Origin of the sequence: Acidovorax soli, from assembly GCF_900107605.1 — a bacterium.
GTDB lineage: Bacteria > Pseudomonadota > Gammaproteobacteria > Burkholderiales > Burkholderiaceae_C > Acidovorax > Acidovorax soli.
Window position 1 is genome coordinate 1 of record NZ_FNQJ01000024.1, and the last position, 55,578, is coordinate 55,578.

A 55,578-nucleotide genomic window follows, 5' to 3' on the forward strand; every position below is an offset into this window, starting at 1 on the left:
GCCGACGGCGCCGGCGTTTAACCCCTATCCCCGATCAGTTCAGGTGGGGGAGTTTGAGGTGGCCATAGGCGGGGGAATTTGGGTGGCCATCGGGGCCGGAGGCAATGTTCAACGACATGTGCAAACACACGCCCGGCCTTGAACGCGTTCGCTCAGGCATGCTCGCACACGTCCTTGAGCAAGGCGTTTTCGAGGCAACCGGTGACCCCGTACTCGGTCGCCTGCTTGCGAGCAGCTCGCGAAGTGGTTTGCCGGGATCTTGTGCCTATGCAGCTTTTCGGACAGCGGAAGTCCACCGAGGCATAACCGCTGCGGGTCTCGCGCCACCTCCTTTGTTCCCACGGAACGCGCAAGCACAAGAAAACATCGCCGGCAGTGAACTGAGCCCGCTCGACCCATTGCTGCGCGAAGAAATTGCACGGGTACGTCAGCGCATTGGCAGTTTGGCGGCTGGACCGGCAGAGAACTGGCTTGTCCATCACAACGCGGTGACGGTCTACATGACCGCAGCAATACTTGCCGCGACTGCAATTCGGCCGGTGTCGAGCCCGTTGGAGTCCTTCGGGCAGGTCGACTGGGACGAAAGGTATTTGTTCGTCGTGGACAAAGTTGCCTCCCAACGTCATGACGGCCGGATGGTGGTTCTCCCCAGCGAGTTGGTCCTGCTCTTCCGAGACTTCTACCTGCCCCACCTTCGTCGCCTCGCCTCCTCCCTCAGCAGCCAGGACCCCCCTCTCTCTCAAGAGCTGCAGGCTCTATCTGCGGGTGCAGCCAGTACCGCGATGCCAGCACTTTTCTTCCTCAGAGAAGACCCTGCACGGAATAGCCTGCGCTGGTTCGAAGTATCTGAAGTGACGCTGGACTCGATGGAGGTCTTCTCCTGGCCGTTGCCGTGGAATCTGTTCCGACATCGGACCAGCACGAGCCTTCGCCGATTGGGTCAAGACCCCGAGATCATCGACGGCCTCCTCGGACATGCAGAAGGAGGAACGGCTACATACGGACGGTTCTCGGCACGGCTGAGGCTTCAGGATTTGGAGGCTATCCGCCCGGCCCTTGAACAGCTCTTCGCCGCGCTTCAGTTTGCCCCACTTCAAGCGCCTGGCTGGGACACCACGCCCCTTGATTTTCCCGACCTGACGCCTGGCAAGACATGCCTTGAAGAGGGTGCGCAATTCGGCAGAGCGGCCCGTGAGACTCGACGCGCGAAACGCCACGCTGACGCACTGACTGAAGCACAAAGTGAGATTCTTCGTTTTGTTGGCGAGCGCCCTGTCGATTCAATCTCAGCCGACGAGTGGGAGATGCTGAGCCAACGCATGCTGCTCAACGACTCGGGCACCCCGCGAGCACTCGGCTCCCTTCGATACGAAGCGCTTCAGGATTGGATTCGTCAACGCTGGTGCGCGGATGGGACTCGACCACGTCTCAAAAAGCGCTACCTGCCGGCCTTGGAGGAGCGCACGTTGCTCTCGCATCAAGCTATCGGCAGCCGCCAAAAGGTAGCGGCGGCACTTCATGCTCTGCAGCCCATCCTTGAAGCGATGGAGCTCTCCCGCACCTCGCTTCGCGAATGTCTTTTCTATGGCACGGCGCTCACCGTTCTTGAGTCCAGGGTGACAGAGCCTCCACTGCTCCGAGACCTGCTCGTGGCCAAGAATTTTCGGCTTGTGCATTTCGATCAATCCTACTATCTGGAGTATTCCCCTGACTTGGACATCGATTCGGGCTGCGCCGTCAAACGCTACCCCATCAGTGTTGCCGCAGCGAACTTCCTTGCCCGCGCCAGTACGACAAAACGTGGCCTGGACATGGGCAAGAGCAGTCCTCCCGTTGAGTGGCAAAAGCTCTGCAAAGAGATCGGGCTGCTGGCCCCGCACATAAACACCGCCACTGCAACGATCTCTGAAATCGCGCAACTGGTCCATCAAGCAAACCTTCTGGAGTTCCCCGCCTCACTTACGGCCTATCTGAATGGCGACCTCCAATCCGTCGGATTGCCGCATCGCGACTGGATCAGACTGCGGCACGGTGCGGCCGGTGATTTCGGAACATTCAAAGCATCCGAAACGGAGAGCGGCTCGGAAATTTTCGAGGACGAGCAAGGCCCACCCAGGATATCTCCAGACCAGCATGAAGTTCATCTATCCGCTCTGGTTGACAGAGATACGGCAGACCATTCGCCACCAACCGGAATGCCAGATCCCGCCATCTCACAGGAGGCAAGCAAGAAGCTATTCGGCGAGGTGCGGACCATATTCAGAAAACACGCCGCCGCTACCGCTGGTGGGATCGGCCGCAGAAATATGGACGCGGCACTTTGCAGAGCGCTGGATCAATACCGAGGGTCCGCCGGTAGAAGTTGCCTTCTCCTGGTGGAGTGGGTGCGGCACCTCTTACGTAGAAGCACCCGCAAGGGCACCCTTCTTCGCGTCAGTTCTGTCGACAGATATTTCAGCAGCTTGTCACTGTGCTTTCTGGCCGTCGGTTTCGACCACGATCTCCTGGCGTGCGAAGAAGAAGATGTCACAGATTTCTACCTGCGTTTGATGGACGCGCGTTCGAGCATTCCAGATCCAACCGAGTCGTCACCAGAGTCCGGCTCAGAGGTAACAAGGAATGGCTACAAGACCCTCCACCTAGCCCTCCAGTGCCTGAAGGACTTCCACCAAACGATAAACGCTGCGTTCGGAGTCGAAAACCCAGATTGGTCAGAAATTTTTTCAGATGGGCCCAGCTTGTTGGTATCCGCTGGCTGCATCACAGAGCTGGAGTACCTCCGCATCAATGCTTGTCTTGCGCCCATTCCAGCCCAAGCATCCGTGGGCGATCTTCAATGCGCGTTCATCAATCTGTTGATGTACCGATTCGGCTTGCGCGGGATGGAGGCCGCATGTCTGTTGCGATCTGACTGGACGGAGCCGGCGCCGGACTGTGTGGTGCTCATGGTTCGGAGCAATCATTTGCGCCGGCTGAAATCGCCAGCAAGCCGTCGCCAAGTTCCACTCCTCTTTCGGCTGACGGATCACGAGAGGGCAATCATCGAGCAATGCTTCCTAGTACGACAGGCCACCCCGGTCTTGCATGACAAAGACGAACTCTTCCCGACCGAGTTTGGGCTAGATGGTTTGGAAGAGCGGCGAGGACTACTCAGAAGAATTGGTGCTGTCATTCAACAGGTAACCCGCAACGTTCAACTCAGTCCGCATCACAACCGACACACGTTTGCGAACAGGGTGGCTGAGCTCTTGGGCCTCAGCACATTGAATCTGAATCCGGTTGATAGTGGCAACGCCGCACATCAGAATGCGAGGCGGCTTCTTCTAGGAAGTGATGGATCGACACGCCGCTGTTCGTGGGCTATCGCCCGACTACTGGGTCATGCACAGCCTGCTACAACGTTTCGAAGTTATTTACATTATTTTCCTAAGCAGGCGATCTACTCTGTCCAGATGCAGACTTTCACGCAGCAGGAAAGGTCCAAATATCTCCAAGAAAATTTGATTGACCTAGACAATGTCGTGCTACACCATGATTACCTAAGCACATCCGACCCTTATTTACGCGCAGCAACTACAAGCCCCCTCACACCAGTGACGGCCCTCAAATTTGTTCGGATGCTTGTTCTACGGAGGAATTTCGGAATCGCTCAGCAGGAGACAAATGTCTCAGACCAAAATGCAAAGCGTCTAGAGAATTTATTGATAGAAACGGGCCACATAGTTTCAAGAAACAAATCAGGCTCGCACCCACTTGACTGGCTTTCTGGCATTCAACCGACACGCTGGGCTGAACTAATTCGGCATGCCGATCACGTGGAGTGGGATCAAACCCCATTGAAAGAAACCTCTTATTCCAATGCGGAAATTCGCTCCTTCATCGGTCCCTCACGACAGGTGCTTTTGTGGAAAAAAGAGCACTTTGAATTTTTAAAGCATGTGGTTGATTTATGGAGGCTTGATGATAAATCCTTTCATCTTTTTACAAATTCACGCTCAGATTCCATTCGGGCATTCGCGAATGAAAATGGCTTCAACCTATCCCAAAATCGTGACTTAAATATTGAAGGGCGCAGGCTTCAGGTGGACCCTGCAAGACTCGGATCTCCCCTCGTCAGCATTATTGATCGCAGTGCAGTAAATGGATTAAGAGGTCATGGAGTCATTCGTTCGAGCCAAGAATTTTTATTAATATTCTTGATTACTTTAGCACTCGCGTTGTCAGCTCGCCAGAGCGATCTGACAACGTAGCCCAATAATATTAATCTACTAAACGGGGTTCGGCAAAGCAAGAAAAACAAAGCACTTCGCGCCCAAGATGGTCCAACGTTTGCCTTGCTCGGACATGTACTTCTGAACCAACTTGCGCAAGCTCTGCCACCTGAACAAGTGGTAACTCATCCTCTAGATAATGAACATCCATAACCCTCCTTTCAACCTGCATTAATAAAACTTTCTTTCCCACGTCAAAACCTAGCATCCGACCATAAAGAGAAATCTGCTTTGGCTCATAACAAGCCAGGTTCGCACGAGGCGCAAATTTGCCCTTCAAATCAATATTTATACCGCAAAAATCAACATGAATGGGAGCCTTGATCTTTCTATTGGCCAAGGTACGTAATGCATCTTGCGCAACAGTCCGCACACTTTCCCTCTCACAGTCTGAAAGTTGATTTTCATCTAAATAATTTTGATCGTTTTGCGCCGAGTAACCCAACATTTTCTGCAAAGTCGCGCCAATGAGACGAATCGCCTTTGATTTATCAAACGCACCTTCTTCTGCATAACAGAACAATCGCAATTGCAAAATCGTTCCACCAGGTTTACTGCGCGCGGCTGATTCAATCAATAGCAGCTCAGGCTCGCACAAACGTTCGCTGGCTAATATATTTTTCAGCGCAGCAGCCATGGAGCTCATCTCGCCAAATCGCAAATCCGCCAACCCGCCACCGACCTCAACACCCTCTTCATCAATAACAGCTGTTAGTTGATGACTTACTTTTTGCTCCAAAATTACGATTAATTCACCATTCCTTGTTGACTGAAAAGCCAATGCATTTTCATTAACCATAAATACTCCTAAAACTAGAAATTGGGGTCGTGGAATTCAATGCCGCACGACAAACGGCAGCTCGCGACGAAAGCGAGTCAAATGAAATAGGGATGAAAGCGCTATCGTTCGGATAGCGAATTTGACAGGTCGCGCGAAGTGCGCAGCCAGTAGAAAAGCATCGGCGCAGCATGCCGTCGATGAAAATTGAGCGATAGACGAACCGCTTGGAATCAAAGAGACATTAGTGGCGAAGTTTCGCCAAAAAATGTTCTTTTAAATGATGATTGCCACGCTGGTAGGAGCAACCAATTTTGATGAGCACGACGAACTTAAATCGTCGGCTTATTTTTTAGGGGTAGTTTTCCCCATTGAGAGGCTGGAAGATACGAGCTACCAGTCAATCAAAATATAGGTCGGGCCGTTGAAGGCTGCGACTATTCGTAAAACAGGGTTTCCCTGTCTTGAAGGATCGCCATTTGCAGGCGTTCTGGTCGACACGCTGGCAACCAGTGGAGCAATTTTAGCCTGAAGCTGGATTTTCGCGCCAGAGCTGCTTGACGGTGGGCGTGAATACCCTGTCCAGCTTAATGAAGAGCTCAACTGCTCGGCTGTTGACTTCCATGCAACCGTAACCCACCGGGGGTGGTAGTACCCCAAGCCAAACTCAGCGTTCGATGATCACACTGCAGCCGTCTCCGCAATCAGCACTTCGGCCGGGATGCCCAGGCCTTTGTGCAGTCTGCGGATCATGGCCAGCGTCAGCGGGCGCTTGCGGCTCAGGACTTCGTAGACGCGGTTGCTTTTGCCAATGATTGGCTCAAGATCTTTGACGGACATACCGTTCTGATCCATGCGGAATTTGATGGCTTCTACCGGATCTGGCGCGGTTATGGGCATGTGCTTGGCCTCGTAGGCTTGCACCAGCGTGGCCAGGATGTCCAAGCGATCCCCCTCTGGCGTACCCAGATCAGGGTCGGACTCCATCAAGGCCGAAATCTCTTTGAGCGTGGCCTTGTAGTCGGCTTCGGTGCGGATAGGGCGGATGTCCATGTTTTCCTCCGTGGCCGGTCAGGCCATTTCAATGGTTTCTGCGTCCACTGCGTCGTACTCCTTGTGGGTGCCGACAAACTTCACGTAGACGATCTGCAACTTGTACGCAATGGCCACGATCAGCCGGTAGTCATTGCCTTTGATGTTGAAGACCACGCGACGGTTCTTCAGCACGCTGGCGCTGCAGCACTGCGCCTTGATGTCAACGGGCTGGCTCCACCTATGAACAGATCGGTGGCAGCTACAGCTTGAGCGGTATCCGCACGCTCGCAAAGGGCTTGCTTGATGCCGTGAAAGCCTTCGGTACCAAGAATCCCTGAGCGAAGCGCTCATCAATATTGGCGCGTCGGTTCGCCCCGGAGTCAGGCTAGGTGCCGCCCCAGTTGTCCCCAAACACCTGCGCCTGCCGCAGCACCAAGTCCACAGCCTCTTCCTGCAAGTCCGGCGGGTACTTGTACTTACGCAAGACCCGCTTGACCATCAGCCGCAGCTTGGCCCGCACGCTCTCACGCTCAGACCAGTCCACCGTTAGGTTCTGGCGCAGGTTCTCGGTCAGCTCGTGGGCGATCTTCTTGAGGGTTTCGTCGGTAAGCTCTCGGACCGCCGATTCATTGGTGGCCAGGGCGTCGTAGAACCGCACCTCGTCTTCGGAGAGGCCAAGCAATTCGCCCCGGCTGGCTGCCTCCCGGAACTTCTTGGCCATCTCCACCAGCTCTTCCATCACCTGCGCGGTTTCAATCGAGCGGTTCTGGTAGCGCTTGATCACGTTGCCCAGCAGGTCGGAGAACTTCTTTTCCTGAACGACGTTGCTGCCGAAGCGGCTCTTGATCTCACCTTCGAGCAGGCGTTCGAGCAGTTCCACCGCCAGATTCTTCTCGGGCAAGTTCTTCACCTGCGCCAGGAATTCGTCGTCCAGCAGGCCAATGTTGGGTTTGTCCAAACCCACGGCGTCGAAGATGTCCACCACCTGGTCGGACACCACGGCGTTGCTGATGATCTGCCGGATGGCTTCGTCGCGCTGCTCGTCGGTGCGCTTCTTGGCGGTGATGTCCCGTTTGGTCAGAATGACCTTGACGGCCTGCATGAAGGCGACTTCCTCCCGCACTGCCTTGGCTTCGTCCAGCGTGCAGCACAGCGAGAAGGCTTGGGTCAATGCCAGGGTGGTGTCTGCAAAACGGCGTTTGCCGTCCTTGCCGCCTTCTTCCCGCAGGCCCAATATATGGTTGGCAGCCTTGGCCAGGGTTTGGTGCCCCCCGGTTAGGAAGTCGCTGTAATCGCAGCCATGCAGCATGGATTGCAGGACATCGAGTTTTTCCATGAGGACGCTGTACGCCTCGCGGGCATCCACGGTGGGAGTACCCCGGCCTTTGCTGGCGGTGTACTCCTTCATGGCGGCTTTCAGCTCGTTGCCGATGCCAATGTAGTCCACCACCAGGCCGCCTTGCTTGCCCTTGAAGACGCGGTTCACGCGAGCAATGGCCTGCATGAGGTTGTGGCCCTTCATGGGCTTGTCCACGTACAGTGTGTGCACGCAGGGGGCATCAAAGCCGGTGAGCCACATATCGCGCACGATGACCAGGCGCAGCGGGTCAGCGGGGTCTTTGAAGCGCTTTTCCAGTCGTTTTTTGACCTTGCCGTCGTAGATATGGGGGCGCAGCAGGGCTTTGTCGCTGGCTGAGCCGGTCATCACGATCTTGATCGCGCCTTTCTCGGGGTCTGGGTCGTGCCAGTCAGGGCGCAGCTTGATGATCTCGTCGTACAGGTGAACGCAGATTTCACGGCTCATGGCCACCACCATGGCCTTGCCCGATTGGGCTGCGCTGCGCTCTTCAAAGTGGGCGATCAGGTCGGCGGCCACGCTGGCCACACGGGGTTCTGCGCCGACGATCTTTTCCAGGGCGGCCCAGCGGCTTTTGAGCTTGGCCTGTTGGCTTTCTTCTTCGTCCTCTGCCAGCTCGTCCACTTCATCGTCAATGCTGGGCAGGTCTTCGTCTTTGAGTCGCAGCTTGGCCAGGCGCGACTCGTAGTAGATGGCCACAGTGGCGCCATCTTCCTTGGCCTGCTGCATGTCGTAGACGTGGATGTACTCGCCAAACACCGCACGGGTGTCGTGGTCGGTACTGCTGACTGGTGTGCCGGTGAAGCCCACAAAGGTGGCATTGGGCAAAGCATCGCGCAGGTGCTGGGCGTAGCCCGCCTGGTACTTCTCTTCCCCAGGCTTGCCTTTGAGGGTGGCCTTGAAACCGTATTGGGTGCGGTGTGCTTCGTCCGCGATCACCACGATATTGCTGCGCTCGGACAGCACCGGGAAGATGTCTTCATCCTCCCCTGGCATGAACTTCTGGATGGTGGCGAAGATGATGCCGCCCGAGGGGCGGTTGCCCAGCTTGGCGCGTAGGTCTGGACGGGTCAGAGCCTGGGTCGGCTGCTCGCGCAAAAGGTCTTGGGCCAGGCTGAACACGCCAAAGAGTTGCCCGTCCAGGTCATTGCGGTCGGTGATGACCACGATGGTGGGGTTCTCCATCGCCGCTTCTTGCATCACACGGGCGGCAAAGCAGGTCATGGTGATGCTCTTGCCGCTGCCCTGGGTGTGCCACACAACGCCGCCTTTGCGGGAAGCTCCGGGCCGGGAGGCGGCCACCACTTCTTCGATGGCGGCGCGCACCGCGTGGAACTGGTGATAGCCCGCGATCTTCTTGACGAGCTGGCCGTCATCCTCGAACAGAACGAAGTAACGGATGTAGTCCAGCAGGTACTGCGGGGCCAGCACGCCACGCACCAGGGTTTGCAGTTCTTGAAACTGCCCCAGTGGGTCGAGGTTCACCCCATCAATGGTGCGCCAAGCCATGAAGCGCTCGGCATTGGCAGACAGCGAACCCATCAGCGCATCGGTGCCATCCGAGATCACCAGCACCTCGTTGTACTGGAACACGTCCGGGATTTGCTCCTTGTACGTCTCGATCTGGTCGAAGGCTTTCCAGATGTTGGCGTTCTCGTCTGCGGGGTTTTTGAGTTCCAGCAGCACCAGCGGCAGACCATTGACGAACAGGATGATGTCGGGGCGGCGGGTTTTGTGGGGACCTTTGATGGTGAACTGGTTGACGGCCCACCATTCGTTCTTCTCGGGGTGTGCCCAGTCAATCAGTCGCACAAAGTCGCCGCGTGTTTCGCCGTCCTTCTGATACTGGACGGGGATACCACCCACCAGCATCTTGTGAAACGCGCGGTTGGCCGACAGCAGGGATGGGATGCCAAGATCCGTGACTTGCTTGATGGCATCTTCACGGGCAGCGGCTGGTACCCCGGGGTTCAGGCGGTTGATGGCCTCGCGCAGCCGAAAGGGCAGCAGCACCTGCCGGTAGTCCGCGCGCTCTGGCGTGGTGCCGTCAAAGGCAATGTCAGGCCCGTAGCGGTGGGTGTAGCCCACGTCTTGCAGCCAGGCCAGCGTTTCGCGTTCCAGTTGGTCTTCGGTCACGGCTCCCTCTCGCTTTTTTGTCCTGTGGCTACAGCTTCATCAGCTCGATGTAGCGCAGGTACCTGTTGCAGGCCCCCGCAGAAAGCCCCCCGATCATTCTTCGGCTTTCCGATAGGACTGCAACTCATGGGTTGGCGTACCAGGAAATGCGCGCCGAATGCGATGCTCCCTGACCAATGCGTCCAAATAGCCTTTGCGCAAACCGTCTGGATCCCGGTTTAAAAGCTCAGCCAATGCACTGAGCCGCACATACCGTCCTTCGCATACCGACAAGATTACCTCCACCATGGCTGGACGCTCCAACCGTGCCTTACCCCGGGGTAGGGCGGCTCGCCGCAACAGGTCGTCCTTCAATGTATCTGAAAGGGCGCTGAGATCATCCAAGACGGGCGCATCCAGCAAGGGCGACAGTAGACAACCGTGCTCATCCCTGGTTGCAGTGTGGGTGTTGACGCCCTCCGTAGTGCGAGGCGTGGCCTGCTCCGGCCGCACGGGCTGATCACTACCGGAGGTATCCTCCTTAGTACCGGAGCTTGCAGTGCTACTACCGGAGCTAGTGCCATTACTACCGAAGCTGAACGCTGCGGGAAATACCTGCTCCGGGGTAACGGGAGCCGCGCCCGGCAAGTAATAAACCTTGCCACGAGACTGGCCTTGGGAGAGCAACATCCCATCACGCTCCAACCGTGCCAGCGCCAAGCTGATGTCATGAGGATGCTGGGGGGAAATCTCGGTCATGCGCGCATGGTTGACCACACCTTCGATCACGGCCGTGGACAGAATCATTCTGTCGAGCGCCCCCACCTGATCGAACGATGCACCAAACCGCGCCCGCAGTGCGTCCAGCACCGCAGGTGGCAGCAAATCCAGCATGTGCAATTCCAGCAAGGTTTGCTCTGGCATGTCCTTTTCCCTCAGCAGCGGCTGACGCCAGTGGCAGCTTTGCCAGCCGCTGTAAATTTTGGGCATGCCCGAGCCCCCACGTTCACCCAGGCCAATGAGCAAGAACATTTGATGCAGGATGCGATTGCGGCAATCGCTCTCGCCACCCCGAATCACCTGCTCCACAGGCAGCCGAAGCAAACCAGGGTTGCGAAAGCCGAACATGTCTGGCCGCTTGACCACCAACACCGACACCCGGCCCGTGTAGTCCGCATGCACCAGGGTGTTGACCAACGCTTCACGCAAGGCGACGTGTACCGGCGTGTCGTCTTGCCTTTGGCCGTCTTTGAGCGAAAACGGAACTTTCAGGTCGGCCACCAGCTTTCGGTACACCCGGCGGTAAAACTCGAAAAGATTGCCCGTCCAGGTACCATCAGGTACCAATCGGTCAACCCAACGCAATTCGGTTTTGGCCTCTGGACGCTCTTGATAGTCCAGAAAATAGTGCGGCGCGGCCTCCTGGATGGCCGCCCAGGTGCCAAACATCAGTAGGCCCGCCAGCGTCATTCCCTCCTGGCCTGTCTGGCGGTCACGCCGCCAGCCGCGCAGGCTGGTCAAAAAGGTAAAGTCGTCTTGCTCCAGATAAGGGTGACCTGGCTTTTCGTCTTTGAGCATCTGGCGGTAGATGCGCAAGCTCTCGCCATCAATGTCCCCCATACCAAAGCCCGGCAGAATTCGGGCATCGCGCTCATCCTCCACCTGCTCGGCCAGCATGCGCTTGACCGTCTCTTCATCACACGGCCGGTCTCCGTCGTTGAGCCGCTTGTACGTATGGCCGAACGGCTGGCCGTTGAGGAACACCGGCCTTTGCTTGCGCATGGCCTGCGGAATGCGCACCACCAAAATGCTCTTGTCCCCCAGCACCAACTCCTGCACATCGGCGTCGGTCAACAGGTTGGCGCTCACCTTGCCCAGGTTGTTCAGGTTGTTGAACAGGTCTGCCCGCACCTTCGCCGGGTTGGCAATGCCTGCAATGGAGAACGCCCCATCCTTCTCGCGCACCCCCAGCAGCACCACGCCCCCGTGGGCATTGGCCATGGCCGAGTAGGTGGGCCAGAAATCCTTGGGCACCTCGCCCTGGCCGTTCTGGCCCTGGGCCAGCTTGCATTCCAGCTCTACCGTTTCGCGCAGCAGGGCCAGGTCTTCAAGGGAGGTGGGTGAAAACATCACACGGGTCCTGGAGCAGATTTTTAAGCCAAATTGGACGCTAGCGCTTTATGGATAAGCGCTAGCAGCTATCAAAAACAAAGCATTCATACTGACAGCGTACCGCCCAGGGCGGCCTCGGAGGCGGCCTGGGCTTCGGGCAGGCGCAGCTGGCCGGAGATCAGGCGGGGGAGCAGGGTGTCACGGAGGGTGGAGAGGGTTTGGGCTTGCTCTCTGTTTGCGAACACCTTTTGGAAAATAGGCTTCACCACGGCTTCGAACGCTCGGGCTACATCTGCGGTGGGCACGACAGAGGACATAAGTGCCACCTGATCGGGTTTGATTCGCTGGTGACTGTTAGATGTTCCAGTCACAAGCTGCTGCAATCTAGCGATGAAGTCTGGGGAGCTAAAAGCACAGTAAATGAGCTCCCGCGAGCCAGCTCCTGTGGGCACGAAAACCAGAAATTCCGTTGAGCACACGGCGTTCGATCCGCACTCAACCGGCAGCCAGATACGCGGAATGTGTGGATTTAGCTTTGACAGCAGAACCGCATCTTGGGTGACGGGCGTCTTGTTGCTCTTGATGGATTCACCAAGTTCAAAAATTGGCCTTTGCCCTGCATCAAACGAGGGCAGACTGAAGTGTTCGAAAGTCACTTCTGGTTGGCTACCTGGGTTAACGGAGCCTTTCTTGAGTTGCGCAAAATCGCAGATCATGCCAACCCGCCACCCCCTCGGCACCTCCCCCAACTCCGACGTTTCAAACCCATCGGGAAACAGCGCTGCGGTGGCCTCGTCCATGCCTTCGGGCGTGCGGCCTTCCATCTTGGCACGCACGGGGTCGAAATCGACGAACCAGGACTTGAACAGGGTCTGAGCGATGGCTTCGAGGGTGGCGTTGGTTTCGCGGAGGAGGGTGATGCGGTCGTCGAGGGCCTTAAGCACCTCCACGATGCCATCCTGCTCCACTGGCCGTGGAATTTTTAGCGGGATGGAATAGAGGAAGTTGCGATTCAAGGATGGCTGCGCGCTCCCAGAATTAAAAGCAGCCAAATCTAGCGTTTGCAATAGGTAATAGGCGAATCTCGGGTTGTTGCCCAAAAAATCCGTCACATACAAGCAGGTGTTGTGCGGCCAATAGTCCACCTCACTGAAATGAACCCGTCCCGCCGATGCGCCACTTCTGCCAATCACAAGCCCGGGGCCTTTGGCCAGTGCCTTGTTGTGTGTTCCGTTTGGCCCCGCAGAGCCCATGATCGGTACAGTGCCAGGCTGCTGCTCCGAAGCTGTGAGGTCGTGTCCTCTTTGCAAGCGGACAAACTCGCCGAGGGTGGAATCAATCCACTCAGAACTCATACCCCAGCCCCCCCAGCTTCGCCCGAATCACCGCGTCCAGCTCCGCGCCCTTGGCCATCTGCTCGCCCAGCTTCTCGGTGAGCTTCTGCATCTTGTCGGCAAAGGCTTCGTCGTCGTCTTCAACGTCTTCTGCGCCCACATAGCGGCCAGGGGTGAGCACATGGCCGTGCTGGGCGATTTCGGCCAGGGGCACGCTGCGGCAAAAGCCTTTCACGTCTTCATAGCTGCCTGCGCCCGGCTCGCCGCGCCAGGCGGCCACCACGGCTTCGATGCGGGCGATGGTGTCGTCGGTCAGCTCGGCCTGCACGCGGCTGATCATGCGGCCCTGTTTGCGGGCGTCGATGAATAGCACTTCACCCTTGCGCGTTTTCTGCTTGGCCAAAAACCACAGGCAGGCGGGGATTTGGGTGTTGAAGAACAACTGGCCGGGCAGGGCCACCATGACTTCGACCACATCGGCATCGACCATGGCGGCGCGGATCACGCCCTCGTTGTTTTGGCTGCTGCTCATGCTGCCGTTGGCCAGCACGATGCCTGCGCGGCCCGTGGGCTTCAAGTGGTGCAGCATGTGCTGCAACCAGGCGTAGTTGGCGTTGCCGTGGGGTGGGTCGCCATACTCCCAGCGCGGGTCGCCTTCCAGGCTGCCGTGCCACCAGTCAGAGATGTTGAAGGGCGGGTTGGCCAGAATGTAGTCGGCCCGCAGGTCGGGGTGCTGGTTGCGGGTGAAGGTGTCGGCAGGCTCGCGGCCCAGGTTGTAGTCAATGCCGCGAATGGCCAGGTTCATGGCGGCCAGACGCCAGGTGGTGGGGTTGGCCTCTTGGCCGTAGATGCTCACATCACCCAGCTTGCCGCCGTGGGCTTCAATGAATTTCTCTGACTGCACAAACATACCGCCCGAGCCGCAGCACGGGTCGTACACCTTGCCTTCGTGCGGGCTGAGGATGGCGACCAGGGTTTTGACGATGCTGGCGGGCGTGTAGAACTGTCCGCCCCGCTTGCCCTCGGCACTGGCGAACATGCCCAGAAAGTATTCGTACACCTGGCCCAGCACGTCGCGGGCAATGGCAGCGTCTTCACCAAAGCCGATGGTGGACACCAAGTCCACCAGCTCGCCCAGCTTGCCGTCGGGCAGCTGCGCGCGGGCATAGCGTTTGTCGAGGATGCCTTTGAGCTTGGGGTTCTCGGCCTCGATCAGTGTGAGGGCGTCGTCAATGCGCTTGCCAATGTCGGGCTGCTTGGCGGCATTGCGCAGCGCTTCCCACCGCGCACCTTCGGGCACCCAGAAGACGTTGACCTCCTTGTAGTAGTCGCGGTCTTCCAGCTCGGCTTCAATGTCAGCGGGGTCGGCGTCGCCGTAGAAGTATTCGTCGTCGGGGTTGGTCAGGCGGGCCGTCAGCTCGGCACGGCGGGCGGCAAAGGTGTCAGAGATGTATTTGACGAAGATGAGGCCGAGCACCAGATGCTTGTATTCGGCGGCGTCCATGTTGGCGCGCAACTTGTCGGCGGTGGCCCAGAGGGTTTTTTTGATGTCGTCGAGCATGGAGACTGAGAGAGTTTGGCAGCTCAATCCGGCTCGAAAGAGTGGATTGAATACATAGAAATCACTCGTCCCATCTTACCGTCACGATCACAGATGGATACAGGTCCCTGCGCTCGGTCAACTGTCTTGAGGGCGCAGTGCTTCAAATTGGATGAATCGCCCCGGATTCCCTAGACACTCGTGAGCCGTTGGGAATGGCGTCGTTCGAACTCTCTCAACTTTGCATCAAATGGCTCCAGCGCATCCTTGGGCACCTTCGACTCCGACAGGCCCAGCCAATCCCGGATCTGCTGCGGCTCCAGCTGACCCTTGTTGATGAGCTCGTTGACCATCCGAAGATAGATGGCTCGGTTTTCAGCGAGCAATCCCTGCGCACGCTTGTACTGCTTCTGCAGCCCTGCTTCAATCTCCGCATTGTTACTGGCCACATCCGTGTTGATGTTCTCCCCGGCCTCGGTGCTGACATCCACATGGCTGATGCGCTCGCCAAACGTAGCGTGTCGAATGAAGGCTGCCATTTGATTCGTCGCCAACTTGAGATCGCTCTCACTGCCCGAGCTCAGCGACTCCATGCCATACACCATCTCTTCGGCAGCGCGACCTGAGAGCGCAACACACACCGCGTCGAGCAGATTGCCGCGGGTTTTTACTTTGAGCTCTTTGAAGCTGTTGTAGCCGCCGGAGAAAGTCGCCATGTTGATGCGGATCTCCAGCGGTGGCTGCTTGAACAGCAACGCGTAGATCAGTCCATGCCCCGCTTCGTGCACAGCCAAAACCGCACGCATATCTGGATCGGGTCGCTGACGAAGCCTGCTGATCTCAAAAGTTACAGGTACGGTATGAATCCGGTGGCCCCATCGCGAGATCAGTAGCCCGGCATCTGGGTCAACATCGATGGTCAGCTCCTCACCTGGCCCGGCGCCCTGCTCCAGCGCCCAGAGCGTGAAGTTCACCAAAGGTGCACTCATCAGACTGTGCACGGAAGAAAACACCGGACGGGTGCCCTGGGTGGGAAACACCGAATTGGCGTAGATCTGCTCCCTGACCGCATCGGTCACTTCAAAGCGCAGTCCACTGGATGCCTCGATTTCCTGCAAGTACCCGTGCACCGCCACCGCGATGAGCTTTTGGTAGGTCGAGCGGTTCAGACTGGGATAGACGACGTGGTTGTTGCCAAGCCGGGCAATTTGCTCGGGCTTGAAGCGCTCACTCAACGCCCGCTTCACATCAATGAGCGAAAGCTTGCGGGTCATGGCATGGAACACATCAGCATCTGTGTCGCAGTCTTCCACACGACTTGCTGCGTCTGCATACATCTCATCGAGATTGCCACAGACAAATATCAGCAGTTTCGAGTAATCCGTCTCCCACGCATGGGGGTCCTGCATGAAGTCAACCAAGCGACTGTGGAGATCCTGCGGAGACCAGGTCATGATCTCCATGATGGACTCCTTGAGCTTCAACGTCGCTTTAAACTCCTGGGCCTGATACGGCGGCAGGGCGAACTTCGAATGATGATTGCGGGGCGTTCGCGCGAACAGCCCAACGACCACATCCTCCTCGTCAGCATCCGACGTCATGCCAACCCGCTTGTGTTCGTCACGATATGCAGCCTCGGCCAACCTGCGCTCCATATCCCCAAGGAAGCTGATGTTGGGAGGCAATTTCCCGTCGGAAAGCAAGCCCCACACATCCATGTAGTGCTCGACCTTGCGCTCGCGCCCATCGCGGTCAATGGTCCTGTACCGCTGGAACTCATCGAGAACGAGAATTCCAGGAGTGCCCTCGGCGATCGCGGAGTCTGACAACATCGAACCGATCGACGTTCCCCCACCGTTGGAATAGCCGTCCATCTGAACTTCGATCAGACGGTCATAGAACCCAAGCTTCTTGGACAGGCTGCGAATGAGTTGGGTCTTGCCCGTACCGGTGAGCCCCCATAGGTTCACGATGACTGGCCGGTTGATGATGTCGGGCAGGACGTACCACGCCCGTATTGTGTCGATCACGCGATCGATGATGCCATCAATCCCAAAGAGCTCGGTCTTGAGTTCTGCGGCGACGTGTCGTAGCTGAGCGCTGCGTTCACTGATGTGCGCGCGCAATTGAATATTCGTTGTTCTCATGGTGGTAGAAATTTCTGCTTGGGTTCTGCAGCGGTCACATCTCGCGCGACCGCCATGGAATGGAGATCGCTATCAACGCCAGAAGCGAAGCAGTTTCAGGAAGGCGACCAGATCGGCTTTAGCCGTCTTGGCCACTTCGCGCAGGAACGCGATGCGCTCCTCGGGCCTGACCTGAAAGAGCAGCTGCAGTAGTAACGCGAGGAGTAGCGCCATCGCTGCACCCGCCACAAAGAGCCAGGCGTCCATGGGATCCCAATCCCTGCGGAAGATGAGATACGCGTTGATGGCGCTCAACGCCAGGAGCGTCAGGTGAATGATCCAGTGCATCGTTGATTCCTTTCGTGGTCATGGCGATGACTCAGCTCATCCATAGCGTCTCGCGATACACCGCCCTCTGCATGTCGACCGCCCGCCGGACATCCAGCCCCTTGTAGGAACCAAACCCCAAGATCCAGGCGAGATAACGTCCGACCTGGGGGTCGGCTTCACACAGTGCCTGCAGGGGCTTGCTCAGCACCTCTGCTCTGACATGGCTGATCCGCTGGTACATGTCAGGCGTCGATACGTAGTGACGTCCAAACATGAGTTCGCGCAAGCAGAGGTAGTAGCCACAGGGGTTGACCAACAGCGCCACGGCAACGGGCTCCCAGCTGGATTTGAGGACCAAGGTTCTGCAACGGCGGGCACGCCCCATGGCAGCTAAACACTGCGACAGTGCAGTCGGATCTCCTTCATCCAGTTCTCGGGGCGCAGAACGCAAAGGCAGGAGATATGCGGCGACCAGTTCATCCAATGCAAAAACCGTTGTGACGAATGGCACCAGCGCCTGGTTAGAAAGCAGCGGTAGTTGCCCAAGCAACCGGGCACGCTGCTCAGCCTGGACCTGCACAGCACGCTGACTCTGGGGGGCTCCGAACATGTCCTGAGTTCCTTGTCGGGCTCGGTGATTACGCACGGGAGGCTCCTTTCTTGGAGGCTGGCCTGCGGGTGGTCGCACGGCTGCTGGTTTCTCCCGTCCGCCCGCTGGGCTCGAGGATGAAGTCCTCTTGAGTCAACCGATGACCGATCTCTGCCGGGTCTATGTCGCCGGTGATCTGGGCTACGCACAGGGGCATCGCGACGAAGTGAACCGCTCCGGGCAGTCGCTCAATGAGTTCCAGCACTTGGGCATGCAGTTCACGGTGGATCTCCCCCCAGCGCGCTGCGGGGACCGCTTTGCGAAAGCTTGCTGGTAACGCCAAGATGCACAGGCCCTTGTGCTCCTGCACGAAGTGGGTTGGGGTTGAGCCAGCGGAAGAGGCGTTCCTGGATATTGGATTGGATGTGAGTTTCATGGATGTTGGGGTCTAGTTGTTCAGCGTGTGGGGCGCATAGTCAGAGGATTGCCATGAAGCCGATGGCGGCGGTGATGCGAGCGACTTGCTGGCGGTCGAGCTCTTCGTCTCCACTGACGTCGAGCACTGCGCCCAACGTGCTGCCGCATTCGGCATCACGTGATCGCAAGCGGCGCAAGGGGGCGTCGAGGATCACAAGGCGCCGCGCGACAATTTCTTCGCATTCCTCGCTGTTCAGGCTTAGCGCAGGGTCTCGGTCGGGATGGTCATGCAGGTAGCCTGCCAGTCCACAAGGGGCGACCAAAGCGGCTGCGGCAGCCACATCCCGCTCCCATGCGTGCAGGGCCGGATACCGTCGGGCGCGTTTGGACATCTGAAGGCTCCAGTCGAGCAGGGAATGTTCTGCGGATTGGCAACACTCGGGCGCCCAGGCGACCCTCGCCGGTATGGAGTACGCCGCAAGAAGTGCCTTGTCGAACACATCGGCGATAAAGCGGCGCAGACTCTTGTTGGCGCAGGCTGGCAGGTGATCGAGCAGGTTTACGACTCCATGAATTTGCTCAACTCTGGAGGTCAACGACCTATTCTGTGGAGCCGCTGGTGCCGGTGGCACGTAACAGCTCTCGGAATATGGGGCTCGGGGATATCGGCGCACAGTGATGGGATTCATGGTTTCCTGGCGATGAAAGACTGAAGGTGAATGAGGTGGGCGATGACACAGCGAGGGGCCTGCGTCGGACAAAGCTCCGCCCAGACCGCTGCTTGGTGCCAGCGGGGTTCGGAGGTGTCGACGGTGGCTTAGTGCGGCCTCAGGCGTGCAGCGGGTTCAGCCGTCTGACGTGAGTACGCATCGCGCCCGGGGGCGGGGGTTGCGGGTCTTCGCCCGCATGGCGTTCGGGCAGGGTGATGTCCTGCGATGTGCGTGACCAGTTTGTTCGGGCCCGTTCTAAGGCTCCAACCGCAACGCCTCGGGGTTTAGGCACGGGCATGGTCGCCCGCTCGCTGCCCCCTGCTTCGGCGAATAGGTTGCTATCGCCCACTTGCTGCAGGTGAGCGCCGTCCATGCGCAAGACCTTGCCGGTGGCAAGCCGACTGGCCAGCAGTCGCTCCATGGCCGAACCGTCCTGGCGCGTGAGGTTGGGCACGTATCGGCTGTAGACCCTGAACAGCATTTCGGTAGAGGTGTGGCCGAGCTGGCGTGCGATCCATTCGGGCGCTTCACCGGAAGCCAGCCACAGGGTCGCCGCGGTGTGGCGCATCTGGTAGGGGCGCCGCTCGGTCAATCCCAGGTGTCGCAGCAGCGGGTACCAGACCCTGTCCGTGAAGTTCTTGTTATCCAATGGTGCGCCCATCAGGTTGCAGAACACGTAGTCGGACAGTTTTCCCGTCACCTCGTACTGCTTGGTGAGGGCCTCGACTACCGGCTGACTCATCTGGATGTCGCGCTGGCTGCCGTCGGTCTTGGTGTATTCGTCCTCTCCAAGAACCACGGTTTCCCGGACCCGAATCAGGCGGCGCTCGAAATCGACATAGCGCCATTTGAGGCCATGGACTTCGCCGGTGCGCATGCCGGTGAAAAAGCGCACGGTGAAATAGTTGCGATAGTCCGCACGGACGGTCGCCAGAATGCTCTGTACATCCTGCAGGCTGAACGGATCCACATCGACCTTGCGCACACGCAGTCGTTTGATGTTGGTCGTGGGCGTCGTAAACTCGAATCGGTCGGCGGCTTCGTCAATGATCTGGCAAAGCGTGCCAATGATCTCGTTGATCCGTTTGGGTGAGAGTCCTTCCTTGTCTCCGCGACCTTTTACTTTGGCGAGTGTGGCGCGATAGGCAAGGATGTCGGATTTGGTGATGCTGCTGACCACCTTTTGCCCGAAATGCGGGATCAAGCGACCGTCCAGTGTCGAGCGCAAGGAGCGTATGTGGCTGCGGCGCCATTCGATCTCGTGCTCTTTGAACCATTGGGCCGAGAATTCGCAGAACAATGGGCCAGTCGACTTCGGCTCTACGGCCGTCTTCTCAGCCGACTCTGCGATCGCCTCCATCACCGCAGTGGGAGCCGCCTTCTCAAGGTTTGCCCGTGCAAAACGCTTGAGCGCTTTGCTGTTGGGAAAGTAGTTGGCGTATACGAAGGTGCCTGCATTGATCTCGGACTCGATCTTGGCGAGGACTTTTGCCAGCTTCTTGCGATTGATTGGGGTGTCGGTCAGTGCCGTGTACTCCCGGCACCGCTGGCCCTGAAATCTGAAGTCCATGAACAGGCTGCCCATGGTGTCTGAGTTGCGGATACTACCCATGAAGTACACCTCCATTGGCCATCGGAATGGCGCTCATCCCCGTGGGTCTCGCCACTGACACCCGCATCATGTCTCGTTGAATGGCCTCCCAACGGTAGAGGATCTTTCGCCCCCCAAAGGGACGAAAGTAGTGAATCCCCTCAAGTAAGACGCTGTCCTTCAATCGCTCGCGAATGGTCCGCACGTCGTACTTGATCCGGGCAGAAAGTTCCTCTGTGGTTAGTAGTTCAGCTTCCATGTTTTCTCCTTTGTCACCCAGCTTTATTGCTAGACGTATTTATTGTATGTCGCATAAGCACGTTGTCAACTGGTCTAGCAATAAAGGTTGTTGACCCCTTAAAATGCCGAATCAGCCGAGAAGCACATGAGCCGAAATCAACTAAACATACGGGTGAGCGATGAGTTGGAAGAGCTCATCGACAAGAAGCGCATCGAGCTAGCCTCGACGCTGAAGGTCATCCCTACGCGGTCTGACGTGGTTCGCTTTGCTCTTGAGAGTTACCTCGGGGTATCCGTGAAGCAAACTGATGCGGACCGCCGAACAACAGAGGGCAAGGCCATTTCGGCAAAGAAAAAATCCGCTGACTGAGAGACACCCCACGGACCGCCTGTCAAAGCACTAGACGCACAGACAAGACCACTCGCGATGGCATGCCAATGGTCAGTCGAACGCACTGCCTGCGGCTCATCGCCACCGTCCATTGCAGCAATCTCGATGTCTACTTTGCAGCGATTGCTGCCGGCGGCCGTCAGCCGATCAGTGTCTGCTCAAGGCGGGGTAGCTGCCCTTTGCTGACGGGTGACTGCTTATTTCGGACGAACATCCCTACTGTGAGGCGTCGCCCACGTCAATGTTCCTGACGTCGCCATTGCTGCCGGCGAGTGCGATGCTTCCTGCGCCAGCGGCCCCAGGTGACGGAAATGTCAGGCAGGGTATGTTGCAAGTACGACCTCTTCATGACTTGCCGAGTTGATGTTTGCCTTGTGATCTGAAGCTGCCTCAACCGCATGCCGCACCGTTTTACTTTCACCGGTCCATCTCGCTATAATTTTTCGACGGAGATGGCATTCCTCCCGTGAACCGCCCTGGCATCGCCCGGGGCTAATGATGCCTACAGACACCTGATCACATTACAGGGCTGTAGGCGCTCGCGCTCAGATTCTTTGCTTGGTCAGGCCGATTGATTCGTTTCCTTGACCCGCATGAGCCGATTTAGACGACCTGAACAGTTCGACCTGCTGCCGTACATCGGCAAGTGGCTCGTGATCGCCTCCGTTGTGGCCTTCCTGGCCGGCAGCGCTTCCGCACTTTTCCTCTTCGCGCTCGACCGCGCCACCGCCTGGCGCGAGGCCAACCGTTGGATCACCTGGTTGCTGCCGCTTGCTGGTGGCGCGGTCGGCTGGGTGTACTTCAAGCTTGGCAAGCAGGTCGAGGCCGGCAACAACCTGCTGATCGACGAGATCCACGACCCTAAGAAGGTCGTGCCGCTGCGCATGGTCCCGCTCGTCCTGGGCGGCACCGTCATCTCACATCTCTTCGGCGCGTCCGTCGGTCGCGAGGGGACGGCGGTGCAGACGGGCGGCGCACTGGCGGACCAGCTCACGCACGTCTTTCGATTCCAGCCTGCCGATCGCCGCATCCTGCTGATGGCGGGCATCAGCGCTGGCTTCGCCTCCGTGTTCGGGACCCCGCTGGCGGGGGCGCTCTTCGGCCTCGAGGTGCTGGCCATTGGCCGGATGCGCTACGACGCCCTATTGCCCTGCGTGGTCGCTGGCATCGTGGCCGACCAGGTCGGCATGGCCTGGGGCGTGCACCACATGCACTACGCGATCGGAGAGGTGGTCGCGGTGACGCCTTGGAGCGTCGGAGCCGTCGTGATCGCTGGTGTGATTTTCGGTCTCGTCGGCCTCGTGTTTGCGACCGCGACGCACCAGCTCGGAGGGCTTGTCAAGCGATGGATCTCCTATCCGCCGCTGCGCCCGATGTTGGGCGGCATCGTGATCGCGCTCGCCCTCTGGGCTCTCGGCAGAGCGGGCTTCGATGCGCATCGCTACATCGGGCTGGGCATTCCTAGCATCGTCAACGCCTTCCAGGAACCTTCGGCGCCGTGGGATTTTTTTGGCAAGTTGACCTTCACCGTCACCTCGCTCGGCACAGGCTTCAAGGGCGGCGAGGTCACGCCGCTGTTCTACATCGGCGCGACTTTGGGCAACGCCCTGGCGCCCATGCTGCAGCTGCCCTTCGCCATGCTCGCCGGCATCGGCTTCGTGGCCGTGTTCGCGGGCGCGGCCAACACGCCACTGGCCACCATCGTCATGGCAATCGAACTGTTTGGGCCGCAGATCGGACCGCTCGCAGCCATCGGCTGTATCACCAGCTATCTCTGCTCCGGCCACACCGGGATCTACCACGCACAGCGCGTCGGCCACAGCAAACATCATGGCGGTCCCCCGGAAGAACTGCGTATCGCCGATGTCCCGCAATTCCGTAAAAAGCAGCAGACCCAGCACGTCTCCGCAACCAAAGATGACCACTCATGAGTCGCGCTGAAAATTATCTGTCGACGGTAATGGAACTGCGGCTGTATTTCCCAGCCGGTAGCCGTGCGAACCCAACCCGTATCTGGTACCACTTGAGCGTTTCAGGGCTTGCGCAGCAACTGTTGGCCTCGGCAAAGCGCGCGCACCTGCAGTCGGCGCTGCTCTACCACGTCGCATCGGGCCACCTCAAACGAGAGCGCGTGACACATCACCAGATCGACGGCTCCCACATACTGCATCCGCAGTGCCTGGAGCTGATCGACACCGAAATGCAGCTGCGGGCGTTCATCTGTCACGCGCAGCGCGTCCGCCATGGCAAGCATCGCCAATCCTTGCCCAAAAACCCTCGGCAGGCGGACATCGCTCAGTTCCGGCGCAAGCAGAAGCAGGAGAAGCAGGACGCTGTTTTGGAGGAGACAAAGTAATGACGGCTCAGGGCCCCACTCATACGCACGACCTGACCGTTTTGCGTCTGTACTTTCCCGCCAACAGCCGCGCCAAGGCCACGCGTTTCTGGCACCGCTTGGGCGCGCCCGCGCTGGCGCAGCACCTGTTGGAGGTTGCTCATCACTCGGGTATTCAGCAAGCCTTGCTGTACCCCATCGGATCGGGCTACCTGCCAGGAGAGCGGCTCACGCACCACCACCTTGAAGGCCATGCTTTGCGACATCCGCAATGTCTGGAGTTGCTTGACTCTGAAACTCGGCTTCGGACCTTCATGCAGGAGCACGCGGAGGAGTTGGGCAAGGTGCGGGCCGTTCTGTTCGCTTGCGAGCTTCCAATGACCGACGGCGATTCGGAGTCGCCAACCAACGCCCAATCGTGCCGGCCGCAAGTGCCGCCATCAACGGCATGCGTCTCATGAGTGTGCCAGTCATTGGCGTCGGTTTCTCTGTTTCGTTCACGCTCACCAGGAGTTCATCATGAAGGGTTTTCAGATCACGTTCTTTGCCGAGCAGGAACATCGACACGGCCACACCCCCATGGGAGACTGGCTTTTGCAATTTGCCCAGGACAACGGTGCGCTAGGCGGAAGCTTGATGGGCGCGGCAGCGGGTTTCGGAGCCGCCGGAAAAATGCATTCCACCCACTTTTTCGAACTGGCCCAGCAGCCTGTGGCGGTGACCGTATCGGCCACGGAAGAGGTCGCCGAACGACTGCTTGCAGCGATTGCGCTTGAGCCGGTCACGATGTTCTACATCCAGGTAGGTGCCAATGGTCTACGGGCGGATCGGCAAAGCAACGCCGCCCGCGTTGGCCGGTGATGCCGCTGATGCCGGCGATTGACCGCAGCGTTGACTTCGCCGAGGACCGATTACGAATGACTGTCGACAACTGCTTGCTGGCGCTCTCCGGTCTTGCGTCGCCGTTCGGCGGTCCGTTCGATTTGGCCTTGAACGCCGGCGAATGTGTCTGCGTGCTCGGCAGATCGGGATCGGGCAAGAGCGTCCTGCTGCGCCTGATCGCCGACATGGATCCAGGCACCGGCGACGTGAGCTTGGCCGGCAAACGCCGGGAGGCATTTGCGGCGCCGGCGTGGCGAGGTCGTGTGATCTACCAGTCAGCCGAACCCGCATGGTGGGCGTCAACGCCGGCAGCCCACTTCCCGTCTGCCGCGTCGAGCCGGGTCGCCGAACTGATGGCGGCGCTCGGGCTGGGCCCGGACCTGCTGGACGCCGACATCGCACGCCTTTCGACCGGCGAGCGTCAACGCCTGGCGCTCGTCCGCTCGATGGTGCGGGAGCCCGACGTGCTGCTGCTCGACGAGCCGTCGGCCTCGCTCGACGGCGCCTCGACGCTGGCGATGGAATCCCTGCTTCTGCAACGGCTCCGCTCCGGCCTCGGCATCGTGATGGTGACGCACTCGCGTGAGCAGGCAGTGCGGATGAGCCATCGCCACTTCGAGATGCGCGACGGCAAGCTGCACGCGCCATGAGCACCATCCATCTTCACGCCACGGACGTGGCGCTCGCCACGTTGCTGGTGCTGATCAACGCCCTGGCGTCCTTGCTCCTGAACCTGCAGTTGCATCGGCAGGTGCTCTGGGCCGCTACCCGCATGGTCGTCCAGCTCCTGCTGGTCGGCCTGGTGCTGCGCTTCGTGTTCCAGGCGGCGTCGCCGGCGGCCACTCTCGGGATCGTCGCGCTCATGCTGCTGGCGGCCGCGCGCGAAGTCGCCGTGCGTCCAACTCGGCGTCTCAAGGGTGCCGGGAGTTACCGCATCGCGGCGGTGGTCGTCGGCTTCTCGAGCATCGCCACCGTGTTGCTCGCATTGATGACGGCGATCCGCCCGCAGCCCTGGTACGACCCGCGCTACGCCATCCCGCTGATGGGCATCGTGCTCGGCAGTGTGCTCAATTCGGCCAGCCTGGGTCTCGACAGCTTCTTCGAAGGCATCAGCACCGGGCGCCCGGCGATCGAGGCGCAGCTGGCGCTCGGCGCCAGCATCCACCAAGCGCTGGCCGCACCGATCCGCCATGCGATCCGCCGCGGGATGATTCCAATCATCAACCAGATGTCGGCCGCGGGTGTCATCACGCTGCCCGGCATCATGACGGGGCAGTTGCTGGCCGGCATGGATCCACTCGAAGCCGTGAAATACCAGATCCTGCTGCTTTTCCTGCTCACAGGCGCCGGCGGTCTCGCATCGGCGGGCGCGGTCTATCTGGCGGCGAGGGCCGTCACCGACGACCGACAGCGCCTGCGGGCAGATCGTCTGAAGTAGCACTCAGATCATGTTTCGAAAAATCCCGAATCTAAAGAAGATCATGAACAGGCACCTTGCTTGTGCGCTCGTCTGGGCATCGCCGCCGCATCTGCGACGGTCAATGGCCCGGCTGAGAACACCTACGCCGCTGGAGCCGCATGCCGACAGGCAGGGCGATTGAACGTGTCGGCGCCACGATCGCAGGTGCAACTGCTGCTCATCCGGCACGGTGAGTCTGAATGGAATCTGGCACAGCGTTTCACCGGCTGGGCCGACGTGGGTCTCACACCGCGGGGTGTGCGTCAGATGCAGGAGGCCGGCCGTGCGATTCGGCGGTCAGGTCTGGTCGTCGACCGCGTCTTCTCCTCCATGCTGGTCCGTTGCGTACGGTCTGTCGACTGCTTGCTGCTCGCAGCAGGAAGTCCATCGGCGCCACGCACCGCCGACTGGCGGTTGAACGAGCGGCACTATGGTGCATTGACGGGGTCATCCAAGGCCGAAGCCATCGCCCGGTATGGTGCCGATCAGGTGCAAGCCTGGCGCAGGTCGTACCGCGCGGTACCGCCGCCGTGGACCCAGGACGATGTCGGTCGGGTGGCGATGGATCCATCGATGGAACCACCTTGCGCAGCGCTGGAAACCCTGCCCTTGGCGGAATCACTCGCGCAAACCGTTCTGCGGGTGACCGCGCTCTGGCAGGAACTGATCGAACCATCATTGGCGTCGGCCCAAACGATAGCTGTCGTCGGTCATGGCAACAGCCTGCGGGCGCTGGTGATGCAGCTTGAAGAACTCAGTGAACAAACGGTCTCGTGTCTGGAGATCGCCAACGGCGAAATGCGTGCCTATGAGTCAGGCGCTGGTCGCACACTGCATTTGCAATGCATCTGGCAGCCATCTGTGCTGGCGCCCATCTCAAAAATTCTTTGAGACAGCGGAATAAACGCAGGCGGCCAAGCGTCTGTCTGGATGTCAGCTCTGATCAATTCCATCTTCCACAGGACTTCCCATGAAATCTTCCCTTCTGCCCACCCTGATTCTTGCGCTCGCCGCGCTCGCCTCTGGCGCCGCCATGGCTGCCGCTCCCGTGAAGACGGCTGGCGGCATGCTGGTCAACACCGCCGGCATGACGCTCTACACCTTCGACAACGATACGGCCGGCAGCGGCAAGAGCGCCTGCAACGGTCCGTGCGCCGGACTGTGGCCGCCGGTCATGGCAGAAGCGGACGCGAAGCCCGAAGGCGACATGACCCTCGTCACGCGCGACGATGGCACCAAGCAGTGGGCCTACAAGGGCAAGCCGGTCTATCTCTACAAGTCCGACATGAAGGCCGGCGACATGACCGGCGACAACTTCAAGAACGTCTGGCACGTCATCAAGCCCTGATCGACCAAGACCGCAGAGAGCACGACGCCTCAGCCCATGCGCGCCCAGGACGAAGCCGCGATCGTCGCCTGCATTCCCGGCCTGCGCCGTTACGCGCGCGGCCTGGTGTCGGACAGCGCGCGCGCCGACGACCTGGTGCAGGACACGCTGGAGCGGGCGTGGAGCCGGTTCTCGCTCTGGCAGAAACGCGGCGACATCCGCGCCTGGATGTTCGGCATCATGCACAACCATTTCATCGACGGTGTGCGCGCCAGGAGCAGGCGGCCCGAGGACAGCGCGGGTGACGACCTGCCCGACATCCCGCAACGCGCCAGCCAGTCCGATGGCATCGAGATCCGCGACCTCGACCGTGCCCTGCAGCGGCTGCCCGTGGAGCAACGCGAGGTGATGCTGCTCGTCGCGGTCGAGGAAATGAGCTATGCGGAAGCCGCCACCGCGCTGGGCGTGCCCATCGGCACGGTGATGTCGCGGCTGGCGCGCGGCCGCGACAGGCTGCGGCAGGAACTTCAAGGCCGCGCGCCTTCGATCCAGGCCGCCGCGCCCTTGCGCAGGATCAAGTGACATGGACCATCCGCCACTCAAGCCCATTGCCTCCGAAGGCAGAAAGCCGGTCACCGAGGCCGATCTGCATGCCTATGCGGACCAGCTTCTGGACCCTGCGCGGCATGTCGAGATCGATGCCTTCCTGGATGCGCACCCGGCCGAACGCGAGCGCGTGGCCGATTGGCGCGCGCAGAACCTGGCGCTCAAGCGGATGCTCGACCCCGTCCTGTCCGAGCCCTTGCCGTTGCGCCTGCCGTTGAAGCCCGCGCCGAGGGCGGGCTGGCAGGAATGGCCTTGGCGATCGCTGGCAGCCGGCGTGGCGATCGCGGTCGTCAGCACCGGATCGGCCTGGTGGGGCCGCGGCGTCTACGACGGGCAATTGCAGCGCAGTGCCACGCTGGCCGCGGCGAAGGCCGGCACGCTCCATGGCTTCGCCCACCGCGCGGCCGTGGCACACGTGGTCTACAGCCCGGACGTGCGTCGACCGGTGGAGGTCGGTGCCGACCAGGAGCAGGCGCTCGTCACCTGGCTGACCAAACGCATGGGCACCGAAGTGAAGCCGCCCGACCTGCGCGCCCTGGGCTACGGGCTCATCGGCGGGCGGCTGCTGCCGGGCGACAAGGGGCCGGTGGCGCAGTTCATGTTCGGCGGCGCAAAGGGCGAGCGCCTGACGCTGTATGTCACCCGCGAGGATGCCGGACGCGAGACGGCCTTCAAGTTCGGCCAGGACGGCCCGGTGAATGTCTTCTACTGGGTCGACAAGGACTTCGGCTATGCCATCTCGTCGGGCGACGGCAAGCAGGAAATGCTGCGCGTTGCAGAGGCGGTCTACAGCCAGCTCGAGGCGCGCAAATAATTTGGTCTTTCGACGCGCGAGATCTTTTCGATCCGCAAATCTTCAGGAATTGGAACCATGCAGGACAAGTCGCATTGGGAGCGTGTCTACAGCACGAAGTCGTCCAGTGCGCTGAGCTGGTTTCAACCGCGTGCGGACCAGTCTCTCGGCATTATTCAGCGAATTGCCGCTGGCGAGCAGACGCGGATCATCGATGTCGGAGGCGGTTCTTCGACACTGGCGGACGATCTCCTGAAACTGGATGGCTTCGACGTCACCGTGCTCGACATCTCAAAACGGGCGCTCGAAGTGGCCCGTCAACGGCTTGCTTCAAATGCTGGCCTGGTGCGATGGCTCGTGGGAGACATCACTCAACTTGCCTTGCCCGCACAAGCCTACGACATCTGGCACGACAGGGCCGTCTTTCATTTCATGACCACGCCCGAGCAACGCCATGCCTACATTGCGCAAGTGCGCCAGGCCGTGCGCCCGGGCGGTCACGTCATCGTCGCGGTGTTCGGGCCGGACGGGCCGATACAGTGCAGCGGGCTCCCAGTGATGCGGTATGCGCCCGATGCGCTGCACGCCGAGTTCGGCAACGCCTTCGAACTGGTCGAACATGCGTCGGAAGCCCATCGGACACCCGCAGGCGTGGAGCAGCAGTTCATCTATTGCCACTGCGTGATGCACTAAGGCTTGGCCCGTAATTCACAGTCCATCGGGAAACGTGTACGTCACAGGAGGCGCCGAGGGCTGCCCAATCACCAGCGCGATCTGGTCGTGCGGCTTCAGCGGAAGGTCGCGCACCGGCGTAAATTGCACCTTGCCGTTGACATACACCCGCAGCGCGCCCTTGAGCCCCGCCACGTTGTCAGCCGCCAACGGCTGGCCCCACACGTCGAAGAAGTTGCCCAACGTGTACACCCGGTCGTTTGGCGATTCGACATGCAGGATGCCGCTGGCATCATGCGTGTGCAGCCAGTAGAAGCCCTTACCGCCGCTGACAAAACCGCGATCAATGCGCAGCGGCGCAATGATGCCGATGCCGCGTGGCACTGCGATCTGTTCGCCCTTGTAGTAAATTGCCAAGTGGGCATGGAAATGAGTCTTGAGCATCTCCTGGCTTGAACCTTCGATGCCATCCACCGGCTGGCCTTGGCCGCCACGGGCGGTATTGCCGTCAGGAAACACGGACTTGCCGAGTTGCCCACCCTGTATGAGCAGTTCGGCACCACCGGCGACTGCGGCCGGCCTGTCGTCGCCATGCGCAAAAACGGGCGGGGCACCGGCTGTGATGGCGATGGCGAATGCCGCTGCAACGAATGGCTGGAAGGTCATCGAGAGTCTCATCAGAAAAATTGAATAAGAGCAGCACTTGGCCACCACAGCTTCAGGCCCGCCTCGTGGCGACCACGCGGGGGCGCCAGGCATCCACAGGTTCCCCGTTGCGGCCCATCGGCCAGTGATCCAGCCAGTGCTGCAGCACGGCGACGTCATCAGCCCGCCGCCGCCGATGCAGCGCGTGCCCCTGGCCCGAATGCACCAGGTGCACCAGATCGGTCGGCAGCGGTGGGCTCTGGTCGCCGAAGTACCAGAAATGCCACGACACCAGTGCGTTGAGCCCGGAGATGTCCCGCACGGCTTCGCTGTCGTCGTGCAACCCGTTGGCCACCTGCCTCATCGAGCCGTTCGCCATCGCACGGTAGAAGTTGTCTGGAGGCCTGTCCCCGCCGGGTCGCTTGGCAACAAAGCGCGGGTCCGCCCAGTAGTCGCCCAGCGCCATGACTTCATCGACGCGCATCGCGTAGACGACCTGGTCGTTGTGGCGGCTGCGCAGACCGACGATCCAGTCGCCGACCCGTGCGGAGCGACGAATCTGCGGCTTGCACACGGCGAGCGAGCACCAGCCGTGAAAGGGATTCGGCGACCCGCCACGGTCCTGCCGTACGACGTACCGGAAGATGCGCGGGCCTTCGATCACATCGGGCTGCGCAGAACCACCTTGGCTGCATCCATCGGCCCATCGCCTTCGATGACCACGATCGATGCGGTCTTTGGATTGGCTTCCGACTGCAGACGAGTGACCTCGCGGATCTCACCGATCGCCGTGCCGTTGGCCATCCCCATCGGGTTGGTCTTGAAGCTGGCGACAGGCACTTTCTGATCGCCCACGTAGATGCTGTAGACCGTTTCCGGCTTGAGCTTGTAGAGGAACAGCTCCAGCGCATCGACCACACCGAAGTTGCGCGCCACCACGAAGCCCTTGGCGTCGCCGGAATCGGGCATGAGCGGGATGTTGACCGGCACGGCGTTGGTCAGCGGTTTCAGGTTGCCTGTGCCGGCCCCGGAAGGCACGGCGTTCGAAACGTAGACAAGCGCCTGCGGCGCCTGCCCGATCGGCACCGTCGCGACGACTTTGTCGCTGGCAGTATCGATCACCTGGACCGCATCGCCGTTTTCCAGGCCGACGTACATGCGCTCGCTGTCGTCCGACGGCCAGACGCCGTGCGGCAACGCGCCGGTCGCGATGGTGTCGAGCAGCTTCGCCTCGCCATCGGTCGAATAGACCTTCACCACGTTCTCGCCACCTACCGCGACATACGCCAGCGTGCCGCGCGATGTTCTGGCGAAGCCGAGATGGTTGGTGATGAAGCCGGTGTCGATCACGCCGGTCACCCTCATCGACTTCACGTCGATGCGCGTGACCTTGCCGACGTCCTTGTGGCCCATCCAGACTTCCTTGCCGTCCGGCGTGAACTGCAGGAACGGCGAGAACGGACTCACGACCGGAATGCGTTTCACGATCCTGTACGAGCGCGTGTCGATCACCACCACCTCGGGCGTGAAGCTCGACACCACGAAAGCACGCCCACCGTCCGGTGTGAAGAGCACCATGCCGGGGCCGGGCGCAGTCTCGATCCGGCGCTTTTCCTTGAAGGTCTTCGCATCGATCACCGAGACGTAGTTTTCTCCACGCACCACGGCCCAGACCTCCTTGCCGTCGCGCGTGAAGAAGGCTTCATGCGGAGAGCGCCCGACATAGGTCACGCCCTTCACCTTGTTGGTGGCCGTGTCGATGAAGGTCACCGAGTTCGAGCCGTTGGCAATGGCGACCAGCGTGCGGTGGTCGGGCGAGAAGCCGAGGCCGTGAACGTTGATCTCGCCCTTGTAGATCGGCGACAGCACGTCGGGGCGCTGGTTGCCCAGCTTGATCTGGCCGAGCAAGGTGTTGGTGTTCGGGTCGATCACCGACACCATGTTGGTGTTCTGGTCGGCGGTGTAGACACGGTCGCCGGGATTGGAAGCGGCCGATGCAGCGAAACATGCAACGGCCAGCGCGGTGGCGAGGACCAGGGGTTTGAGTGAATGCATGAAAGAGTCTTTCATCGATGTGCCTGGAGCGATTACTTCGCAGGTGACGCATGACGCGCGAGCCAGGCCTGCATCAGCCGGATCTCGTTGGCCTGCTCGGTGATGATTCCCTGCGCGAGGTTGCGCACCTCCGGGTCTTGCGTGTTGAGCAAGATCGACTTGGCCATGTCGATGGCGCCTTGATGATGGGGAATCATCATGGCCATGAAGTCGTGCGCGGGCTGGCCGTTCATGGGTGCGGCGCGCATGTCGCGGTCCATCACAGTCATGGCGTCTTTCATCAGCGCATCGAAGGGCTTGGACGTGCTGGCCACGAAGCTGGATGGTGCGGCGTCCTCAGCCTGCATGCCGTGCGCATGCTGATCGGCTGCCTGTGCCAACGTGCTCGCTGCGACCATCAACCCAATGGCAGCGGCGCGAACGAAGCCGCGGCTCATGCCGCTTTTTTATTCCATGCGCTGCACCATCCTGCGGCGGCGACCTGCTTACCGGCGAACAACGGACAGCCACCCATCGCGTCCTTGGGCTTGCCTTGAAACAGCTGACAGTTCGCGCAGTTCTGGCTGGCCGCGTGATTGGGGAATTTCTTGGCGTCGACCTTGGTGGTGTCTTCCTTGTAGCCGAGCGCCATGGCCTGAGGATCGGTCTCCGCCAGCTTCGGGCCGCCGGATTGTGCGTGTGCGGCGGAGACGGACAGCGCAGTTGCCGCGCCGGCAACTTGCAAGATGAAAAAGCGGCGATTCGTGGGGGTCATTTTTCTAATCTCGTGGGAGTTTTGGTCGTTGCCGGAGTCTTCGCTCCGGCGATCGGGGGCGTGCTTATTGCTTCAAGACGAACGCAGCCAGCGCTTTCACCTCTTCGGGTTTCAGTGCGGCGAAAGGCGGCATCGGCACGCTGCCCCATTTGCCGACGCTGCCGCCACGGATGCTGGTCTCCAGCTTCGACTGCGCCTGCGGATCGGCCTTGTACTTCTCGGCGATGTCGTGATAGCCCGGACCGACGATCTTCTGGGTCAGGCCATGGCAACTCAGGCAGGCGTTGCTCGCCAGAAGCTTCTGGACATCGATGCCGGCACCAGCAGCCGGCGGTATGGCGGCAGCGCCCGGCGACGTCGTCGCAGTGGACGGCGTGGTCGTTACTGTTGATGCGGCAATCACACTCGCATCGGTGGCCTTGGCAGAACCGTAGGCGACCGCCAGGTAGGCACCGACCTGCTTGACTTCGTCGTCGCTGATCGGCGCGCCATAGGTGTGCTGCATCTTGGCCATCTCGGCGGTCCACTGCGTCTGCGTCATGCCGGGTGGCTGGTAGTTGACATAGTCGGCCGAATGGCAGATCGCGCATTTCTGCATCGCGATGGCATAGCCCGGCAGCTTCGACGGGCGCAGCTTCGACGTGTCGGGCTGCAGCTGGATGTCGGGCGGCGCGGCCAACGCGTTGAACGCGATCAACACGCAGCTGCCGAGGATGGCGCGGGCCAGGAAAGTGGTGGTGGTGGTCATGGCGCGTCCTCAGGCGATGGTGACCGGCGTGGACTCGACCACATGGCGGCGGTAACCCGCCGGATTCCAGTCCACCGTGGCGGGCTGGCCTTCGCCCTTCTGGTTGGTCGCGCGAACCATGAGCACGGCGCGTCCCTTCTTCGCGAAGCTCACCGGCGCCCGCCATTCACGAAAGGAGAAGCGCCCCAGATCCTGGCCGAGCGTCGCCGCCTTCCAGCTCTGGCCACCGTCGATGGAGACCTCCACCGTCTTGATGCCGGCACCGGCATCGAAGGCGATGCCCTTGAGTTCGATCGAGCGGGCGGAAGGCAGGATGCCGCCAGCCTGGACGCTGGTGATGAAGCTGCGCACGGGCAGCATCGAGATCGGCCGCGTCTTCGCCGCTGTGGAACCCGGTGCCACGCACTGGCAGTCGTTGTCGGGCACGCGGTAGGCGGTCGTCATGAACAGCGCGTCATGGCCGTCGAACACATGGTCGATGACCTCGATTTCCGAGAGGTGCTTGACCCAGTAGGTACCGAAGTAGCCCGGCACGATGAGCTTGACCGGATAGCCGTTGAGGAAAGGAAGGTCCTTGCCATTCATGCCCCACGCGAGCATCGGTTCATCCTGCAGCGCGTGTTCGATGTCCAGCGCCTTGCGGAAGTCCGAGGTGGCGGGCAGCACCGGCGTATCGAGGCCGTTGAAGGTCACCTGCCGCGCACCTGCGGCCACCCCCGCCTTCTCGAGCACCTTGCGCAGCGGCACGCCGACCCAGCGGGCGTTGCCCATCGCGCCATTGGCGAGCTGGGCGCCGAAGACGCGAGGCGACGAGTACCCGCGGCTGTTGCCGGAGCACTGGTTGACCGCCACCACCTCCACCGGCTCGGCCAGTGCCTTCAGTTCGGCCAGCGACAGATTCAACGGCGTGTTGACCTTTCCCTTGACGGTGAGCCGGTAGGTGGCAGGGTCGACCGCCAGCGGGATGTTGGCCAGGTGGTAACGCACGAAGAAGGCGTCGTTGGCGGTGATCGGCCCTTCGTTGAAGACCGAGAACGGGGTCTCCAGGTGCGGTGGCCGTGTCGTCACGCGAATCAGCGGGCGCTTCTGCGGGTAAGTCACCAGCGGCCGCGGCCCGTCTGCGAAGGTCACGCCGTCACCGGTGTCGCGACCGGCCGCCAGCGCGGCGAGCGGCGACGCACCCAGCGCGAGAAGACCGGCGCGCTGGACGAAGCGCCGACGGGATGAAGCGCGCTGGGCGCCGTGCTGCGCGGTGGGTGTGGTTTCGCGACCTGATCTCATGGGTTGTCTCCATTTGTTAGGGCAATGCTGATCAAGGTCCACCGTTGTCGCTTCTCAAACGTTATCCGCAGATGAAGCAGCAGACCCTGGCAATGGCCGCAGATCAAGACAACGGATTCGAGCATTCGCGCAAACCCACCCGACGCGAAGAGTTCTTGCGGACCATGGAGACAATAGTGCCATGGGCCGCTCTGTGCCAGGTGATAGAGCCGCACTACCCCAAGGCCGGCAACGGCCGCCCGCCCATTGGCCTTGAGCGCATGCTGCGCATCCACTTCCTGCAGCACTGGTTCAACCTGGCCGATCTGGCGTGCGAGGAGGCTCTGTATGACAGTGCCAGTCTGCGCCGCTTTGTGGGGATTGACCTGGGCCGCGAATGCGTGCCCGACGCCACCACGCTGCTGAAGTTTCGCAAACTGCTCAATGAGCAAAAACTGGGTGAAGCCCTGTTTGCCAAGGTAGGCCAGCAATTGCAGGAGCGCGGCTTCAAGGTCAACACCGGCACCATCGTGGATGCCACGATCATCGCAGCGCCCAGCTCCACCAAGAACGCCGACAAGGCGCGCGACCCCGATATGCACCAGACACGCAAAGGCCAGCAATGGTATTTCGGCATGAAGCTGCACATTGGCGTGGACAGCCAAAGCGGGCTGGCGCACAGCGCCGTGGTGACGGCGGCCAACGTGCATGACAAACACCCTCTGCCCAATCTGCTGCATGGCAATGAGCGGCGCGTGTACGGCGACTCGGCCTATGCCAGCCAGAAAGCACTGATAGCGAGCAAGGCCCCCAAGGCCAAGGACTTCACCAACCAGCGCACCCGCCGTGCAGGCGAGGTGGACGAAGTTCAGCGGGCCAAGAACCGCAACAAATCGCGGGTGCGTGCCCGGGTCGAGCATGTCTTTGCGGTGGTCAAGCGCCTGTGGGGATTCACCAAGGTGCGCTACCGCGGGCTTCAGAAGAACGCCACGCGGGCGTTCACGGCCTTGGCGCTGGCCAACATTTACCTGTGCCGCAGTCATCTGTTGGGACAGGTGCGCCCGTAAGGGCGGAAATCGGGCCTCAGCGCCCCGCGAACTGCCCAAATGGGCCGCGCGAGAGGCATAAAAGTCCAAAAAACTGCGTCATCCAGGTTTGCGCGGAAATTTTCGACGGCTTGTTCAGCGTAGCCTTAGATAAATACAGCGGCGATTCAGGGTGTCTTCCAACCCCACTTTGCAAAGATTGCTTGTCCAGCAGGCGATTTCAGGTAGTCCACGAACGCTTTCGCCTGAGGCGCTGCCCCGCCGCGATGGGTGATGACGACGCCAGCGTCTCGGTAAATGCGGAAGGGTTCATCCATCTCCACCAGTTGCGCCAGATCGGGGTTGGACACCTGCCAGATGTTCCAGATCAACCAGGCGTCGATGTCAGGCTCCTGGGTCCAGCGTTGACGCGCCTCCGCACTGTTGGCGGCTTCGGGCAACAACAGGTTCTTGCGGAATGCGCGAACGATGGCGATGTCGCCCGTACGGCCGGCCACGTCCTCCCACAACCCGGTCTGCCCGGCGCCCGCAACGGCCATCACCTTGATGCCCGGGGCCAGAAGGTCGCGAAATCCCCGGATGCGCTTGGGATTTCCAGGGCGAACGAGGATGGCGGACGGTCGCAGGTACAGTGGTTCAGCTTCCTTTAGATCGAACGCACCGGGCAGTGCCTTCGCAAAGTCGCTCATCATGTTTTCAGCGCCGCTGTAAATGACGTCTGCATCCTGTTTGGCCTTTTCTACCCATTGGGGAGTCGGGCCTGCTGTAACGTTAACTTCCACGTTTTGAAGCGCGCCGAAGGTCTTGGCTGCCTCCTTCATGGCGGGAGCGGGACCGCCCGGGCCATAGACTTTGAGCGTTGAACCGGCCCAGGCTGGACCGACTGCCAGCAGCATCGCGGACGCGCAGGCCAGCAAATGGACCGCAATTCTTCGCGACACCCACTTCATGGTGCGGCCTTCTGCATCTTCGCCGCCGGCGCAGCTATCGTCGCCTCCACCCGGTTGCTCGCCAGGTCCACCTTGGCCAAGCCCAGGTCTTCATTCAGCACATAGGCCGTCCTGCCGTCGCGCGTGAAGACGATCGCCTGCCGCGGCTCCTTGAAACCCGTGATGGTGGCGACCACGCTCCTGCTCGCGACATCGATGACGGACAGCGAGTTATCGCCCAGGTTGCCGGCATAGACGCGCTGGCCGTCGGGCGACAGCGCCGCGCCGTACGGGTCCTTGCCGACGGCGATCGTCGACGCGATGGCGCGCTGGTCCAGGTCGACGACCGCGATGGTGTTGCTGCCGCTGTTCGCCGCGAAGAGCGTCTTGCCGTCGGCGGTGACAGAGATCGCGCGCAGCTTGTTGAAGCCGGTGATCTCGCCGTCGATCTTGTTGGTCGCCGTGTTCACGATGGTGATCTTGTCGCCCATGAAGTTGGTGACGTACAGGGCCGATCCGTCGGGACTCAGGCGCACGCCCTGGCGCGGCTGCGCGAAGCCCATGATGACGGCGCGCGGCTCGCCGCTTGCGAGATCGAAGCGGGTGACGGTGCTGGCTGCCTGGTTGTTCACGTACATCGTGGCGCCGTCCTTGCTCAGCACGGTGCCGAAGGCTCCGGGGCCTGCGGGCAGGGTGCCGACCGTCTTCAGGCTGGAAGTGGCGATCTTGGCGACCGTACCCAGGCTGCTGTCGGAAACATAGAAAAACTCGCCCGAGGGCGCGAACACGATGTTGCGCGGCGTCACGAAGCCAGTCAGCACCTTGCGCACCTTGCCCGTCTTCAGGTCGTAGACGACGACGTCCGGGCGTTCGCTGTACGACACCACGGCCGTGCCCTCGTCGGGGCTGAGCGCCAGCGAGTTGTTGTGGATCGCGCCGTCGAAGGTCCAGCGCTGCGTCGCACTTGCGGGCGCCGCGACAGGCGCAGGTTGTGCCGAGACCGTCGAAGGGATCGAGGCGAGTGTCGAGAGGGCGAGACACAGCGAGAGTGCAAGAGGACGGAGTTTCATGAGGATTTTTCGGTTGTCTGGAGGGGTGGACGAATGGCGGGGCCGGTTTATTCCAGGTCCGCCCTGTCAATTCAGAAGCGCCGTGATGCCCGCGTTGATGGCGAAGCCGCCGCACACCAGCCAGACGAAGAGCACGGCCGCCAGCGCCAGCGGCTTGATGCCGGCCTTGCGGATGGCCGAGACGTGCGTCGTCAGGCCCAGACCTGCCATGGCCATCGCCAGCAGCACCGTGTCGATGTCGATCACCTGCGTCACCACCGCGTGGGGCAGCAGCGCGAGCGAGTTGAGTCCGGCAACCGCCACAAACCCGAGGGCGAACCAGGGAATCACGATGCCGCCGCGTGGCGAGGCGTTGCCTTCGTCGGCGCTGCCGGCTGCATCTGCATCTGCCTCCTTGGCACTGGAGCGGGACAGGTAGGCGGAAAGGATGATCAGGAACGGCGCCAGCATCATCACGCGGACCATCTTGGCGATGACGGCGGTGTTCGCGGCCTGCTCGCTGACGGCGCGACCGGCAGCGACCACCTGTGCCACTTCATGGATCGTCGAGCCGGCGAACACGCCGTAGGCGGTCGGCGACAGGTCGAACAGCCGGTATTGCGCGATCAGGTGATACAGCACCGGATACAGGAAGATCGCCAGCGTCCCGAACACCACCACCGTGGCCACCGCGACCATCACCTGCTCGGCGCGACCGCGCACGACGGGTTCGGCCGCCATCACCGCCGCCGCGCCGCAGATCGAACTGCCGGCGCCGATCAGCATCGCCGTCTTGCGGTCGAGGCCGAACACCCGCGTGCCGAGGAAGCAAGCCAGGCCGAAGGTACTGCACAGCACCGTGGCATCGATCGCGACACCGGTCCAGCCGACATTGCCTATGTCCTGGAAGGTCAGGCGCAGGCCGTACAGGATGATGCCCAGGCGCAGGAGGTTGGCCTTGGAGAAGGTGACGCCCGCGCCGGCCACCGCGCCGAGACGTGGATAGACGGTGTTGCCGACCACCATGCCCAGCACGATGGCCAGGGTCAGGGCGCTGATGCCGTTGGATTGCAGCCAGCCGATCCTGCCCAGCTGGATCGACGCGAATGCCAGCACACCCGTCAGTGCGAGGCCGGGAGCCAACTGGCGCACACGCTGCATGCCAGCGGGGGTGCGCATCGGTTGAGCGGTAAGGGTGGCGGTGTGCATCGTTTTCTCCATCGCGTCGTTTTCGGAAGGCATGGACGAACTTTGAACCGATGCGATCTATCCGGCAAACGGATACTTCCGCTATAACCTAGTCGTCGAACAGTTAACGAAAGCGTTTGAATGCGTCTGACCTTGCGGCAACTCCTGATCTTCACGGCCGTGGCCGACACCGGCACCACCACCGCCGCCGGAGAGCGGGTCTCGCTGTCCCAGTCGGCGACCAGCGGTGCGCTGAACGAGCTGGAAAGCCTGCTCGGCGCCCGACTGTTCGACCGCATCGGCAAGCGCTTGCTTCTGAACGACAACGGTCGTGCATTGCTTCCGCAGGCAAGGGCCTTGCTCGACGGCGCGCAGGAGATCGAGAGCCGGTTCGGGCTCGGCAGCACGGGAACTGCAACCGCGCCCCTGGTCACGCGCCTTCGCGTTGGTGCCAGTACGACGATCGGCAATTACGTGCTGCCGGCGCTGATCGCCGGCTACCGCAAAGCATGGCCCGGTGCCGCGGTGGACGTCGTCATCGGCAACACGCGCGAGGTTGCCGCCGCTGTAACCCGACTGGAGGTGGACATCGGCCTGATCGAGGGGCCGTGCCACGAAACGGAGCTACGTGTCTCACCGTGGTTGCAGGACGAACTGGTCATCGTGGCGGCGCCGACGCATGCGCTGGTGCAGCCCGGTGCGCAGGCGCGCGTCTCGTTGAAGGCTTTGCGTCAGGCGAGTTGGTTGCTTCGCGAGCCGGGCTCCGGCACGCGGGAGGCGGTGGAGCATGTGTTGCTTCCGCATCTGCATCACTTGGACGGCGACATGCAACCGGGCAGCACAGAGGCCATCAAGCAGGCGGCGGCCGAAGGCCTCGGCCTGGCTTGTCTCTCGCTGTGCGCGGTGCAGGACCTGGTCACGCTCGGCAGACTGGTCGTTCTGCGAACCACGTTGCCTCGCCTAACTCGCCGCTTCTACCTGGTGCACCATCAGAAAAAGCGCCTTTCGGGCAACCTGCAACGCTTCGTGGCGCACTGCGAGCGTCTTGAAATGGAATCCCCGTGGCTGCCAACAAAAAACCCGACGAATTAGGGCCAGCGAAACGCAGCCGTGCCCGGTTGTGGGCCATGGGGCCGGCCGCCGAGACGCTGCGCGTCTGGTGGTGGGCGGCCGTGACGGGCGCGATCGCTGCGGCTGCCGTCGTGGGCTTCCGGTGGTTAACGCAATGGGTCGAAGAACTAGCGACCGGGCATCGCGGCGGACTGGTCGAAGCCGCGTTGTCGTTGTCGCCCTGGCACCGCGCGCTGGTCTGCACCGCGGGCGGCTTGCTCGCAGGGCTGGTCCTGCAAGGCGGAACGGCCTGGGCCAGGCGGGGGCCAGGCGGCGCGGCTAACCTCGACTACATCGACGCCGCGCGCGCAGGAAGAGTCGACCTGAACGATCGAACAACGTTGACACGCACCGTGTCTGCGCTCTTTTCCGTCGGCACGGGCGCTTCCATCGGACGCGAAGGGCCGATGGTCCAACTGGCTGCCTGGGTCAGCGCGCGGCTGGCACGACTCGTCGCGACGGCGCCGGAGCAACGCAACACGCTGCTGGTATGCGGCATCGCCGCAGGCATCGGCTCGGCCTATCACGCACCCATCGCCGGCGTCGTCTTCGTTCTGGAACTGGCGCTCGGTTTCCTCGCGCGCCACACGGTCGCTCCGGTGCTGATCGCGTCGGCCACGGCCAGTTCACTGATCTACTGGCTGGTCGAACCCAAACCGCTCTACGACGTTCCGCCTGTCGTCATGGCACCGACGAGCCTCGGCATCGCATTGCTCGCCGGCGTGCTGTTCGGCGGGTTGGGCTGGGGGTTGCTGGCGCTGCTCGAATCAGGGCGAAGCTGGTTAGCGCGTATCCGTACGCCAGTCCTGCGCCTCGGACTCGGGGGCTTGCTCGTGGGGCTGTTGTCGGCCTGGGTGCCGCAGGTCTGGGGCAATGGCTACAGCGTGGTGTCGCAGGTGCTTCACGGTGACCACGCCTGGCAATGGCTCGCGTGGGTGCTGCTCGCAAAAGTGGTGGCGACGACGCTGAGTTCGGGCAGCGGCGCGATCGGCGGTGTGTTCACGCCATCGCTTTTCGTCGGGGCGACCGCTGGAAGTGTCTTGGCCCAAGTGGCAGCGCTCTGGTTGCCGACGGCGTGGGTGGGCGATCCGCGTCTGCTCGCGGTGGTCGGCATGGCGGCGGTGCTGGCCGCAGTCACCCATGCGCCGCTGATGGCGATCGTGATGGTGCTGGAGATGACAAATCAATTCCAGCTCACCGTTCCAGTGATGCTGGCCTGCGGCGTGGCCTACGCCATCAGCACACAATTCGGCGCCCGACCGCTTTATGGCAATCCGATCGAATCGCCGATGGCGCAGGAGCCGAATCCCTGAGCCTGTGTCAGATCGCGGGTTCTGCACGCAGCGACTTGCGACGCTCAATGCCTTCGAAGACGATCATTCCGGTGAGCATGGCGGCGGTGAAGACAAGCGCCTTGCCTTCCCCCATTCCGAGCGCCACCAGACCCGGTCCGGGACAGAAACCCGCAAATCCCCGAGCGAAGCGTGGTGCTGCTTGATGCCAAGGAGGATGCCGGCGATACATTGGCGGAACGGATGGCCATCACTGCGACTTTTCTCCCCAGCTTGATGGGTTTCGATCGTCGAGGGTGCGCCCGCACTCTTCTCCGTCGATCGACGCTGCGATTCCTTCCCAAAATGGTGGACGCTCGCCTGGGGCGGGTTGAACTCGGCCGCCGACCTGAGGCCATCGCTTGAAATCAATCGAAGCGAGCGATAACGGCGGCCCGCAAGGGGGTCTGGAGCACTTCGGGCCCGCGCGCTCTCGATTTGCATACGTTTGCCGCGTCGCAATTTCCGCTTGCAGTGCAAGCGGTCAGTCGATGCTCGAGACCGACTGACCGCAACCAGGCGCGCAGTTGACATTGCTAGAGAGTTGACAACAGCGTGCAGAGATCTGCAAGCTCGACGAGCAAGACTGCAGCAGCATCAAGCATGGTGCGATCAATCACCTGGGCGTGTCGCCAGCGTTGATGGTTTACCGCGAGCACAAGGCCATGCTGGGCAAGACTTAGGCCGGCGAGAAGTTCCCGGCGGTTGTGATGATGGGGGCTGGCTGGATGGTGGTCCCCGACATCAAACCAGGCAAGTGATGGTGAGTGGCTGACCCGCCCTGGGTCAGCCACTCAGTCGGGATCGCTGTTTGCAGGTGATCCCGTCCTTTTTGTCAGTTGGCGCAACAGCGCTGTGGCCAACCAGCCATCACTTTGATCCACCCGAAGCCTTGGCCACGTAGGCCGCCAGGGCGGCAATTTGCGCATCACTGAGTTTGCCGTTGTAGGACGGCATCTGCCCAATGCCATTGCGCAGCGCGGTGGCCACGCGCTTGGCATCGGGCTTGAGCTCGTCCAGGCTGGGGCCCACGGCGCCTTCGGCTCCCGCGTCCTTGAGCGCATGGCACAGGGCGCAGGCAGGCACCGCGCCTTGGCCGAACAACACCTTGCCTTGTTGAAGTTGCGCGGCATCGTCGGCGGCGTGCACGGGCAGCACTGTGAATGCCAACGACAACAGGGCAGCGACCAACGCGTGTTTTTGGATTGTGCGCTTCATGCCACGCTCACTTTCACGGCGTGGTCGGCCCAGCTGGTGTTGTTGTAGCCGCCCGCGTTTTCCATGCGTTGTTCGGGCTGCACGTTGCCTGCGGTGTCGGTGGCTCGGCTCGCCAGGGTGAACTGGCCCGCCGGCAGGCGTGCCGCAAAAACAAACTGCCGCCACGCAAAGCGGCCGAGGTCGGGCCCCACCATGCGCGCGAGCTGCCAGGTTTTTCCGCCGTCCAGAGAAACCTCGACCTTGGCCACCGCGTTCATGCCGCCAAACGCCACGCCATGGATCTGTGTGTCACCCGCTTTAAGCGGGGCGCCGTCCGTGCCGGGACCGTTGATCCACGACTTCACCGTCATTTCCTGCACCGATGGCTGCGACGGGTCGCCCTTCGCGCCGGGCGGTGAAATGCGGTAGCCGTGCGACATGATGCGTGCGTCGGTCTCCTGAGCGGTGAAGGCCAGGCGTTTGACGTACTTGATGTTGTTCACGCCCGTGTAACCCGGCACGATCAAGCGCAGTGGGCCGCCGTGGGCCAGCGAAATCGGCACACCGTTCATTTCCCAGGCCAGCAGGGCATCGGCGAGTGCGGCAGCAGGCACCGAGCGTTCCACGATCACGCTCTTGGGGTCCAGTCCATCGGGGAGTTTTTCGCCGCCTGTGCCGGTGAGGTAGGCCATGCCGGCCTCCACGCCGCCCAGGGCATCCACCACCCAGCGCACCGGCACACCGCTCCACACCACACAGCCTGCTGCGCCCACTTGCCAAGGCGTTCCACTGGGCTTGTTGGGGAAGTAGCCGCGTCCGTTGCCAGAGCATTGCAACACCATTGCCGTGGTCTCGATGCCCATGCGCTTGAGGTCGCCCAGCGTGAGTTTGCGCGGGTTCTTCACCCCCTCGATGTTGATCTCCCAGGCATCGCGGTTGCCCAGGATCGAGGCGTCGGGCGCGGGCAGGTTGTTGCGGATGTAGAGCTGCTCGGACGGCGTGATTACGCTGGTGCCGAACACACTGCGCTTGGTCTCAATGGTGGTGCTGCTGTGCACGATCAGGCTGGCCGGGTCCTTCCAGCCCACGTACGCTGGCAGAGGCTTGGCAGCACCGGCCACGGCGACGGGCGCGGCCTCACCAGCAGCGGCTGCGGTGCGGCCAAAGCTGGCCAGACCAACGGCAGCCAAAGCAGCGCCGCTGCCGGCCAGCAGGTGGCGCCGGGGGAGCGAGGTGGGTTGTTGGTTCATTTCTGGGGTCTCCGGTGGTTGGGCGTCGTGCGCCGGTTGGGGTGAAAGGGGTGCGCGGTTGATTCGTTGACAGGGACGCGGTGCCTCAGCCTGGCCCGGACACGGGAGGTGCCTGCAGTGCCGTCTGCGCGACCGCCAGTGCCTTCTTTTTCTGGGCCACCAGCAACAAGGGCTTGCCCTCGCGCGAGCGGATCACCTTCCAGTGCACGTTGCTCCACCAGCCGCTGGCCTCGCGCAGGTCCACAGGCTGGTCAAAGGCATACACCGTCACCATGCCGCCCTTCTCGAAGAACGTGGTGAGGTGGTAAGCGAGGTGACCTTCGATATCGCATGGCCGCATGAGTTGGGGAAACCCGGGCACCACGTTGGCGTCCCGCATGCCCAGGTGCATGAGCAACTGGCGCTGCTCCATGAAACTGCCCCGCAAGCTGCGCTCGTGGTATTCGTGGTCGATCGCGTCGCGCACCATCGCTGGCGGTCGCACGGCTAGCACCCCGCCGCTGGTGCCACCGGCCAGCAAAAGCGCAGCCAGAAAACGCTGCAAGCCGCGTCGCGCCAGCAGCGGCTGCGGCTTTCGGTACAGGTGTGCCGGTGCGTCGCTGGCCTCGAAGGCGATCGCCAACTCGGCGCGCGCGCGCAAATCGAATTCGCTGTCGGGCAGGAAAGGCGCGTCGGTATCGGGGCTCATGTCTTGGTCCTGCGAAACGGGGTAACGTTGACATCGGCCTTGGGTGTCGCAGGTACCCCCATGGCCAGCTTCAAAGCGTCGCGCGCACGGGCTAGGCGCGACAACACCGTGCCGGGCGCGATCTCCAGCGCCTCGGCCATCTGGGCGGTGGGCATGTCGTCGAAATAAAACAGCACCAGCACCTCGCGGTGGATGGGCGCCAGGCGCGCGAGCGCCTTGACGACATCGAGTTTGTCGTCCAGCCCCGCGTCGGGCGCCGCTTGCTCGGGCTGCTCTTCATCGTCCAGCGACTGCATGCTGGGTGCGGCCTGGCGAAAGGCGGCGCGGCGCATGATCTGAAAGAGCCAAGCCCGTGCCAGCGCAGCGTCGCGCAGTTGCTCCCGGTGCTTCCAGGCGTTGGCAAAACAGTCTTGCACCACGTCTTCGGCAATGGCGCGCGAACCAGTGAGCGCCCACGCACTGCGCAGCAAAAAACGGTAGTGCTCACGCACCCATTGGTTATAGCGGGACTCGGCAGACTGGAACAGCATGGTGATCAAGAGCGCTGCGTGGCTTGGTTCATTCCGTGGCGCTCATCGGTACTTTCCCTAGGGCTGTCGATCAAGGCCCCCGCGTCCCACCCAGCGACGGAAATTCCGCTTCCGCACCTTTGGCTGTGCGCTGCTGCAGGGTGTGCAGTCGGCGTTGCATGCTCTGGATCTCCACCGTCTGCCCGGCAATGATTTCCTCGGCCAACTGCCGGGTGACAGGATCGCGCCCATGCTGCAACACCAGCCGCGCCATGTCCACAGCGCCGGCGTGGTGCGGAATCATCATCGCCAGAAAGTCCTGGTCGGCCTGGCCTGCGTAGCCCGGGCTGTGCATGGCCTGCATCATGCGGGCCATCGATTCGTCCATATCCCGCTGGAATGCGCTGGTGTGCGCGGCGCTGGCGCCGTGGCTGGTGTGCGCGCCGCTCATGCCGTCTGGCCCTTCTCGCCCACACGCACGTAGACGAGGTTGATGCTCTTTTTGTTGCGCAGCGCGCCAGAGGGCAGCGTCAGATTGCCCAGGGGGATCTGCGCAATGAAGGTCGGGCGCAGCGGGTCGCTCACATCAAATGCACTGCACACGGTCTGGCCCGCGTTGGGCGTGCCGGGCAGCTCGTCCTGTTCGTGGGCCACATACAGCAGCGTGTTCTCGGGGTTGGTCCACAACCCGTGCGACTCGCGGCCACGGCTGGAGAAGGTGCCCACCACCTTGCGCTGTCCGCCCGGAGCGCTGCGGTCGATGATGGCGATCGGGCTCGACGCCACGCCGCCGGGGCCACCATCGTCGATGCGCGCCAGGCTGGCATAGACCACGCTGCCGCGCGCATTGCGCACGAACTCAACGTGGTTGGGCCGAGCGCCCATGCCGAGTGGCACGGTGTCGATCAGGTCGAAGCCACCCTGCGTCGAGCGGCAAGACACCGCATCAGCCAGCTTGTGCGAGAACCACACCTCGGCACCGTCGGGTGTGGTCTTCATGAAGGGCGTGAAGCCGGGTTTGTCCTGTGCGCTGATGTCCAGCGTGGTCAGCCGCTGCGGTTGGCTGTGGCCATCCGCGCCGGGGTTGACGCGGAACACGTCGATCTTCGACACCTTCTGGCTGGCCACAAAGGCCAACGTACCCTCACGGTTGAACCACACCTGCGCCGGGCCGCTCAGCGTGGGCAGGTATTGGCGAACCGCGCTGGAGCCCGGGCTGTCGGCCCCCTTGAGCTGGCGAACGGCACGATCGACGCCGACGATGGCAATGCGGTCTTCACCGCGCAGCGTGACCCACAGCTCGCGGCCGTTGCGCGTGAAAGTGGGCTCGTGCGGTTCGCGGCCCAGCAGCAGGCCACTACTCAGGCGCTCGGGGTTGGTGGTGGGCCCAGACGCAGGGTTGGGTGTGTTGCCGATGACGCGGCGCTGCTCGGCGTCGATCAGATAAATGTTGCTGGAGCCGCGCCCGCTGGTGGCCAGCAACCGGCCATCGGGCGACGGCACCGCGCCGTGCGCATCGATACAGCCGTGGTACAGCGGCTTGTGGACCATCGCCGCGTGCGTTGGCGCCACGCCGGCCGTCACAAAGCGAAACGGGGGACGAGGGTCTTCGTCAAAGCTGGTCAGGTTGATCGTCGACTCGACGGTGTTGGTCTTGGGGTCGATGACCACCAAGGTGTTGGAGTCTTCGTTGGTGATGAAGACGCGGTCACGCGGGTCGATGTTGCTGCCCGCTGTGCCGGGCGCCAGCGTTGTTGCTGGTGTTGGTGCGGGCGTCGGGGTCTGGGCCTGGGCCAGGCTCGGGCCGGCGGGCAACGCTGCGGCGGTGGCCGCTGCCAGGGAAAACTTGAGGATGTCGCGGCGTTGGGTACTCATGGATGCCTTTGAGTTGATGGGTTGCAGAAGAGCAAGACAGAAAACAAGACGGTTTGCCCTTGCGTGGGCAGTACCTTGAAGAAAACGAAGGTGGTGTAACAGCGCCTAAACGATCAAGAGCGCGCTGCGCCGCGTTTGATTCCATGCCGCAAGCAAACAACGGCAGCACCGGGCTGGCCTCAGGGCCCCTCAGCGAGAGACGCCTAACTGCCGGTACACCTCGGTCGACACCCGGGCCAACACACTGCGGTCGGCATCGGATGACAGCGCGTAGCCAAACGGTCCGTCGACCCAGTAGAAGACGTTGATTGCGCCCTCTTGAGCAAAACGGAAGGCGGCGGTGTCATTGGTTGGTTCAGCTCTTACCGCCGGGCTCCATCCACCGGCACTTCCAATGTCACCGACGTCGTTGGACACATACAGCGTGAGCTTGTTGCCCCCCTCGTTGCGGTACATGAACTGCGCCACCGGCCCCTGCCCGCCCGGCAACAAGCGCCCACCCTCCAACGTGTAGCCCTGGGCCTGCAAATGGGGTGGCTTCATCGGTGCGCCCATGCGTTTGGACAACCAGGCCACCAATTGGTCCTCGTTCGCTGCGTCGATCTCGACCGCGCGCCGGGCATCTGGGCTGTACACCGCGTGGGCCACCGCGGCACGTTGCGTGAATTCGTTGGTCGACGCCCGCGTGACTGCACCTGGCGTCGCCGTCACCGCAGCCAGCTGCGCTGAGTCGCCTGTGCCAGACGTCGGCAAACCGCCGCGCAGTCCCCACCCCGCCGCGCCACTGACGACCGCAATGGCCAGCCCGGCGACCAGGCGTTGCAGGTACCAAGGGGTTTGAGAGGCGATGCGAGGTCGGGCAGACGCCCGCAGGCGTTGTGGCAACGGCTCGTTCAGCACAGGGTCGAACAAGGCATGCAGTCCGCGCTTCTGCGCCCGATAGGCCTCAAGCCGCAGCGCCTCTGCGGGCCGGGTCGCCAGGTAGCTTTCAATGTCAAGTTTGCGGGCTGGGGGCAGTTGGCCGTCGACGAAGGCTTGCAGTTCGGCTTCGGTGACCGGCGCGTTGGTGGACGGGGGAAGTTCAGCGTTCATGGCGAGCCCTTCGATGATTCATTTGACAACCTTCAAGCGCACCGGCTCAGAACGGCCTTCCATCACCCCGCGCAAGCGCTCGCGGCCACGCGACAGGCGCGACATGACCGTGCCGATGGGAATGCCCAGCGTCAGTGCCACATCGGCGTAGGCCATGTCTTCCAGCGCGACCAGCAACAGAACCTCTTTCTGCTCCACAGGCAACAGATCGAGCGCGGCCTGCAGGTCGAGCACCGCCAGCCGATCGCCTTGTGTGGGTGCCAAAGGCACCTCGGGGGTGTCTTCGTCCATCGTCACGGTGCTGAGCTTGGGCCGACGCACGCCATCGACGTACAAGTTGTGCATCATGCTGAATAGCCAGGCGCGCATGTCGGACACGCCGCGCCACCTGTCTGCCTTGGTCCATGCCCGCTCCAGGGTGTCCTGCACCAAATCGTCGGCGTCCTCGCGGTTGCCCGCCAGCGCTCTCGCGTAGCGGCGCAGGCGCGGCAGCCAGGCCAGGAATTGGGTGTCTTCGTGCATCGGCGCAGTCCAATTGGGTCGCAGCGGGCTCTGGAGGTATCGCCAGGTGTCACTCCACGACGATTTGCCACATGACCTTGAAGTGGTCATTGGCGCGCTCACCAGGCTTTTGAACAGCCTGACAGGCGCAGAACGGCTGGCCCTTTCCATCGACCAGTCCGACACCGACCAGCGTGGCCGGTGGGCCGGCTGTCATCGCCTGCGCAAGCGGAGCCATGAGCGATGCCGTTGCAACAAGCACGCTGGCCAAGGAGGTGGGGTGTTTCATGGCAGTCGTTGGCGGTTCGTCAAGCTGATGACTTGTCTGCCATGTCAGTAGGCTGCGGCCACGGCCAGCTTGGGGTCGATCTGCCAGGTTTCGCTGACGATCTTGCCTTCGCGGAAGGTCAGCACATAGCGCACCTTGATGGGCATCTTTCCCTCAAACACCACGTTGGCGGACACGGTGGATCCCTTGGGGTTGGCCGACTCGTCGATCTGGCCCACGGTGAGTTTCAAGGGGCCAACCGCTTTGCCAAACTTCTCCCAGGTGGCGCGGATGCTCTCTGTGGTGGCATACGTACCATCCAGCGGACCGCCCACCCAGTTCAGCTGAGCCTGGTCGGCGTAAGCGCGCATGACGATCTGCGTATCACCCGAGGCGATGGCCTGAAAGTGCGTGCGGGCGTCGTCGAGAGGGGCGGCAGAGACGCTGCCAGCGGCGAGAGTCAAGGCGGTGGCGGCAAGTACGAGGGTCTTGAACATGGTTGATCCTGAGATTGGAAAGCGTCGTTGAGGTGGGGCCAGCGGAGGGACCTTCAGGTTCCTTCATGTGGGTAGACGGTGAGCGCCGGGCTGGTATTCCAATGAACACAAACTTTCTTGATATCTTTTTTGTCGCCACCGGACCAGTGCTTCGGCTGATGTGCTCGCGAAGTCAAAGGCGCACGCAGCAGAGGGTGTTCCGCGTGTTGGCTCATCGAACAAAGTCAATGTTTCACATCAGCAGCGCGGGCACCCAGCGCTTGTTTACCTCACCGACTGCGATCAACCATGCAAAAAGGGGCGACGCTTACTGCGGATGGTGCGTTCGCGCCTTGCAGATGACGGCGATTTGGATTGATACCTTATTCGCAAGAGGTCGCCGGCGTATGCAAGTCGATGGCATGTTTCTCTGGTTCTCAAGTTGAATGTGACATCCCGCAGGCTCCGCCCTGGTGAGAGACTTGTATGGGCGGCGCTGCCGTCCTCTGGACACCGTAGGTGCGAGTGACTGTTGATAAACATTGCGGCCATTCACAAACTTGGCGGCGGTCGTCCGCAACCAGCCTGAAACTGTCGACCAGATGTCTGCGGGCCGCTATGCAGCGGTTGCTGTCCTTGGAGTTTCCAAGCTCAGCGCCCGATAGCTGCCGTTCAACGATTTCGCTGAGCGCCGCGCTCTGCATGCCTCACGCCAAGGCGATGTCTGGGGGCTAGGCATCTCTGGCGACTCCTGACACCCTGGGTATTCAACGCATTTGCTAGTGCTCACCCGACCTTGACGCGGAGCTGGGCCGTGCGACCCGCACACGTTACTACTTAAGCCTCAGCGCCGGCTTCCACTCAGGTGCCTGCCACTCCCAGATATGAACCTCTTCGAACGCCTTGGGCAGCAGGGTCCTACCGATCTCGATGCTCGCTGACAGCGGCGTCGCCGGATGCAGGTGCAGGACCCGAGCGCCGGCGGCAAACAGCTGCTGCAGGAAGGCGTTGAAGCTCGTGCGGAACTGCTGCACATGGGACTCCTTGCGGATGATGCCGCGGCCAGGCGCAACGGCATGGAACTCCACGACGTCGCGGCCAGCGGGGTGCTGGGCCCTGCCCGAGATGCTGACGACGACCGATATTTCGCGAGGGAGCGCAGGCGGTACCGTGAATGTGTAGCTGGGCTCGGGACAAGCGTCGCGCGTGTCCCAGAGCCACTTCTCGTTCGGCAGGTCCATGACGGCCGCTGGCGTCTTGTCGCCCACCAGCGCCCCCAGCTTCATCAGCATTGGGATAGGAGCGAAGCCGGCGATAGTGAGGTGCACGGCTCCTTTCCTTGCAACGAGCTCGGGCAGGATGCGCTGCTCATACTGCTGGGTAAGAGCGCGCTGGGCGTTGCCCCAGAAGTCAGGTTCGTTGTCCTGCAAGAAGAAGTTGCTCTGGTCGATGTGTACGGAGCCGGCTGTGGGGAAGCGTTTAAAGCCGCTGTTCGTCAGCATCGCGTGCTGGATGTGGCGCACGTCGATCACAGGCACGTGGGCGCCGACAGGGAACGACATCACGACGGGCATGCTTTCCTCAACACCAGTGGCCGAGTACATGAACTCGATGCGAGCCTCGTGGTCGCGCTTCATGGCTCGAAGTTGCTCAGCAGTGAATTCGTTGCTCTGGCCGTGGCGGTCTATTCGTGAGTGGCAGTCGAAGCAGGCCAGCATGAGGTTGCTGGGGTCTGCAGCCAGCTTTTCCGACAGCCCTGGAACGCCTCGAGCGCCTGCTGGGCTGTCAGCAATGATATGAGCGAATTCGCCGACTACGCTCTTGGCCTTCTTAGTAAGAAAGTCGCGGTCTACAGGCTTGCAGCAGCCGCGGAATTCACAACGACCAGCCGCAGCAATCCAGAGGTCTCGCCGGACCGGCGCGGAAATGTAGGCTCGCGCGACAGACCTGGTCACGGGAGCAGCAGTTGTGGAGGTGCTCGGATCAGGCGTTGCTTTTGGTTTTGGCATTCTTGCTCTCCAACTTCAATTCGCGATACGTGCCTCGGCGGCTCAGCGTCCAAATCCGGATGCAGTGAGTGCCTACGATGGGGAAAAACAAGCGGTCGCCCTCATAGGTGTCGCCGGCGACAGCCTGCTTCCAGTCGCGCTGGTCAACTCCCGACGGTGTGGGGTCGCGCTCGGGATGCGTGTGCCAGAGCCCAAGGTAGGCGGAGGTGCTGCTCTCTTCCAGCCATCGCTGTCGCGCCAGCGCCTGGTGCGTGGAAGAACGGAAGAACCCGTACCTGCTGCGACGATCGCTGCTCTGCGGCGTCGACACCTCATCGATGACAACGTCGCGCGAGTCCAACAGGTGCCGGCCAAGAAGGACTCCACCTGCTTCACGATCGTCCGAGCGATGCTGGGCGAACGCCTGCATCTGCTTGAGTGCGTGCTCGACGATGATGAGCCGCTGCTTCGGTGTTACGCGATAGACGAGCTTCACGGCGCCGGCCCCTTTGGCGCCCGGCAATGCGGGCATGGGTGCCCGAATACCTGTTTGGTAGCCACCTCCTCGGAAGTGGTCCGCGCGAGCTGGAACCAGGGAGTCGTGCGCAGCCCCTGCTTGGCGGCGACCTTGCCTTCGCCCACCCAGAACTTGTAGGAAGGGCGGCGCTCGGCATCGCCCGCGGCAACGGTACTTACTGCCGACAGGATGTGCTCCGCTGCCATCAAGCCGGTGCGCCGGGACTGAACCGGGCCGTAGGGCACGAATGCACCCGCGCATCCAGTGAGATTGCGCGTGACCGGCTGGTTGGGTTCCAAGAAGGCGGTACGCGAAGCCAGGGACGGCTGTCCTTCGTCGTCGCGGTAGGCGCAGTTGAGGCACCCCGCGCCCCTAGTCCACATGAGCATCGAGTGGCCACCGAGATCGAGCGCCTCAAGCCAGGTAAATACAACGGGGAGGTCATGACTACCGGCCTTGAACGCCTTCGAAAATGAACGCTCGATGGACGGAGAACCGAAGGCCAGCACGATGCCGTCATACTGGCTGAGATCAGCCGTCTTGAGCCACTTCTGCCCTGTTGTGGCCACTGGGGTGATCTTCAAGCCTGGGTAGCGTCGTTCCAGCGCCAACTTCATGCCCAACGGCTTCTCCATGTCGATGTACAGCGGCTGAAGGACGTGACGGAAAACGTTGTCCTCAGAGTATTCATCGTGGTCGACGACCGTCAGCTTGCCAACGCCTGCAGCAGCCAGCGTGTCCACGACCACCGACCCCACGGCCCCCGCGCCGAGCACAGCGATGTGCTTGTTGAGCAAGTCAAGCGACGCACCTCCACGCTCGCGCATGTATGTCGGCGTGTGTCGCCGCATGGTCAGAGGAGTCACTATCCCCTTCTTGTCGACTGCGCCGCGGCTTGCCGTGAATGAGGCTGCCACCAGGGAGCGCCCGCCAGCCTGGCGCGGCACTGACACCAGTAGCGCCAACCGCTTCGGGGAGTTTTTCGACGGTCCGACCAGCTTGTCCCAGAGCGCCAGTTGGTCCGGCGACATGCGCTGCAGAACATCGTCGATGAAGGCCGGGGTCAACTTGTCCGGCTGCACGGGCGGCAAGCCCACCTGGTCCAGGTGGACGTAAAGGGCGCGGTGGGCCTCAAGCTTCTTGCTTTCCACCTCCCAAGGAATGCTGGCGTCTCGCTCCAGGAAGTACCAGGTTGGCTTCTTCAGGCCGAAGTTGGAGAACCCCTTGAGTAGGCGCGACGCGCCGTCAACTTCGAAGTACGACCGCCCGCGAAGCGCCCCTGGAAGGCCCTGCCAGTAGCCCTCCAGTTCGTTGAAAAACTCCTCGTAGCCAGAAGCCGCATCCGCTGCGGAGTTTTCCAGCAGGTCGTACGCCTTCATCGCAGCGTGCGCGACGATGTCAGCGGGACGCTTTGGGTCCAGCGACAGGCCCTGCTCATCGTCGATGCAGACATAGCCGCTATAGCTGACATGGGCAAGCAGAGCGGTCGGCGGGTCTGTGGTAACCCTTGGCAGCTGCAAGTGCTCCTCCGCGCAGTCGACATAGACCGTCCACCGGCGCGTGCCGGTGAGCTCAATGGCCAATACGTTTGGAGCTTCGCTGGGCAGAGGCGCAACAGGGACGCCCCGCAGCGCGAACGCTGCCTCAACCGCCTCGAAGGCCGCGTCGACCTTCGCGGCGTCGACCTGAACTGCGGCCTCGGTCAAGCTGAGTTCCCAGTGCTGATGACTGCAGCCGAGACTGTCTTGGCTGTCTGAGCCTTCTCGGGGACCTTGAAGTCGTCGCCAAACTGCTTCTTCAGCAGCTTGCAGGCGTCCTCGGGCAGTTCCTCGTCGTAGGCATCGCTGAGAGCGTCGCGCAGCGACTCGAGCTTCTCCTTGAAGGTCTTCATCTGCGCAGCCGTGCGTTTAGCCATCAGGTCGGAGTACGGCGCGACCGGCAGCATGACCTTCAGCCGTTGGTGCGTGCCGTCGGTCTGGTTGTACTCGTAGGTGAACTGGTGGAGCATCGCGTTGACCCAGTCCAACATCGCCAGCAGGTCTACGGGTTTGCCGGAGGTGTTGAAGCTCGGCTTGAACCACTTCAGGGCCGCCACCGTCAGTGCGATGCTCAGCGGAGCACCCGAGCCGGTGAACTGCCACTGGCGCCAGCGTTTCAGGTAGCGGATACAGCGACGGTACTGAGCCAGTTCATCGGAGTCGCTGAAGGCGCCGCAGACGAGCTTGGTCAACTCCTTGGGATCGGAGATCTCCCAAATACGGTGCTCCTCCGCCGAATTTTCCTTGCCCTTGGCCAAGTACAGCGTGCCGTTGGCGTCACGAGAGTAGACAGCTAGGTCGACGTGATACGCGACCTCGCCACCGCTGAGGTAGTTCACGGTGACGCAGGGGCGGCGGATGAGCACCGTGCGGAAGTTCGTGTTGACGGCGTCCCGCACCTTCTTCTTCAGCACCACCGGGTCCGGGTACTTGTCCTGGTCGCAGTTGAAGATGAGGCCGACGTCGATGTCGAAGTTGCCATCCAGCGGCACCACGCCCGTGTGCATGGAGTAGCTACCCTGGTTGAAGTTCGTGAACGTCGGCACATCATCACCGAGGTTGGCTTTCAGCGCCTTAACGAGGGTGTCGCGCTTCTCGCGCAGTTTGGCCTTCTCATCGTCTTCATCAAAGCAGATGGCGCTGTGGAAATTTTCGAACTCACGCTGGACTGCAGGCATCTTGGCCTCCTTTTCTTTCGAGAGAAGCCAAGACGCGATACCTGCGAACAACCCGATGGCGATCAGGGGGTGCATGTACTTGACGAGGTGGCCGGTTGAATGGACCGCAGTGCGGCTACGCGATTATGATTATTGTATCTAATCATTTTGATTAGTGCAAATGTGATTTTTTACAATCACATATCGCACCTCCAGATATCATGTATTCCATGAAACGTACAGAGAAGCGCTCGCAAGTACTGACGAGCCTCACAAAGACACAGCGCGAACGGCTGTCCCACATTGACTTCAAGCTGTACTTCCTTGGAGAGCTGCGACGGGCTGACGTCGTCGACCGCTTCGGAACGGGGCCTGCTGGAGCCACCCGCGATATCGCTCTGTATCGAGAACTGGCGCCGGAAAACCTTGAGCTGGACAACTCCGACAAGGTCTACCGACCCACACAGGCTTTTGAACCCCTGTTCGAACACAGCGCACACCGCGTGTTGACCGCCCTTACCCAGGGCTACGGTGAAGGTCTAGGTGAGCTGTTGGGTGACGAGGTACACCCGATGCTGCGATGTGAAGTACCGTCTGCGTTGAGTCTGCCGAAGACGTCGGTGCTGGCGCCAATCACCCGCGCGATCCATCGAGGCAAGGCTGTCAGACTTCGCTACACGTCCATCGACAGTGGCCGCACCGAGCGTGAGCTTGTCCCTGTAGCCCTTGTAGACAGCGGTCTCCGCTGGCACGTGCGAGCCTTTGACCGCAGGAATCTGCAGTTCCGCGACTTCGTGCTGACCCGGATAGAGGAACCGATGGTTCTAGAGGACAGCCTCGTGCAACGCGAGGAGACTGCTGAGTTCGACCTGCAGTGGAGCCGCATCATTGAGCTGGAGCTTGTGCCGCACCCTCAGCACACGCGGCCTGAGGTTGTCCTCATGGACTACCCCTTCGCCGAAGATGGTGTGCTTCGGGTTCGCGTCCGTGCGGCCAACGCAGGCTACATGCTGCGTCGCTGGTCCGTGGACTGTTCTTTAGATCATCAGCTGCGAGGTATGGAGTACGCACTGGGCCTGCGTGACCCTCTCGTCCTGTACGGCGCAAGCAACGCACGCCTGGCGCCGGGCTACAAAGATCCACGGTCGGACCGCGAAGTTAAGGCGCTATAACGATAGCCAGTCACCAGAAAGCGCTCTGAGCGCGACAACCACATGAAGCTCTTCATGTCGATCAGCCAAGCCAAAGGCTGCATTGCCCCCGCTTCCCCGACTACTTCGGTATTCGAGCTGTGCAGGAAGTCCTAGGGATGTCCTGAACAACTCGAATTTGTGAGTGCTAGAAGGCAGCCGCGTTCAGGCAGCGCGATGGAGACCGTTTGGGCAGCACTTGGGCCT

At 61.5% G+C, this 55,578-nt stretch carries 56 protein-coding genes and 1 riboswitch; of the genes, 17 read left to right on the top strand and 39 right to left on the bottom strand.

Features of this window, described 5'->3' with window-relative positions; all coding sequences use genetic code 11:
- The first annotated feature begins 104 nt into the window (after window positions 1–104).
- Window positions 105–4,250: a site-specific integrase gene (locus BLW02_RS19720; RefSeq protein WP_139285385.1), complete on the top strand. Its 4,146-nt coding sequence runs from the start codon at window positions 105–107 to the stop codon at window positions 4,248–4,250.
- A gap of 10 nt (window positions 4,251–4,260) precedes the next feature.
- Here BLW02_RS19720 and BLW02_RS19725 read toward each other — a convergent pair whose 3' ends face one another.
- From BLW02_RS19725 to BLW02_RS14360, 14 genes are all read right to left on the bottom strand, one after another.
- A complete protein-coding gene (locus BLW02_RS19725) occupies window positions 4,261–5,070 on the bottom strand; it encodes a hypothetical protein (RefSeq protein WP_139285386.1) in 810 nt (269 codons plus the stop codon).
- A 660-nt stretch (window positions 5,071–5,730) separates the two neighbouring features.
- Window positions 5,731–6,102: a helix-turn-helix domain-containing protein gene (locus BLW02_RS14300; RefSeq protein ID WP_092699641.1), complete on the bottom strand. Its 372-nt coding sequence runs from the start codon at window positions 6,100–6,102 to the stop codon at window positions 5,731–5,733.
- Window positions 6,103–6,120: 18 nt separating this feature from the next.
- Window positions 6,121–6,435, bottom strand: a complete 315-nt coding sequence (locus tag BLW02_RS20440; protein WP_092699643.1) for a type II toxin-antitoxin system HigB family toxin — start codon at window positions 6,433–6,435, stop codon at window positions 6,121–6,123.
- A gap of 34 nt (window positions 6,436–6,469) precedes the next feature.
- Window positions 6,470–9,577 (bottom strand): type I restriction endonuclease subunit R, encoded by a 3,108-nt coding sequence (locus BLW02_RS14310; RefSeq protein ID WP_092699645.1) that lies wholly within the window; start codon window positions 9,575–9,577, stop codon window positions 6,470–6,472.
- Between the two features lie 93 nt (window positions 9,578–9,670).
- Entirely contained in the window at window positions 9,671–11,686 is a 2,016-nt protein-coding gene (locus BLW02_RS14315; RefSeq protein WP_092699647.1) for an RNA-binding domain-containing protein, read from the bottom strand.
- Window positions 11,687–11,772: 86 nt separating this feature from the next.
- Window positions 11,773–13,023, bottom strand: a complete 1,251-nt coding sequence (locus BLW02_RS14320) for a restriction endonuclease subunit S (protein WP_092699649.1) — start codon at window positions 13,021–13,023, stop codon at window positions 11,773–11,775.
- Window positions 13,013–14,563 carry a class I SAM-dependent DNA methyltransferase gene (locus BLW02_RS14325; RefSeq protein ID WP_092699651.1) on the bottom strand — a complete coding sequence of 517 codons (1,551 nt, stop codon included), beginning with the start codon at window positions 14,561–14,563 and terminating at the stop codon, window positions 13,013–13,015. Before BLW02_RS14325 ends, BLW02_RS14320 begins: the two co-directional genes overlap by 11 nt.
- Window positions 14,564–14,733: 170 nt before the next feature.
- Entirely contained in the window at window positions 14,734–16,689 is a 1,956-nt protein-coding gene (locus BLW02_RS14330; RefSeq protein ID WP_092699653.1) for a peptidase M41, read from the bottom strand.
- Window positions 16,690–16,761: 72 nt separating this feature from the next.
- Window positions 16,762–17,016 carry a hypothetical protein gene (locus BLW02_RS14335; protein WP_092699655.1) on the bottom strand — a complete coding sequence of 85 codons (255 nt, stop codon included), beginning with the start codon at window positions 17,014–17,016 and terminating at the stop codon, window positions 16,762–16,764.
- 31 nt (window positions 17,017–17,047) lie between these two features.
- Window positions 17,048–17,608, bottom strand: coding sequence for a hypothetical protein (locus tag BLW02_RS14340; protein WP_092699657.1), 561 nt, complete (start codon window positions 17,606–17,608; stop codon window positions 17,048–17,050).
- A 28-nt stretch (window positions 17,609–17,636) separates the two neighbouring features.
- Window positions 17,637–18,023, bottom strand: coding sequence for a hypothetical protein (locus BLW02_RS14345; protein WP_244273706.1), 387 nt, complete (start codon window positions 18,021–18,023; stop codon window positions 17,637–17,639).
- Window positions 18,024–18,063: 40 nt separating this feature from the next.
- A complete protein-coding gene (locus tag BLW02_RS14350) occupies window positions 18,064–18,600 on the bottom strand; it encodes a hypothetical protein (RefSeq protein WP_240485389.1) in 537 nt (178 codons plus the stop codon).
- Window positions 18,601–18,832: 232 nt separating this feature from the next.
- The gene (locus BLW02_RS14355; RefSeq protein ID WP_092699712.1) at window positions 18,833–20,326 is read right to left on the bottom strand and encodes an Arm DNA-binding domain-containing protein; all 1,494 of its coding nucleotides are present in this window, start codon (window positions 20,324–20,326) and stop codon (window positions 18,833–18,835) included.
- Window positions 20,319–20,564 carry a hypothetical protein gene (locus BLW02_RS14360; RefSeq protein ID WP_008903535.1) on the bottom strand — a complete coding sequence of 82 codons (246 nt, stop codon included), beginning with the start codon at window positions 20,562–20,564 and terminating at the stop codon, window positions 20,319–20,321. Before BLW02_RS14360 ends, BLW02_RS14355 begins: the two co-directional genes overlap by 8 nt.
- Window positions 20,565–20,690: 126 nt before the next feature.
- On the opposite strand from BLW02_RS14360, the gene BLW02_RS20105 reads away from it, so the two are divergent.
- The 12 genes from BLW02_RS20105 (at window position 20,691) to BLW02_RS14420 (ending at window position 29,031) form a co-directional block, all read left to right on the top strand.
- Window positions 20,691–20,915, top strand: coding sequence for a hypothetical protein (locus tag BLW02_RS20105; protein WP_008903536.1), 225 nt, complete (start codon window positions 20,691–20,693; stop codon window positions 20,913–20,915).
- A 460-nt stretch (window positions 20,916–21,375) separates the two neighbouring features.
- Window positions 21,376–21,448, top strand: a riboswitch (Fluoride riboswitch).
- Window positions 21,449–21,529: 81 nt separating this feature from the next.
- On the top strand, window positions 21,530–22,867 hold the full coding sequence (locus BLW02_RS14370) for a voltage-gated chloride channel family protein (RefSeq protein WP_092699662.1): 1,338 nt from the start codon (window positions 21,530–21,532) through the stop codon (window positions 22,865–22,867).
- Window positions 22,864–23,292, top strand: coding sequence for a hypothetical protein (locus tag BLW02_RS20110; protein ID WP_208859739.1), 429 nt, complete (start codon window positions 22,864–22,866; stop codon window positions 23,290–23,292). Before BLW02_RS14370 ends, BLW02_RS20110 begins: the two co-directional genes overlap by 4 nt.
- Window positions 23,292–23,732, top strand: coding sequence for a hypothetical protein (locus BLW02_RS14380; protein ID WP_244273707.1), 441 nt, complete (start codon window positions 23,292–23,294; stop codon window positions 23,730–23,732). The genes BLW02_RS20110 and BLW02_RS14380 overlap by 1 nt, the downstream gene beginning before the upstream one ends.
- 58 nt (window positions 23,733–23,790) lie before the next feature.
- Complete coding sequence (locus tag BLW02_RS14385) at window positions 23,791–24,132, top strand: DUF190 domain-containing protein (RefSeq protein ID WP_092699666.1); 342 nt, start codon at window positions 23,791–23,793, stop codon at window positions 24,130–24,132.
- A 56-nt stretch (window positions 24,133–24,188) separates the two neighbouring features.
- The gene (locus BLW02_RS14390) at window positions 24,189–24,803 is read left to right on the top strand and encodes an ABC transporter ATP-binding protein (protein WP_092699714.1); all 615 of its coding nucleotides are present in this window, start codon (window positions 24,189–24,191) and stop codon (window positions 24,801–24,803) included.
- Window positions 24,800–25,591: an ABC transporter permease gene (locus tag BLW02_RS14395; RefSeq protein WP_092699668.1), complete on the top strand. Its 792-nt coding sequence runs from the start codon at window positions 24,800–24,802 to the stop codon at window positions 25,589–25,591. The genes BLW02_RS14390 and BLW02_RS14395 overlap by 4 nt, the downstream gene beginning before the upstream one ends.
- Before the next feature lie 186 nt (window positions 25,592–25,777).
- Window positions 25,778–26,503 carry a 2,3-bisphosphoglycerate-dependent phosphoglycerate mutase gene (locus tag BLW02_RS14400; RefSeq protein ID WP_159433791.1) on the top strand — a complete coding sequence of 242 codons (726 nt, stop codon included), beginning with the start codon at window positions 25,778–25,780 and terminating at the stop codon, window positions 26,501–26,503.
- Between the two features lie 79 nt (window positions 26,504–26,582).
- Entirely contained in the window at window positions 26,583–26,960 is a 378-nt protein-coding gene (locus BLW02_RS14405) for a COG4315 family predicted lipoprotein (RefSeq protein ID WP_092699672.1), read from the top strand.
- A 36-nt stretch (window positions 26,961–26,996) separates the two neighbouring features.
- Entirely contained in the window at window positions 26,997–27,521 is a 525-nt protein-coding gene (locus BLW02_RS14410; protein WP_092699674.1) for an RNA polymerase sigma factor, read from the top strand.
- A gap of 1 nt (window position 27,522) precedes the next feature.
- Complete coding sequence (locus BLW02_RS14415; RefSeq protein ID WP_092699676.1) at window positions 27,523–28,359, top strand: anti-sigma factor family protein; 837 nt, start codon at window positions 27,523–27,525, stop codon at window positions 28,357–28,359.
- Between the two features lie 57 nt (window positions 28,360–28,416).
- A complete protein-coding gene (locus BLW02_RS14420; protein WP_092699678.1) occupies window positions 28,417–29,031 on the top strand; it encodes a class I SAM-dependent methyltransferase in 615 nt (204 codons plus the stop codon).
- A gap of 15 nt (window positions 29,032–29,046) precedes the next feature.
- Here BLW02_RS14420 and BLW02_RS14425 read toward each other — a convergent pair whose 3' ends face one another.
- The 7 genes from BLW02_RS14425 to sorA all read right to left on the bottom strand — a co-directional run bounded on the left by BLW02_RS14425 (window position 29,047) and on the right by sorA (window position 34,493).
- Window positions 29,047–29,676, bottom strand: a complete 630-nt coding sequence (locus tag BLW02_RS14425) for a hypothetical protein (RefSeq protein ID WP_092699680.1) — start codon at window positions 29,674–29,676, stop codon at window positions 29,047–29,049.
- Between the two features lie 52 nt (window positions 29,677–29,728).
- A complete protein-coding gene (locus BLW02_RS14430; protein ID WP_139285387.1) occupies window positions 29,729–30,319 on the bottom strand; it encodes an Nmad2 family putative nucleotide modification protein in 591 nt (196 codons plus the stop codon).
- On the bottom strand, window positions 30,316–31,710 hold the full coding sequence (locus BLW02_RS14435) for a YncE family protein (protein ID WP_244273708.1): 1,395 nt from the start codon (window positions 31,708–31,710) through the stop codon (window positions 30,316–30,318). Before BLW02_RS14435 ends, BLW02_RS14430 begins: the two co-directional genes overlap by 4 nt.
- A 32-nt stretch (window positions 31,711–31,742) precedes the next feature.
- Window positions 31,743–32,147 carry a DUF305 domain-containing protein gene (locus tag BLW02_RS14440; RefSeq protein WP_092699686.1) on the bottom strand — a complete coding sequence of 135 codons (405 nt, stop codon included), beginning with the start codon at window positions 32,145–32,147 and terminating at the stop codon, window positions 31,743–31,745.
- A complete protein-coding gene (locus BLW02_RS14445; RefSeq protein ID WP_092699688.1) occupies window positions 32,144–32,464 on the bottom strand; it encodes a high-potential iron-sulfur protein in 321 nt (106 codons plus the stop codon). Before BLW02_RS14445 ends, BLW02_RS14440 begins: the two co-directional genes overlap by 4 nt.
- 64 nt (window positions 32,465–32,528) lie before the next feature.
- Window positions 32,529–33,212, bottom strand: a complete 684-nt coding sequence (locus BLW02_RS14450; RefSeq protein WP_092699690.1) for a c-type cytochrome — start codon at window positions 33,210–33,212, stop codon at window positions 32,529–32,531.
- Window positions 33,213–33,221: 9 nt separating this feature from the next.
- Window positions 33,222–34,493, bottom strand: coding sequence for a SorA family sulfite dehydrogenase catalytic subunit (gene sorA, locus BLW02_RS14455; protein WP_092699692.1), 1,272 nt, complete (start codon window positions 34,491–34,493; stop codon window positions 33,222–33,224).
- Window positions 34,494–34,564: 71 nt separating this feature from the next.
- On the opposite strand from sorA, the gene BLW02_RS14460 reads away from it, so the two are divergent.
- The gene (locus tag BLW02_RS14460; protein ID WP_092699694.1) at window positions 34,565–35,539 is read left to right on the top strand and encodes an IS5 family transposase; all 975 of its coding nucleotides are present in this window, start codon (window positions 34,565–34,567) and stop codon (window positions 35,537–35,539) included.
- Window positions 35,540–35,685: 146 nt separating this feature from the next.
- On the opposite strand, the gene BLW02_RS14465 is transcribed toward BLW02_RS14460, so the two are convergent.
- The 3 genes from BLW02_RS14465 to BLW02_RS14475 all read right to left on the bottom strand — a co-directional run bounded on the left by BLW02_RS14465 (window position 35,686) and on the right by BLW02_RS14475 (window position 38,705).
- Window positions 35,686–36,468: a substrate-binding domain-containing protein gene (locus BLW02_RS14465; RefSeq protein WP_092699696.1), complete on the bottom strand. Its 783-nt coding sequence runs from the start codon at window positions 36,466–36,468 to the stop codon at window positions 35,686–35,688.
- Window positions 36,465–37,517, bottom strand: coding sequence for a YncE family protein (locus BLW02_RS14470; RefSeq protein WP_092699698.1), 1,053 nt, complete (start codon window positions 37,515–37,517; stop codon window positions 36,465–36,467). The genes BLW02_RS14465 and BLW02_RS14470 overlap by 4 nt, the downstream gene beginning before the upstream one ends.
- 66 nt (window positions 37,518–37,583) lie before the next feature.
- Window positions 37,584–38,705: a YeiH family protein gene (locus BLW02_RS14475; RefSeq protein ID WP_092699716.1), complete on the bottom strand. Its 1,122-nt coding sequence runs from the start codon at window positions 38,703–38,705 to the stop codon at window positions 37,584–37,586.
- 120 nt (window positions 38,706–38,825) lie between these two features.
- On the opposite strand from BLW02_RS14475, the gene BLW02_RS14480 reads away from it, so the two are divergent.
- Complete coding sequence (locus BLW02_RS14480) at window positions 38,826–39,776, top strand: LysR family transcriptional regulator (protein ID WP_092699700.1); 951 nt, start codon at window positions 38,826–38,828, stop codon at window positions 39,774–39,776.
- Window positions 39,746–41,107, top strand: a complete 1,362-nt coding sequence (locus tag BLW02_RS14485) for a chloride channel protein (RefSeq protein ID WP_244273709.1) — start codon at window positions 39,746–39,748, stop codon at window positions 41,105–41,107. Before BLW02_RS14480 ends, BLW02_RS14485 begins: the two co-directional genes overlap by 31 nt.
- A 7-nt stretch (window positions 41,108–41,114) precedes the next feature.
- On the opposite strand, the gene BLW02_RS14490 is transcribed toward BLW02_RS14485, so the two are convergent.
- From BLW02_RS14490 to BLW02_RS14560, 15 genes are all read right to left on the bottom strand, one after another.
- Window positions 41,115–41,318, bottom strand: coding sequence for a DUF6691 family protein (locus BLW02_RS14490; protein ID WP_425285664.1), 204 nt, complete (start codon window positions 41,316–41,318; stop codon window positions 41,115–41,117).
- Window positions 41,319–41,995: 677 nt separating this feature from the next.
- Window positions 41,996–42,343: a SorU family sulfite dehydrogenase c-type cytochrome subunit gene (gene sorU, locus BLW02_RS14495; protein WP_082753531.1), complete on the bottom strand. Its 348-nt coding sequence runs from the start codon at window positions 42,341–42,343 to the stop codon at window positions 41,996–41,998.
- On the bottom strand, window positions 42,340–43,572 hold the full coding sequence (gene sorT, locus BLW02_RS14500) for a SorT family sulfite dehydrogenase catalytic subunit (protein WP_060987298.1): 1,233 nt from the start codon (window positions 43,570–43,572) through the stop codon (window positions 42,340–42,342). Before sorT ends, sorU begins: the two co-directional genes overlap by 4 nt.
- Window positions 43,573–43,657: 85 nt before the next feature.
- Window positions 43,658–44,260: a hypothetical protein gene (locus BLW02_RS14505; RefSeq protein ID WP_008904212.1), complete on the bottom strand. Its 603-nt coding sequence runs from the start codon at window positions 44,258–44,260 to the stop codon at window positions 43,658–43,660.
- Complete coding sequence (locus BLW02_RS14510) at window positions 44,257–44,790, bottom strand: RNA polymerase sigma factor (protein WP_050813810.1); 534 nt, start codon at window positions 44,788–44,790, stop codon at window positions 44,257–44,259. Before BLW02_RS14510 ends, BLW02_RS14505 begins: the two co-directional genes overlap by 4 nt.
- Window positions 44,791–44,860: 70 nt before the next feature.
- A complete protein-coding gene (locus BLW02_RS14515) occupies window positions 44,861–45,220 on the bottom strand; it encodes a DUF305 domain-containing protein (protein ID WP_008904210.1) in 360 nt (119 codons plus the stop codon).
- Window positions 45,217–46,644, bottom strand: a complete 1,428-nt coding sequence (locus tag BLW02_RS14520; protein WP_092699702.1) for a YncE family protein — start codon at window positions 46,642–46,644, stop codon at window positions 45,217–45,219. The genes BLW02_RS14515 and BLW02_RS14520 overlap by 4 nt, the downstream gene beginning before the upstream one ends.
- Window positions 46,645–46,833: 189 nt before the next feature.
- A complete protein-coding gene (locus BLW02_RS14525) occupies window positions 46,834–47,736 on the bottom strand; it encodes an anti-sigma factor family protein (RefSeq protein WP_066785942.1) in 903 nt (300 codons plus the stop codon).
- Between the two features lie 18 nt (window positions 47,737–47,754).
- Complete coding sequence (locus tag BLW02_RS14530; RefSeq protein WP_060986575.1) at window positions 47,755–48,258, bottom strand: RNA polymerase sigma factor; 504 nt, start codon at window positions 48,256–48,258, stop codon at window positions 47,755–47,757.
- Between the two features lie 49 nt (window positions 48,259–48,307).
- On the bottom strand, window positions 48,308–48,526 hold the full coding sequence (locus tag BLW02_RS14535) for a hypothetical protein (protein WP_060986574.1): 219 nt from the start codon (window positions 48,524–48,526) through the stop codon (window positions 48,308–48,310).
- 44 nt (window positions 48,527–48,570) lie between these two features.
- Complete coding sequence (locus BLW02_RS14540; protein ID WP_060986573.1) at window positions 48,571–49,002, bottom strand: nuclear transport factor 2 family protein; 432 nt, start codon at window positions 49,000–49,002, stop codon at window positions 48,571–48,573.
- Window positions 49,003–49,814: 812 nt separating this feature from the next.
- Entirely contained in the window at window positions 49,815–50,990 is a 1,176-nt protein-coding gene (locus BLW02_RS14545; RefSeq protein ID WP_139285388.1) for an SAVED domain-containing protein, read from the bottom strand.
- Entirely contained in the window at window positions 50,965–51,465 is a 501-nt protein-coding gene (locus BLW02_RS19950) for a Mov34/MPN/PAD-1 family protein (protein WP_159433792.1), read from the bottom strand. Before BLW02_RS19950 ends, BLW02_RS14545 begins: the two co-directional genes overlap by 26 nt.
- Window positions 51,462–53,192, bottom strand: coding sequence for a ThiF family adenylyltransferase (locus BLW02_RS14555; RefSeq protein WP_092699708.1), 1,731 nt, complete (start codon window positions 53,190–53,192; stop codon window positions 51,462–51,464). Before BLW02_RS14555 ends, BLW02_RS19950 begins: the two co-directional genes overlap by 4 nt.
- Window positions 53,189–54,277 carry a nucleotidyltransferase domain-containing protein gene (locus BLW02_RS14560; protein ID WP_092699710.1) on the bottom strand — a complete coding sequence of 363 codons (1,089 nt, stop codon included), beginning with the start codon at window positions 54,275–54,277 and terminating at the stop codon, window positions 53,189–53,191. Before BLW02_RS14560 ends, BLW02_RS14555 begins: the two co-directional genes overlap by 4 nt.
- Window positions 54,278–54,411: 134 nt before the next feature.
- Here BLW02_RS14560 and BLW02_RS14565 point away from each other — a divergent pair, with 134 nt between their 5' ends.
- Window positions 54,412–55,353, top strand: a complete 942-nt coding sequence (locus tag BLW02_RS14565; protein WP_092699720.1) for a WYL domain-containing protein — start codon at window positions 54,412–54,414, stop codon at window positions 55,351–55,353.
- Window positions 55,354–55,578 lie beyond the last annotated feature (225 nt).

Bases quoted from the DNA above. Each gene is read 5' to 3' on its own strand.
- BLW02_RS19720 (WP_139285385.1), top strand. From the start codon at position 105: ATGTTCAACGACATGTGCAAACACACGCCCGGCCTTGAACGCGTTCGC.
- BLW02_RS19725 (WP_139285386.1), bottom strand. From the start codon at position 5,070: ATGGTTAATGAAAATGCATTGGCTTTTCAGTCAACAAGGAATGGTGAA.
- BLW02_RS14300 (WP_092699641.1), bottom strand. From the start codon at position 6,102: ATGGACATCCGCCCTATCCGCACCGAAGCCGACTACAAGGCCACGCTC.
- BLW02_RS20440 (WP_092699643.1), bottom strand. From the start codon at position 6,435: ATGAGCGCTTCGCTCAGGGATTCTTGGTACCGAAGGCTTTCACGGCAT.
- BLW02_RS14315 (WP_092699647.1), bottom strand. From the start codon at position 11,686: ATGTTTTCACCCACCTCCCTTGAAGACCTGGCCCTGCTGCGCGAAACG.
- BLW02_RS14320 (WP_092699649.1), bottom strand. From the start codon at position 13,023: ATGAGTTCTGAGTGGATTGATTCCACCCTCGGCGAGTTTGTCCGCTTG.
- BLW02_RS14325 (WP_092699651.1), bottom strand. From the start codon at position 14,563: ATGCTCGACGACATCAAAAAAACCCTCTGGGCCACCGCCGACAAGTTG.
- BLW02_RS14330 (WP_092699653.1), bottom strand. From the start codon at position 16,689: ATGAGAACAACGAATATTCAATTGCGCGCGCACATCAGTGAACGCAGC.
- BLW02_RS14335 (WP_092699655.1), bottom strand. From the start codon at position 17,016: ATGCACTGGATCATTCACCTGACGCTCCTGGCGTTGAGCGCCATCAAC.
- BLW02_RS14340 (WP_092699657.1), bottom strand. From the start codon at position 17,608: ATGTTCGGAGCCCCCCAGAGTCAGCGTGCTGTGCAGGTCCAGGCTGAG.
- BLW02_RS14345 (WP_244273706.1), bottom strand. From the start codon at position 18,023: ATGAAACTCACATCCAATCCAATATCCAGGAACGCCTCTTCCGCTGGC.
- BLW02_RS14355 (WP_092699712.1), bottom strand. From the start codon at position 20,326: ATGGGTAGTATCCGCAACTCAGACACCATGGGCAGCCTGTTCATGGAC.
- BLW02_RS14360 (WP_008903535.1), bottom strand. From the start codon at position 20,564: ATGGAAGCTGAACTACTAACCACAGAGGAACTTTCTGCCCGGATCAAG.
- BLW02_RS20105 (WP_008903536.1), top strand. From the start codon at position 20,691: ATGAGCCGAAATCAACTAAACATACGGGTGAGCGATGAGTTGGAAGAG.
- BLW02_RS14370 (WP_092699662.1), top strand. From the start codon at position 21,530: ATGAGCCGATTTAGACGACCTGAACAGTTCGACCTGCTGCCGTACATC.
- BLW02_RS20110 (WP_208859739.1), top strand. From the start codon at position 22,864: ATGAGTCGCGCTGAAAATTATCTGTCGACGGTAATGGAACTGCGGCTG.
- BLW02_RS14380 (WP_244273707.1), top strand. From the start codon at position 23,292: ATGACGGCTCAGGGCCCCACTCATACGCACGACCTGACCGTTTTGCGT.
- BLW02_RS14385 (WP_092699666.1), top strand. From the start codon at position 23,791: ATGAAGGGTTTTCAGATCACGTTCTTTGCCGAGCAGGAACATCGACAC.
- BLW02_RS14390 (WP_092699714.1), top strand. From the start codon at position 24,189: ATGACTGTCGACAACTGCTTGCTGGCGCTCTCCGGTCTTGCGTCGCCG.
- BLW02_RS14395 (WP_092699668.1), top strand. From the start codon at position 24,800: ATGAGCACCATCCATCTTCACGCCACGGACGTGGCGCTCGCCACGTTG.
- BLW02_RS14405 (WP_092699672.1), top strand. From the start codon at position 26,583: ATGAAATCTTCCCTTCTGCCCACCCTGATTCTTGCGCTCGCCGCGCTC.
- BLW02_RS14410 (WP_092699674.1), top strand. From the start codon at position 26,997: ATGCGCGCCCAGGACGAAGCCGCGATCGTCGCCTGCATTCCCGGCCTG.
- BLW02_RS14415 (WP_092699676.1), top strand. From the start codon at position 27,523: ATGGACCATCCGCCACTCAAGCCCATTGCCTCCGAAGGCAGAAAGCCG.
- BLW02_RS14420 (WP_092699678.1), top strand. From the start codon at position 28,417: ATGCAGGACAAGTCGCATTGGGAGCGTGTCTACAGCACGAAGTCGTCC.
- BLW02_RS14425 (WP_092699680.1), bottom strand. From the start codon at position 29,676: ATGACCTTCCAGCCATTCGTTGCAGCGGCATTCGCCATCGCCATCACA.
- BLW02_RS14435 (WP_244273708.1), bottom strand. From the start codon at position 31,710: ATGCATTCACTCAAACCCCTGGTCCTCGCCACCGCGCTGGCCGTTGCA.
- BLW02_RS14440 (WP_092699686.1), bottom strand. From the start codon at position 32,147: ATGAGCCGCGGCTTCGTTCGCGCCGCTGCCATTGGGTTGATGGTCGCA.
- BLW02_RS14445 (WP_092699688.1), bottom strand. From the start codon at position 32,464: ATGACCCCCACGAATCGCCGCTTTTTCATCTTGCAAGTTGCCGGCGCG.
- BLW02_RS14450 (WP_092699690.1), bottom strand. From the start codon at position 33,212: ATGACCACCACCACCACTTTCCTGGCCCGCGCCATCCTCGGCAGCTGC.
- sorA (WP_092699692.1), bottom strand. From the start codon at position 34,493: ATGAGATCAGGTCGCGAAACCACACCCACCGCGCAGCACGGCGCCCAG.
- BLW02_RS14460 (WP_092699694.1), top strand. From the start codon at position 34,565: ATGAAGCAGCAGACCCTGGCAATGGCCGCAGATCAAGACAACGGATTC.
- BLW02_RS14465 (WP_092699696.1), bottom strand. From the start codon at position 36,468: ATGAAGTGGGTGTCGCGAAGAATTGCGGTCCATTTGCTGGCCTGCGCG.
- BLW02_RS14470 (WP_092699698.1), bottom strand. From the start codon at position 37,517: ATGAAACTCCGTCCTCTTGCACTCTCGCTGTGTCTCGCCCTCTCGACA.
- BLW02_RS14475 (WP_092699716.1), bottom strand. From the start codon at position 38,705: ATGCACACCGCCACCCTTACCGCTCAACCGATGCGCACCCCCGCTGGC.
- BLW02_RS14480 (WP_092699700.1), top strand. From the start codon at position 38,826: ATGCGTCTGACCTTGCGGCAACTCCTGATCTTCACGGCCGTGGCCGAC.
- BLW02_RS14490 (WP_425285664.1), bottom strand. From the start codon at position 41,318: ATGTATCGCCGGCATCCTCCTTGGCATCAAGCAGCACCACGCTTCGCT.
- sorU (WP_082753531.1), bottom strand. From the start codon at position 42,343: ATGAAGCGCACAATCCAAAAACACGCGTTGGTCGCTGCCCTGTTGTCG.
- sorT (WP_060987298.1), bottom strand. From the start codon at position 43,572: ATGAACCAACAACCCACCTCGCTCCCCCGGCGCCACCTGCTGGCCGGC.
- BLW02_RS14505 (WP_008904212.1), bottom strand. From the start codon at position 44,260: ATGAGCCCCGATACCGACGCGCCTTTCCTGCCCGACAGCGAATTCGAT.
- BLW02_RS14510 (WP_050813810.1), bottom strand. From the start codon at position 44,790: ATGCTGTTCCAGTCTGCCGAGTCCCGCTATAACCAATGGGTGCGTGAG.
- BLW02_RS14515 (WP_008904210.1), bottom strand. From the start codon at position 45,220: ATGAGCGGCGCGCACACCAGCCACGGCGCCAGCGCCGCGCACACCAGC.
- BLW02_RS14520 (WP_092699702.1), bottom strand. From the start codon at position 46,644: ATGAGTACCCAACGCCGCGACATCCTCAAGTTTTCCCTGGCAGCGGCC.
- BLW02_RS14525 (WP_066785942.1), bottom strand. From the start codon at position 47,736: ATGAACGCTGAACTTCCCCCGTCCACCAACGCGCCGGTCACCGAAGCC.
- BLW02_RS14530 (WP_060986575.1), bottom strand. From the start codon at position 48,258: ATGCACGAAGACACCCAATTCCTGGCCTGGCTGCCGCGCCTGCGCCGC.
- BLW02_RS14535 (WP_060986574.1), bottom strand. From the start codon at position 48,526: ATGAAACACCCCACCTCCTTGGCCAGCGTGCTTGTTGCAACGGCATCG.
- BLW02_RS14540 (WP_060986573.1), bottom strand. From the start codon at position 49,002: ATGTTCAAGACCCTCGTACTTGCCGCCACCGCCTTGACTCTCGCCGCT.
- BLW02_RS14545 (WP_139285388.1), bottom strand. From the start codon at position 50,990: ATGCCAAAACCAAAAGCAACGCCTGATCCGAGCACCTCCACAACTGCT.
- BLW02_RS14560 (WP_092699710.1), bottom strand. From the start codon at position 54,277: ATGCACCCCCTGATCGCCATCGGGTTGTTCGCAGGTATCGCGTCTTGG.
- BLW02_RS14565 (WP_092699720.1), top strand. From the start codon at position 54,412: ATGAAACGTACAGAGAAGCGCTCGCAAGTACTGACGAGCCTCACAAAG.